Raw genomic sequence first — 57,671 nt, 5'->3', positions numbered from 1 at the left:
CCCTTACACCGGAGGGAGCCGCACTCTACTCCTACATTGAGCAGTCGCATATCCTCATCACCCAGGCAGAGAAGAAGATGGCCGAGCTCAAAAATCTCGATAACGGCGAGCTGCGCATCGGCGGCAGTGATTCCCTGTTCAAGCACTACCTGCTGCCCTTTATTGAAACCTTCCACCAGCATTACCCCGGCATCCGGCTGCATCTGATCCATGGAACCACCCCGGAAGTCATCTCTTATCTAAAAGAGGGCCAGGTCGATTTGGGCGTCGTCCGCATTCCGATTGCCGATCCCCAGCTTGAGGTGTGGCAGGGGCTCCAGCTGCAGGACTGCTTTGTCGCCGGCAGCAGCCATTACCCGGAGCTGAACGAGAAGGTACTTACCATTGAAGAGCTGCTGCGCCATCCCATCATTCTCTTTTCCCGCAGAAGCCGTGCCCGTGCGGCGGTAAGCGACCTGTTCCGGGGCTACGGCTATGAGCTGAAGCCGGAAATTGAGGTGGGCAGTGTCGGTCTGCTGATCGAATTTGCCCGCAAAGGACTCGGTATCTCCTTCGTAACCCGCGAGTTTGTCTCCAAGGAACTGGAGGAAGGCTCGTTGTTCGAGATTAAGCTGGATGTTCAGCTGCCTCCGGCACAGGTGGGCATCATGACCATGCGCAACATGCCGCTGACCACGGCGGCGAGCAAGTTTATTGAGATTACGGGGACGGTGTGAGGCGTTAGGGCTGCTTACGTTAATAAAAAAGACTCAGCTCGAATTGGCTGAGTCTTTTTTGTGAATCGCTGTGGAATGAAGCTGTGGAGCAAATCAACTAACTATATAGATTGAACTAATAATATTGCTGTTTTGGGATTGCATGTGACTCCAGAGAATGTTTGGACTTCCAGCCGCTGCCCTTCTGCAGATTTCTTGATCATACCCGCTGTTCGCGGTGGAAATCCGCAGACAGCTTATGCTTCCGATGCGGGCTTTTCTGCGAAAAGCTTTCAGGCGGACGCTACCGCTCCTACAGTTCCTAAATTATCCTCCACCACTCTTTCCTTAACATAAATTCTTAAGTTCAATTTATATAGTTCGGATTTATTTCAGCATCTGGTACAGCCAAGACACGGAGACTTTTCCGGAAATCTCATGGCTGCCGGGATGAAGATCATGCGACAGCCGGGATTCGGCATCCCGGGCCGAGTATATCTGCTGCAGCCGGGAAATGGCAGAATGCACGTGCTGAACAGGGAAAATCGGATCATGGACGCCCGATTCAATAAACAGTGCCCTGGGGGCGATTAAACCAACCAGCTCCGGCTGCTCGGCAGCCTGCAAGATCCCGGGCAGATAATTATCAATGCAGTGGTGCATAGCCAGTATGCTGCCGGCAAAGGTGTTCGTCCAGCCGCACAGCACAGCCGCTTTGATCCGTTCATCCAGTGCGGCGGCGTAGGCGGCAATCAGACTACCGCCGGAGAAGCCGAATATCCCGATCCGGGAAGAATCACTATCCGGGCGCATCGAGAGATAATCTACCGCCCGCATCGCTTCATAGACTCTCATTCCGGCAAGCGTCCTGCCGAATAACATAAGCTGTGAAACGAGGGTGCTGCAGGAGCTTGAACTGGAACCGTTCTTTATCTCCTCTGCCACCCGGCGTACCCCAAAGCCCAGGATCTCAGGGATCACGACGATCATCCCCTGCTTAACCAGCTGGACAGCGAACCCGTTGTGTATATCCGGCTCCTCCAATTCCCTGTAATCCGAATTCAGGCCCGCAGCATCAAGCTGTCCGTTGCCATGTCCATGGCAGGCCAGTACTGCCGGCCACGGCCCATTTCCAGTCTTGGGAACCAGCACGATAACGGGCACATGAAGCGCTTCCTCAGTGGAATAAGAAATACGCTCCAGAATGAAATCTTTATATTCAACACGCTCCAGCAGCACAGGATTAAGTGGAGCTGAAGCCTCCGGCAGCTCTCCCAAAGCCTGTTTCAGTCTGCCCATCAGCTAATCCCGCTGTTCGTCCTGTGTCAAGCAGGAATTCCGGCTTCTTCTTGAAGCTTCAGTGCGTTGATATAGGCCCTTTATAAAAGCATCTGTCGTAAAATCCATCAAATTCCTCATCCCTCTGCCTGCTGTTCTTGTTCTGCCCTGCCGAGGCTCTGTCACGGCTAATATTCCACAATATCCAGCTTGAGCGTATTACTTCCTTCTATTATATAAGATTCCCGTGTATCCTCCCGAAGCGCGTGGAATCTGATTCCGTCCACGGTAAGCCGCTCCACATTCCGGATATCCATGAAGGTGGTCCGGCTCCAGTCAGGATAGTAATTCTCTGCAGCTGCCTCCGTATGCTCCAGCCGCATATCATGGACCTGCGGATAAGCAGCAGGGATATCTGCTTTTTGTACGCCACCGGCGCAAGTATACATAATATTTCTAACAGTCAGATCGCGGATCGGATGCTCCCTGCACGCATCAATACGGATACCGTTAAAGGACGGACTGCCCATAATGTCATCTGTGAACCGGTAATGGGTCTTGTACATCTCTTCATCGTCAGTGGCGATGATGTCTGACAGCATAATCCGTTCAAGCGAGCCGATCTCCGGCATGCGCTCTAGTCCGATGGAGGAGCCGATCTCTTCAAGCCGGTTATTCAGCAGAATGAAAACGGGACGGGAAACATTCCGCATAACCAGTCCGGAGGCCACGATATCGCTGATGCTGCCGCCCTCTGTGCATTCAATCTTGATCCCTTCCCGCCAGACATTTTCGAAGGTGCAGTTATGGATCGTGACACTCGAAATATCTCCGATGGACTTCAGTCCGATCCGTATACCGGCGCAGATTGAAGTGAAATGGCAGTTGACGATATGCACATTTTTCATCGGAAAATCCTTACTGCCGGCTTGAAGACAGAGATTATCATCGGTACCGAGGATTTTGCAGCCCGAGATGAACACATTCCGGCATCCGTCATAGTCCAGTCCGTCACCGTTGTATTTTTTATCGTTCCTGATATCGAGATTTTCACACCAGATGTTCTCACTATCCAGAAAGGCGGTCGTCCAGGCAGTCGAGTTATAAAGTCTCAGTCCGGTGACATGAATGTTGCTGCAGCGCAGGAATCGCATCATCATCGGCCGGTAGATACTGCCCTCATTAGGGAATTTCTCAGCGTTGCCGTTAATCTCGCCCTGGCCGGTAATGCTGACATTGACAGCATCCACTGCATAGATGAAGCATCTGTCCATATCCTTCTCATTAATATAGCGGTTATAATGCGTGTCCTCCGCAAAATCGCGGATGTCCGGGCTGGCAAGCAGCACTGCTGAAGGAGTGAGCTGCAGGTTCACATTCGATTTGAGGACAATCGTCCCCGAAACAAACGTTCCGCCGCTTAGCACGACAGTCCCGCCGCCGGACCCATGGCATTCATCAATGGCCTGCTGGATTGCACGGGTATCCACCGTTACCCCGTCGCCAGCGGCGCCGTACCGCTTCACATCAAAGATATCAATCATGGTCCATATCAGAGCGTGCCTGCTCCCTGTTATAGTACTCAAAATAGTCAAAATCGGCAGGCTGGCGGAAGCCGGTTAAATCCTGGCAGCAGATGCCGGCAAAGGACCCGGTGAACCAGCCCTCCTGGCAGGCTTCGTCAGACAAAGTACTCGCATCGAGCACTGGCCCGATAACCTCATATCCGTCTTCACCATCTACAGAATAGGAGAACTGCAGCCTGTCATAATCGACCTCAGCCCGCAGCAGAATCCGCTTTGCGTTATCCGGCAGCGGTACATATCCGGCAGGCTCCGAATAGCTGTTGTTAACGGCGGAGAGAATGCTGATGCACCTGCCCATATCCTCATGATGCGTGACATGGAGATAGTAATAGTTCTGGGTATCATAGATCAGGATCAGGCCGGCCATTTGCTTAAAACTGGAGGGCTCGAATTCAAGCGCGGCCGCTGCCGTGAAGCGATGCTCCTCCCAGCGTCTGGCAATCAGGCTCTGCCGGAACTTCGAGCCAAGCCCTTCGCGGCCGTACAGCCGCAGATAACCGGGCCGTTCGCTCAGTGAATAGAAGGTGGCGTCAAGCGGAACCCGCAGGGACTGGAAGCTGATATCCAGCTCAGCACCGTCAAACTCATCCCTTGTCGGCTTCACCGGGAACGGGTGCAGCGGCAGGTCAGGAGCTTCCACCTCGGTATCAGGCAGCACCGAGCCGTTCGCCAGGCGCAGCCAGCCGTCTTCTGTCCACTCTACCTTTTGCAGTGCCGTTTCACGCCCGAGTGTATATTTCCGCTCTCCTTTTTCCGTCCGGTTCTCCAAGGGACGGCCGCATAAATGCACCATATACCATTCCCCATTTTGGGTTTCGACCAGATCGCCGTGACCCGCCTTCTGCAGCGGCAGATCGGGATTGTCCCTTGAGGTCATCAGGGAATTGCCCTCGTAAGCCTCATAAGGCCCGAAAAGCTCTCTGGACCTCAGCATGCTCTGGCCATGGCCTTCCCCTGTTCCGGTATCCGCAGCGAACAGGTAATAATAGCCGCCCCGCTTATAAATATGCGGACCCTCCAGGTATGTATCCTGGCTCGCATAGATTGTTACAGGAGCACCAAGCATCTTCTGCTCCTCAGCGGAGTATTCTTGAATGACTAGATGACCTCTGTAGCGTTTCGTTACCCGGTGATCGGTTACCATGCTTACGATGTACTTACGGCCGTCCTCATCATGAAACAGGGACGGATCGAACCCGTAGCTGTTCAGATAGACCGGCTCCGACCATTCCCCGCGGATATCGGTCGCAGTTACGAGATAATTAGGTGTGTCGTACATTTTGACATAAAAGGAATTCACTACAGTGTAGATGAGATAGAATGTGCCGTTATCATAAGTCAGGCATGGCGCCCAGATCCCCTGGGAAGCGCCGATGCCGCGCAGGTCCAGCTGAGAGACCCGGTTAAGCGGGCGGGTAATCAGCTCCCAGTTGACCAGATCCCGGGAATGATGAATCTGCACGCCCGGAAACCATTCGAAGGTTGAGGTGGCGATATAATAATCATCCCCGACCCGCAGGATGGACGGATCGGGATTAAAGCCCCGCAGGACAGGGTTCTTAATGCTGTGGCTCATAGTATATATCCTCGCTTTGTTTTAGAGTCGGTTCTGCTCGATGCTATCCGTCTTTTTTACCACAAATACAGGTCATTTCCCTTCAGCTTGAATATCGCTTCCATGAAATAATAATCCCCGTAAATGATCGCATGATGATGCTGGTTGCGCGGCTTGTGATAAGCCTCAGAGCCCCTTTGGATGATGCAGTCATTTTCGTCCGACCAGTCGGATCGTTCATCAAGTGCCCGCAGCAGCTTAAGTGCTGCATTCAGGTACAGCTCACGCTCCAGCTCTCCGACAGCCTTGGCGATCTCAATCAATCCGCAGGCGGCAATGGCCGCAGCCGTATCATCCTCAAGCTTAGGCTCAGCCGGCTGGCGGAAATCGAGCGGAATGACACCGTCCTCCGGGATATTTGCTATGAAATAATGGGCAATCCGCTTCGCGGTCTGGAGATATTCTTCTTTGCCGGTATGGATATAGCTCATCATGAAGCCATACAGCGCCCAGGTCTGTCCTCTGGTCCAGGAGGAGCCGTCCGCGTAGCCCTGACCGCCAAATGTACGTACTACCCCGCCGTAAAAAGGATCGAACTCGACAATATGGTGCACGGAGCCGTCCGGCCGCACGAAGGTAGACATGACCGTGTCGGCATGCCGCATGGCAATTTGTTTAAACCGCGGATCACCTGTCTCCTCGGTCGCCCAGTACAGCAGCGGAATGTTGAACATGCAGTCGATGATAGCCCAGCCTCTGGTATCGCCTTCGTCCAGGTCATTCCAGGCACGGATGAAGCCCCCTGCCAGATTAAACCGGCCGGCCAGCAGGTTGGCGGCATGCAGCGCTCTTTTGCGGGACTCCGGATTCTTGGTCACCTTATAGTTGGCAACACTGGTAGGCAGCCACATGAAGCCCACATCGTGATGCAGGCCGTAGAAATCCTGAAAACACTTGTCGAGCAGCTCTTCGGATCTATTTGCGATTTCCTTGTATTTGTCATTGCCGGTCTCATGGTACATCAGCCACAGCATGCCGCCCCAGAAGCCGTTCGTCCACCAGCAGATGCCGTCGGCATCGAAGCCGCTTACATTTTTCGTCGCCTTGTCGTCATGCGTGCCGTCCACGGTGGTGTACGGAATTTTGTGGCGTGATTTTTCGCTGACGGTATCCAGCTTTGCAGTTATTTTTCCGATAACGGAATCCACCCAATTGCGATCTTTACTCTGTAGCATGTCTCTTTTCCTACTTTCTCTGTTTAGTATGCGGATTTGACTTCATTGTAGGATACCTGTTACGGGATTGGTATGCGACTTTTTCAGGTTTTCCTGCTATTTTTTAAGGACTTTTATGGTGGACAGGTGCGAAAGCATTTGTTCTTGTACTGAGAGTAGCTAATCGGATAGCTAATAAGAGCGGTTATGTTATAGTTAGGCAGAAGGAGTGAGCACACTTGAATATTGTAGAATTGGATGCAGTACACAATCAGCGGGAAATAACGAGGTTACTGGAAGAGCACCGCCATGGTGCGGATAGCAGCATTCCAGCCTATGAGCGGACAATGCTCTCCCTTGCGGCTTACGAGAATGACAGCTTTGCGGGCGGAGTAACAGGAGATGTGGCCTGGAACATCCTGAATGTGCACCTGCTGGCAGTCGATCCTGCCTATAGAGGAACCGGTCTAGGGGGTACCCTGCTCGCAGAAATTGAAAACCGTGCCCGGCAGCTCGGCTGCAAAGTAAGTGAGCTGACCACCATGAGCTGGCAGGCGCCGCACTTCTATCAGAAACAGGGCTACGAGATTTTCGGCGAGATCAAGGATTGCCCGAATGAGGGGCATACGAAGTATTATCTGAAGAAGCGGCTTTAAGGACCGTTTCTTGGGGGATTTGCTGCTGCTCGGAGGAGAGCCGCTGGGGGTCAGACTGGGATTTAGTGAATCAAAGGGATTTTTCCCTTTGATTTCGCCAATTCGCCTGCTGCGGGCGGAATCAAGGGCATTTTTGCCTTTGATTTCGCCAATTCGCCTGCTGCGGGTGGAATCAAGGGCACTTTTGCCTTTGATTTCGCCGATTCGCCTGCTGCGGGCGGAATCAAGGGCACTTTTGCCTTTGATTGTTTCACCCCTTCGCCTGCCCTGGTTGAAGGGATGAAAGTTACTTTTCCATCTATTCTTCAAACCATCCACTTACCACTATTTTCCACATACTATCTACTATTACTATTTTCTATCTACTATTACTATCTCCTATTTACTATCTACTATTTACTATCTATTCCCACTATCTACTCTATCCCCTCCTATCCCCTTACCTTTGTCTGAACGAAAACAGGCCCCCGGAAAACCCGGGGACCTGTAGCTATAATAGAATTAGTGCACACCATTCTGTTGCAGTATCCATCCTGCATAAATCATCCATTACTCAAACATCAACGATTGTACATCACTAACTGTGCATCACTTACTATACCTCATTCACCGTACATCAGTTAACCGACTTATCATACTGCAGGTACACAACCTGAGTCTGCAGATACTCGTTCAAGCCGTGTTTGCCGTCTGCACCGCCGATGCCGGATTTGCGCCAGCCGGCGTGGAAGCCCTGCATTGCTTCGAAGTTCTCGCGGTTGATGAAGGTTTCCCCGTACTTCAGCCGTTTGATTACTTTCATCGCCACATTCAGGTTCTGCGTATAGAGCGACGAGGTCAGGCCGAATTCGCTGTCATTGGCCAACTCGATCGCTTCATCCAGAGTTGCGAAGGTTACAATCGGGATAACCGGACCAAAGATCTCTTCCTGCACAATTTCCATCTTGTTAGTAGCATCGGCAATGACCGTCGGCTCAAAGAAGCTGCCTGTGCCTTCGACTTTTTTACCGCCCAGCAGAACCTTCGCACCTTCTTCGACAGCCCGGTCCACTTTCTGCTGAACAGAATCCTGTGCGGCCTTGTTGATCAGCGGTCCCATCTGGATGCCGGTATCGACCAGAGGATTACCGTACTTCACGGCCTTCATGGCCTCAACCAGCCGGGCGGTGAATTCATCCTTGATCGATTCATGGACATACACGCGCTCGGCACAGTTACACACCTGGCCTGTATTGATGACGCGGGAATCAACGATCGCTTTAACCGCCAGATCCAGATCCGCATCCGCCATGACAATCGCCGGCGCTTTGCCGCCAAGCTCAAGGCTGACCTTGATAATGTTCTCGGCTGCGGCCTCCATTACCTTTTGCCCGGCCGGAACGCTGCCTGTCAGGCTGACCATGCCGACCTTCGGGTTGCTGGCCAGCTCATTGCCGACCTCGCCGCCTCTGCCTGTAACAAGGTTGTATACACCCTTTGGCAGGCCGACTTTATCTACAATTTTGGTAAAAGCTATCGCATTATTAGGTGACTCAACACTAGGTTTAACTACGATCGTGTTGCCGGTAATCAGGGCTGGTGCCATTTTTCTGGCGATCAGGAAGAACGGGAAGTTCCATGGCAGAATTCCTGTAGTTACCCCGATGGCCCGCTTGAACACAAAAATATTCTCGTTATCGCGGTCACTCTGGACAATTTCACCCTCGTAGCGGCGTGCCCATTCAGCCATGTAATCCAGGTAGTCTGCCGTAAAATGGACTTCCACCGTGGATAGCTCCAGCGTTTTGCCTACTTCCTCAGAAATAAGTCTGGCAATACTGTCCGCCTCAGCACGGATTCCGTCTGCAATCGCATGCAGATACTTTCCTCTTTCGACTGCAGGGGTTTCTTCCCAGGCTGATTGTGCTGCATCTGCAGCATCAATGGCACGCACGACATCATTTTTGGTCGCTTTGGGTACCTGTGAAATGACTTCATCGGTTGACGGGTTGGTGACATCCATCCACTCTTGGGTTTCTGATTCGGTAAATTGGCCGTTGATGTACATCAAATGCTTTTCCACTGTTACTCCCCCTCAAGATAAATTATTCCATCACTTCATCCCTAGTGTAAACGCTAACAACATTTTATGTCAACAACATACACATTTTCCGTGTGTTTTTATGTTGTTTTTCATTGACTTCTTGAGTTAAGCTATAATTACCAACGTTGCGATTGGAGGAACAGGAATGAAAGTAAGCATCTTTTCGACTTGTTTAGTAGATCTTATGACCCCGGCAGCGGGAAAAGCAATGGTTGAGGTCCTTGAAAGGCTTGGCTGTGAGCTTGATTTTCCGGCTTCGCAGGTCTGCTGCGGCCAGCCCACGTATAACAGCGGGTATCTGGAGGATTCCAAGCTGGCTATGAAGAATATGATGCTCGCCTTTGAGCATTCAGATTATGTAGTCGGTCCCTCCGGCTCCTGCATCGCCATGTTTCATGAGTATCCCAAGATTTTCAAAGGTGATCCGGACTGGGAATTGAAAGCGGTTGCCTTAAAAGAGAAATCGTATGAGTTCACCCAATTTATCGTCAGAGTGCTGGGAATCACGGATGTCGGAGCACGGCTTGAAGGCACAGCGACCTATCACCGGTCCTGCCACATGACAAGACTGCTTGGTGAAAAGGAAACCCCTTATCTGCTGCTTGAGCAGGTCCGCGGATTGGAGCTTGAACCGCTGAAGAATAGCGACAACTGCTGCGGCTTTGGCGGCACCTTTTCGGTGAAAATGCCGGACATCTCCAGCCAGATGGTGGATGAAAAATGCGAAAGTGTGGTTGAAACCGGAGCGGATATACTGATCAGCGCGGATATGGGCTGCCTGCTCAATATCGGCGGCCGTCTGTCCCGTAAAGGAGTTCCAGTAAAAATTATGCATATTGCAGAGGTGCTGAACCATACCGGCGAGACAGCCGAAGTCAAAGGAGGCATCCCCTCATGAGCCTTAAGACTGATAAAAGAGAGTTCGGCGAGCGGACAGCAGACGGCATCGGCAACACTTTTATGCGCAGCGCCGTAAGCTCCGCACAGGACAGTCTCAAGACCAGACGGCTTACTGCGGCTACTGCGCTCGGTGACTGGGAGGCATGGCGGCTTGTCGGCCAGACCATCCGCCAGCATACACTTAAGAACCTGGATTTTTATCTGAACCAGCTGGCTGATAATATTGAAGCCAGAGGCGGCCATATCTATTTTGCCGCAACCAAGGAAGAGGCCAGCAGCTATATCCGTGACGTTGTCGTCTCGAAGCAGGCCCGGAAAATCGTCAAATCAAAGTCCATGGTTACTGAGGAAATTGAAATGAACAAGGTGCTGATTGAAGCCGGCTGTGACCTGATCGAGACTGACCTTGGCGAATATATATTGCAGATCGATGACTGGGACCCGCCGTCACATATTGTGGCTCCTGCCCTTCATAAAGACCGCAACCAGATAAAGCGGGTATTCACAGAAAAGCTTGGCTATACAGGAGATGAAAGCCCGGAGAGGCTGGCCCGCCACGCCCGTGCAGTGCTGCGCCAGAAGTTTCTGGAGGCGGATGTCGGAATTACCGGCTGCAACTTCGCCGTAGCCAATATGGGCGCGATCAATCTGGTAACCAATGAAGGCAACGGTGACCTGACAGCCGCCATTCCCAAGACGCAGATCGCAGTAATGGGGATGGAGCGGATCGTTCCGACTATGGAGGAAATGGAGGTGCTGGACAATCTGCTTTGCCGGAGCGCTGTCGGACAGAAGCTGACCAGTTACATCACCGTCATGGGGCCCAAGGCACCCGGAGAAAGCGATGGCCCCGATGAATTCCATCTTGTTGTCGTCGATAACGGCCGCTCCGAGATTCTGGGAAGCGAATTCAACGAGGCCCTGCAGTGCATCCGCTGCGGCGCCTGCCTGAATGTCTGCCCTATCTACCGTCATATCGGCGGGCATGCTTACGGCTCCATCTATCCGGGCCCGATCGGAGCGGTCATTACGCCGCTGCTCGGCGGATACGATGATTATAAGGAGCTGCCCTTTGCTTCCAGTCTATGCGGGGCTTGTACAGATGTATGTCCGGTCAAAATCCCGCTGCACGAGCAGCTAATCATGCATCGGCAGAATATCGTGAAAGAGAAGCGGACCAGCGCTGCCGACCGCTTTCAGATGAAAGCGGCAAGCCGCCTGCTCTCCTCCCCCTCTTTGTTCGGGAAGGTGCTGCGTCTGGCCAATCCGGGCAGCCGGATGATGAGCAAGCATGGCCGGATTGTCAGAGGACCAAGCCTGATCCAGGGCTGGGTCGGCGTTCGTGATCTCAATCAGCCAGTCAAGCAAGCGGACAGCTTCCGCACCTGGATGAAGGAACGTCAGGGAGGTACAAAACAATGACTGCCATACACCAAAACAACAACAGGGAATCCTTTTTGAACCGGGTGGCTTCCAGTCTCGGGCGGGAGCGCGCTTACAACGTTCAGCGACCGGATATCAAGGGAATGATGCCTGACAGCTATGGGACTCTTACGGGTGCCGATCTGATTGAAATTTTGAAGGAGCAGTGCTTCTTCATCCATACCCAGCTGATTGAATCCACACCAGAGATTCTGCAGCAGACGCTTGATGATCTGATCGCAGCCAACGGCGGCGGACCGGTAATAACTTCGGGGGATCCGAGGTTTGCCCGCTACGATCTGAGCTTTCCGGGTTCAACGGAATGGTCGGATGCTGCCGGCCGCGAGGATAATATCAGCCGTTCAGAAGCGGCCAATACCGTAGTCGTATTCGCAGATTATGTACTGGCCGAATCGGGAACGATCGTCGTGGAAAGCCGGCCGGATCAGGGGCGTGCCCTTCACTTTCTGCCTGAGCATTATATCGCCATAATTGAAAGAGAACGGATCGTGCTGCGTTCCACACAGGCTGCGGCAGCATTGAACCGGCGGATTGAAGCAGGAGAGCCTGTTGGCTCCTCCATCAACTTCATCTCCGGACCTTCCAATTCAGCGGACATAGAAATGCAGCTCGTAGTCGGCGTGCACGGTCCGTTAAGAGCTACCTATGTTCTTATTTGAATACTAACTTTGCCTGGCAGCCAGCAGGAATAAGCAGAGCAGAATTCTTCCGGATCAGCGGAAGAATCTCTGCTCTGCTTTATTTTTACTGATGCTGATTAATGGGGAATGCTTCCTGACATAGCGGGCTGAATAAATCTCATAGGCCATCTCGATACAGTTCGGCAAGGAGTCCGCTAATACACGGCGCACAACGGGATTCGTTGTTTCGAGCGCTGCTGTAGTTTTGATTACTGCACCCTGCTTCAGCGCATTCAGCATACTGAGCGAGATGGTTTGATCGTTAATCTCAGCAGCCGTTTGCATAGGCATCATGGGAGAGCTGGGTTTCATGCCGTAGGTAAAATCATTCCCTTGAGTCATGGTATATCTTTGCGTATGTTTGGATGGATTCTGCGATTCATAAACCATAACGTGCAACTGGATGGTTTGGGTTGAAGTATGTTATACTCTTTCGTATATCTTATGGAGGGGGGCGAACAATAATGGGAAGGCGATATTGCAAATGGATTGTGCTCCTACATTGATCCGCTTCTACGGCTGTATGAGTATCCCGGCGCTTACGTTTGAATCACAAATACGTCCTTAATTCAACTTGGAGGTGAATCCCTCTTTTGAGGGAAAGGATTGGATTTAATAACCTTAACTAACCTAATTATCCTTGCAATATTAATTGTAATGACGGCTTTTTTTGTAGCTTCAGAATTTGCAGCCGTAAAAATGCGGATGTCACGGATCGAGCAGCTGATCGATGAAGGCAACAAAAAGGCAGTAATAGCTAAAAAAGTGGTCGGAGACCTGGACTACTATCTGTCCGCCTGCCAGCTCGGGATAACAGTAACTGCACTCGGTCTCGGTGCCATCGGTAAGCCGGCGGTAGAACGTATTCTCTACCCTGTTTTTGATTACTTCAATGTATCTGAATCTTCTGCATCTGTAGCGTCTTATGCAATTGCTTTTATATTTGTAACCTTTCTGCACGTAGTTGTCGGAGAGATGGCACCGAAGACACTGGCGATCCAGTTTTCTGAAAAGCTTACGCTTCTCCTCTCTCCGCCCCTGTACTGGTTCGGCAAAATCATGCACCCGTTTATCGTTGCGCTGAACGGAACTTCACGGGTCATCCTGCGCATGTTCGGCGTAAAGCCGGCAGGCCACGAGGAGCATTATTCGGAGGAAGAGCTGCGGATCATTATGGCCCAGAGCTTTGAGGGCGGCGAGATCAATGAACAGAAGCTGGAGTATCTGGAAAATGTATTTTCCTTCGATGAGCGTATGGCCAAGGATATTATGATTCCGCGTACCGGAATGGTCGTCCTGGATTATGATATGTCGAATGAAGATATCGTCAGCATACTCGACACCAATAACTATACCCGCTATCCGGTCATCGAGACCGGCAATAAAGACCGTGTTCTTGGTGTGGTCAACGTGAAGAAGATGCTTCCGCACATTATCGCCGGCAGAGATCCTCATCTTAAGGAATTTGTGCGCAGTCTCCCTACCGTATCTTCTGTAACACCTATTAAGGAAGCCATGCTCAAAATGCAGCAGGAACAGATGCATATGGCTCTGGTTATTGACGAATACGGCGGTACCGCCGGAATTCTCACTTTGGAGGATATTCTGGAGGAGCTTGTCGGAGAGATCCGCGATGAATTCGATGCCGATGAGGTATCGGAGATCCAGAAGATTGATGAACAGACTTATGTGATCAGCGGACGAGTGCTGCTGGAGGATATTGAAGAGCAGTTCGGCTTTACGTTTGAGGACAGTGAGGAGATCGATACGATCGGCGGCTGGATTCAATTCCGTGAAGGGACGTCGGTTGATGCGGGATATGAATTCAAGGCCGGCGGACAAAACTGGACGATTATGGAAATGGATAACTTCCAGATCAAGCAGGTCATTCTGCACTACAAACAACCGCAGTTACAGCAATAAGAATGTCTTATCTATTACTTTGGAGGTGAATCCCTCACGCTGAGGGAAAACTTTGGACGGAGTTATTACGATAAATTTAATTATGGTTGCGATTTTTATCGGACTTACCGCTTTTTTTGTCGGAGCCGAGTTTGCGATTCTAAAAGTACGTATGTCACGGATTGATCAATTAATTAGTGAAGGCAACAAAAAAGCGGTCATCGCCAAAAAAGTGGCACATGATCTCGATTACTATTTATCCGCCTGTCAGCTTGGTATTACGATTACAGCCCTCGTGCTGGGAGCGCTCGGTGAGCCTACGGTTGAACGGATTCTGCATCCGCTGTTTGACCAGATGGGTGTCCCTGCTGCGTTATCGACGCTGCTCTCCTATCTGATTGCCCTGTCGATCATTACCTTCCTGCATGTGGTTATCGGTGAGCTTGCACCAAAGACACTGGCCATCCAGTTCGCTGAGCGGATGACTCTGCTGCTTGCCCCTCCTCTGTACTGGTTCGGTAAAATCACGTACCCGTTCATTGTAGCCCTGAACGGTGCCGCCCGCCTGCTGCTCCGCATCTTCGGGGTTAAGCCTGCCGGTCACGAAACGGTCCATTCCGAAGAGGAGCTGAAATGGATCGTTGACCAGAGCTACGAGAGCGGAGAAATTAACAAAACGGAGCTCGTCTACCTGAACAACATCTTTGCCTTTGATGAGCGCACACTTGGTGAGATCATCGTACCGGTATCGAATGTAGTTACATTACAGCATGATATGTCTGTAGAAATGCTTATTGAAGTACTGGGTAGACATGACTATACACGTTACCCTGTATTAGCTGCTGATGGCAGCGGCCGGTATACCGGCTACGTAAACACCAAAGAGATGCTAACGAGCATCGCCGCCGGCCGGACAGCCAGCTGGCAGACGTTTATCCACGATATTCCAAAGTATGCGGCCGGCAAGAACCTGCGCGATGTCCTGCTGCGGATGCAGCAGACCCGGGTTCACATGGCTGCCGTAACGGATACGACAGGAGCTATTATCGGGATTGTAACGATGGAAGACCTTCTGGAGGAGATCGTCGGCGACATCCGGGATGAGAGCCTTAACGTGAACATCAACGTTTCCCCGAACTAAATGAACAGCTGCTTCTAAAGGGCATAAGAGGAGCCTGCACAATACGTGCAGGCTCCTCTTATTTTGCAGAAATTCTATAGGAGTTCAATTATTACAGCGTATTATTATAGTCTGCTTCCGTATTGCGGTCTTCACGGCTAAATCTGCCGGTCAGTCCGATCAGAGCAGGCAGCAGAACCGGCATGGCGATCAGGCTAAGCAGCAGAAGGGCAATGATAACGACGACTGCTACCTGGATGAGAGTCAATACACCTGAAGGGATCAGGGCTGCGAAAGTGCCTCCCAGTATCAGGGCCGCTGACAACACTACCCCGCCGATGTCACGGGATGCTTTTATAATCCGCTGCGCTGGTGTTCCCTCAAGCTCGTTATAACGCATCATCACAAAAATGCTGTAATCTACACCAAGTGCAACGATCATAATAAAGCTGAAGAAAGGCACATTCCAGCTCAGCAGCTCTGCATCAAACAGATGCGTGCTGACCAGTTCTCCGAGACCCAGTGATGTAAAGTAGACCAGGATCAGAGAGCCGACAATAAACAGGGAATTCAGCAGTGATCTAGTGATAAACATGAGCACAACAGCTATTCCGATCATCATTATCACTGCGGTACGTGCAAAGTCCTCCTTGGATACGGTATTCAGGTCAGCATTACGGGCTGTTGTGCCGCTTATGGCCGCTTTGGCTCCGCTCAGGTTCGTTCCGCTCAGCGCCGCATTCACCTGCTTGCTGACTTCATCAATAACCGGCATAGCTTCCCGGGAAAAGGGATTCTGATCCAGAATAATCGTCATTGTAGCGGCAGTTCTATCCTCTGACATGTAGGTGTTCAGAGCGGTCTGGAAATCTTCCCCGTTCAGCACCTCGTCAGGAATATAGAACTTTTCCGAGGTTTCTGATTCACTGAGCTTGCTTAAATAAGACTGTGCTGTCTCGAGACCAGTGCTGACCCGGGTAAGTCCCTCAGTGCTGGCAGACAGTCCGGCCTGCAGATCCCCCATTTTACCCTGCAGGTTATTTAGTCCCTGAAGCAGCTGCGATTGTCCATCATTAATCTGCTTGAGCCCGGTTTCAAGCTGGAGCGATTTATCGGCGATTTGCCCCGAGCCGGCGGCTCCCTCATTTAAACCCTGCTGGAGATTGGAAGCCCCATGCTGCAGTGCTGTAACGCCGGTTTGCATCTGCTGTAATCCGCTGTTGATTTGCGCGAGCGAGTCATTGGCTGTTTTAAAAGAGGCCATTGCCTTCTGGTGTCCGCTGCGCAGCTGCTCCAATTGTCCGCCCAGACCGCTTAGCTGCTGCTTGGCAGTGGCGGCGATCCCGAGGGTCTGCACAATATTAGCATCCTCAGCCAGCTCCGGTTTTTCCGTAACCAGATTATTCATTAACGCCTCTATCTGCTCATAACCTTGGGCAGCACCACTTATGGCTTGGGCGATACTGGTAAAATACTGCTCGTAAGATCCCAGCCCCTCCTCCAACTGGCTGTAGCCGTCAGAAAGCTGCGATGTTCCTTTAGCTAACTGGCCTACGGTTGTGTTCAGCGTGCTTAAACCGTCTTCGATCTTCCCGGCTCCTGCAGCGCCGCTGTTCATCCCTGATGTTACCTGATTCAGGGCAGCACGCAAGGCAGACACACCCTCCTGCACTTCACCGGTTCCATCAATCAGCTTCTGCACATTATCCAGATCGTCCGATCCACTTCCGCCAAGCTGCTCTTCAGCCGAGGACAGGCCATCGTTAATTTCACCGATTCCGTCATTTGCATCACCCAGTCCGGAGTTTACCTGTTTGGTTTGGTCACTTATATAGAGCGCCTGAATCTTGTCACCTGCAGGACGGGTTGGCGACAACACTTTGGATACGCCCTCAATCTGCGATATCCGCTCCGCTGCTTCATCCAGGGTCTGCAGGGTGCTTGCCTGGTCCAGCTTGCTGTCAGACTGGATAACAAGCGTCGCCGGTGAGGAGAAGCCCGGAGGGAAATGCTCTTCAATTACGTTAATCCCCTGCTTGGATTCATATTTGTCGCTGACCTCCCATAAGTCGTTGAAGTTCAGCACATTTGAATACTTGAGGATAAAGGGTACAGTCAGCACCCCCACAAGAACGAAGGCCATAACGGATCTGGCTGCGGCAGTTTTGGAGAGGGTTCCCCACAAGCGGCTGTCACCATGACCATTAAATGTACGGATAGGCCAGAACATTCTTTTGCCAAGCAGTATCATGAAGAACGGGTTAAGAGTTACTAATACGAGCAGCAGCACCATAACGCCGATGGCTACACCGGAAGTCGCCTGATACAGGTTGAACTTGGCCAGAAACAAGGAGGCAAAGCCGACCATAACCGCGAATCCGCTGAACAGTACGGTCTTCGCTGCGGACTTCATGGTTGCTTTTACCGCTGCATATACATCCTCCTGATGAGCCAGCTCTTCTTTGAACCGGGTATACAGAAGAATATTGTAATCCGTACCCACTCCAAACAGAACAACCACCAGAAATACCTGCGTGAAGCTGGAGAACGGAAAACTAAAATGATTTACAAGCTGGGCGGTAACACCTAAGGACACGAGGTATGATATGCCTACAGTAAGCAGTGAAATCAGCGGTACCACCGGAGAGCGGAAGACAAGGATCAGTACCACCAGGATAAAGACAATTGCAATAACCTCTGTTTTCTTGACCCCTTCCTGTGTGGAGTTGAAAAAGTCATTTCCGATCAGCTCGCTGCCGGTCAGATAAGATTTAATCCCCTCCTGCTGCAGGCCTTCCCCCTCCATGAAGCTGCCCAGCTCATCAGCCACCTGCGAAATTTCACCGTGATTCCGGTCGACAGAGATCTGAGTCAGAATCGTACTCTGATCCTCAGACACAAGCTGCTGCTCGATTTCCGGGCTGTCCGTATGCGCAACAATTCCGGTAATGCCAAGCTCCTGCTCCCTGGCTTCCAGGTCATGGATTGCAGCTGTTATCTTCGTCTTCTGGACAGCAGTAAGTTCCTTATCACTCCCGCTGTTAAAAACAGCTATGATGCCATAGGACTCGCCGCCCTGAGGGTTCATTTCTTTAATCATTTGTGCGGCAACGCTGCTTTGCGCACTTTCCGGAATCGAGATCTGGCCCTTTTCCTTGACGAGCCGTTCCATATCCGGCATTGTGGTCACCATCAGGACCGTAACGAATATCCACAGGATAAAAGATAATGTTCTCCAGCTTTTTAATTTTGTCATCAGATGCACCTTCTCTATGTTGATATGGTTGTATGATTTAATCCGTAGGCCGGATGAATTTTCTAACGGAAGGCTTTCGGAATGAATATTCATTCCGTTTACAGCAGAAACCACTAATGATTAGCGGTTTACCGTGCACATATGGCATTCCAGGCACTATCCTCAAGCGCTTTGTACAACTCTTCCGAGTACGGCAGTATATCATTCTGCATCTGCTTAATCATCATGCTGATCGGGGCATACACTATCGCGATTAAAGCACAAGTAGGAAGCTTGCGAATTTCATTCTGCTGCTGACCTAACTCAATCGTTTCACCGATAAAGGCCATAAGATCATTAATCACCTGCCTGCTCTGCTCATCCAGATAGTAAGCGTCATCGTGGGTATTAATGAACAGAAACGCATCAAAATTGTGCCTGGCATAATCAAATACCCGGCTATAGATATGAGCGAACAGCATCCGTACAGGCTCATGCTCAGGAAACCCGGTTCTGATTACTTCTGTCAGCTTACGTACACAGTCAGTGATCAATGAATTCACCAGCGCTTCCTTATTCTCGAAATAGCGGTAGATCGTCCCTGCACCAACCTTCGCCTGCTCGGCAATCATAGGCACGGTTGTCCCGTCATAGCCGCGGGCTGCAAACAGCCGCATTGCCGCAGCATAAATATCCTCCTGCTTGTTGGTTGCCATCGTTATCCCAGCATCTCCCTTGCGGAATGAATTTTCATTCCTGAATTATAGAGGGCCAGCGATCAAAAGTCAATCGCCCCTACCTGCCTTCACATGTTTAAGCTGAGCAACGATAATGACGCTGATAATAACCAGCAGAAACCATGAGCTGATTTTGCCGAAGCCGACCATCTGCCACGTCTGATGCTGATCGGGATATTTCCAGGCGTTAAAGAACGTCGCGATGTTCTCGGCCAGCCAGATAAAGAAGCCGACAATAACAAACGCCAGTGTCAGCGGCATCCGGTACGTAGCATTCCGGACACGGTAGATGATCCAGGTCCGCCAGAATACAATGAGCACAAGCCCGGTCAGCCACCAGCGGAAATCCGGAATGAAATGATGGGTAAAAAAGTTCAGGTAGATGGCTCCGCCAAGGAGCCCTGCAGGAAGCAGCCCCGGCCAGCCGGTCATATCCATTCTCAGCCTGCGCCAGATCTGGCACATAAAGCTTGCGACACTGGCATACATAAATCCGCTGTACAACGGTACGCCGAATATTTTGCTGAAGCCCGGTTCAGGGTAAGCCCATGACCCCATGCTTACTTTGTAAATCTCTAGCAGCAGGCCGATAACGTGAAAGACACAAATAACTTTGATTTCGTCCAGTGTCTCAAGCCCGCTGCGGTACATCAGGTACTGGACGGTGAGCAGGACGAGCAGAATGGCATCATAACGGTGGATAAAAGGGAGATGTACCGCGCCGGACAAAGCAAGCGTGCCAAAGATAGCCACGGGGAAAATACAGCTCATCGCCTGATGATACCCGAAATGCAGCAGCTGGGTAAAAGCATTTTTCACCTTTCTGTTCATTGCAGGCTTCATCCCGGATAATGAGTTCATACGTAACACCTCGTTTAATTGTTGTTGCCAGTATTTTATCATGCTATTTATCGTTATACAATAAATTTGTATCTATTATAAATATATTATTATTGTAACGTTTTTATGTATATAAAAAAACCGCCATACAGGCGGCTTGAAAAGGCTGCTTCTTACCGGGCCATTCCGGTCTCCGACAATCGCGTTGCTTTGACTACATACCTGGCCAGTCCCGGAAAAACTCGCGCCAGACCGGGGTACAGCCTGTTCGTTCTGGAAAAAGCCAACCTTTGAATTCTCCGTGCCCGCTTTAGAAGCCGGGTAAAGGTCTCGTCCGCTTCCGCTGAATATCCGGTTTGCCATTCCTCATAGCGAATCATTCCTTTAAGGTAACGGTCGGTCCAGCCTGAGCAGATCAGCGCGGAACGCAGGGCAATCGACATTCCGTCGCCGCAGAGCGGCGGGATCATCAGCATGGCATCACCGATATGCGGAAATTCCGACCACGGCTCGGGAGTGTCCGATAAACGGACTGGTGCAATGGATACCTGGGTGCCGGCCACCGGAATTCCTTCAGCCAGTCTGTCTGCCAGCCTGCGGTTACTCCGGGCGGCCGTCTGCAGAATTTCCTGCACTGATTTTCCGCTGCCTTGAACGGAATCCAGGGTCAGCAGTGCTGCAATATTCACTTTGCCCGCTTCAATCGGGGAAATCCCGATATAGCCTCCTTCACAGAAATACAGCTCGACCTGATCCGGTATGGCGATACCGCTGTAATGGGATTTGATTCCGATATAGACGGTATCATCTCTTGTATCTTCTGCCGAGACAGCGACACCCCGCGGCTTTTTGGTTCCGTAGGCGCCGATGACAGCGCGGGCCTGATATGAGACCTTGTTGTCTCCCTCCCTGGTTTCCACCTCGTAACGGTTATCATCCAGCTTACGGATTCCTGTAACTACAGCTTTGGTTATAATTTCTGCCCCTGCCGACTGTGCCTTCTCATGGAGAATCCGGTCAAGCTCATACCGGCTTATTCCGGTTGCATTCCCAGGCAGCGGCGCCCCGATTTCCCCGCCGTGGGGCAGGATAATGCGGGCATTGTCCATCCTCCCCGGGGCCAGTGTATGCTCCGTGAGATTAATGCCCAGCACCTGCAGCATTTCCTTCGTCTCGGGGGACATGAATTCCCCGCAGGTTTTGTGCCGGGGGAACTCCTGCCGGTCCAGCAGAATCGTCCGGTGACCCAGACGGGCCAGCTGAAGGGCACTGCTGCTTCCGGCAATCCCCGCACCGGCTACTATGACATCCGCCTGCTTCATCATCGGCTGATCACCTGCTTCGGGATTACTACTGAATAACGGAACAGCGGCTTCCAGGTATAGGTCATAGCATCGGCCTGAAGCCTTTGCTTCAGCTCCTGCCAGTCACTCCCCTTAAAGCCTTTTGCTACCGACAACGGCCCGTCATGCCGGATATACCGGTTGCGCGAGATCATCCGGGTCATAACCCATACTGCGGTGTAGGATACCGGATGACGGTGGATATCATTGATCACCACACCGTACCTTGACGCTCTCCGCATATGGTCCACCATATCCACCAGCTGCTGGCCGTCAAAATGATGTACAAACTGGGAGCCGGTTACAATATCAGCTGAGGCATCGGCAAGCTCCTGCAGATCAGCCCGCATTACCCTTACTCTTGGTTCGTGCCGGAACAGCTGCCTGGCTTCTTCGCAGGCCTCCTCCGTCATATCGACCAGCATAATATCAAGCTCGATTCCTTTCCGGTCCGCCCACTCCAGCAGCTTCATATTAACATCCCCCGAGCCGGCGCCGACATCGAGGATACTGAGCTTCCGGGGCTGTCCGATCGCCTGCCAGAGCTTCTCTACCCCGTCCCTTGTAGGGCCGGGTGCAGCGAAAATCCGGTTCAGCCGCCGCAGATGCTTCAAGGCTTCACTGAGCTCCGCTCCGCCCATGGAAAAGTCATCCATCAGCTCATCCTCTTTGGCACGCACCGACAAGGTTCTAAAAAACGGCATGGCCTGCCTCCTGATAGGAAGGTGAATACGCCGGAACATAAGTGAAGGACATCAGCTCGGCGGTCAGGCCCGGCCCAAAGGCCATTGCCACTCCTTCCTTCGTCTTTTCGTTACGGGCTTCCATGTCCCGGCGCATGGACTCAAGTACAAACAGAATGGTGGCGGAGGACAGATTGCCTGCGGTTCTCAGAATTTCCCTGCTGTACCGCGTCTGCTCATCATTTAGCTTCATAACCTCCTGTACGGAATCGACAATGCCCCGTCCGCCCGGATGTATGGCCCACAGCTCCGGAAGCGGGCTGTCTCCCAGCAGCTGGACAAGTTCTGCTTCCAGGTGGGTTCCAAGCAGCTTCGGGATACGCGGAGATAAATATAGATCGAACCCGGTATTGCCTACCTCCCAGATCATATCCGCTGTGGAATCCGGGAGCAATACCGAATAGCCCCTGCCCAAACTGAGACTATGCTTATGGTTTATCCCCGGTTCACCGATCACACAGGCAGCAGAAGCATCACCGAAAAAGGAAGCTGCAAACAAGGCTTCGCGTTCTTTTACCGGCTGAAAATGGAGCGTACACAGCTCAACGCAAACGACAAGCACTCTGAAGCCGGAAGCCCCAAGGACGACGTCCCGGGCCATCTGGATTGCTTTTAGTCCGGCTGCGCAGCCCTGAAACATTAACGGAAGGCGATTCACACGCGGGGACAACCCAAGCTCTTTGATCAGCATGACATCCAGGCCCGGCAGATACTGGCCGGTACAGCTGACAGTAATCAGATGTGTGATTTCTCCGGGGTTCTGTTTCGCATCCTGCAGGGATCTTTTGGCTGCCTCCAATGCCAGTGGAGGTGCTTCCTGCTGATATTTCTTCATCCGCTCCTCTGTTGTAGGGATATCTGTCTGGTCACCGGAGGGGAGATAACGGCATGTCTCAGCTGTCCCAAGATAGCTGTCATCACAGGTATAGCGATTCTCGACTCCGCAGGATTTGAAGATTCTCCTGGCAAAGCGGGCCAGATCCGGTTTGTCCTGCAGCGATGAGGCGATCAGCTCAGCTACATCTGCCTGTGCTATCGAATAAAGCGGCAGAGCGGTACCCATCCCGAGAATCGCTGCTCCGGTATTACTGTTCAATTGTGTCATATCTCAGCCTCCGTTAATGAATTTAGGTTGCATAGAATTAACAATGTTTACCCTGATCAGGCCTTTTGTAATCCGAAATCGTGCCGGACACCAGAATCAAGCTTGTAAGTTTTCCGGTTTTCGCTTATTATGGTTTACACTGTGTTATTGTTATCACTGTGTAAATCTTGAAGGAGGCAACCCAATGAGCAGCTTGTCCAAATCTGCCAAATTCCCGTTATTCATTCTTATGCTGAATCTGTTTATCGCTTTGCTTGGTCAAGGCATGGTTATACCCATCCTGCCTGAATACCTGAAGCAGTTCAACGCAGCCGGAGCTGCGGCCGGAACCCTCATAGCCGCATTCGGGGCCGCACAATTTATCTTCTCTCCAGTCGGCGGACAGCTCTCGGACCGTCTGGGCCGGAAGCCCATGCTGATCGCCGGTCTGCTGCTGACCGTCATTTCTGACCTTATGTTTGCTGTCGGTGATACGCTCACAATCTTGTACATAGCCCGGTTTATCGGGGGAATCGGGGTCGGCATTATGGTCCCGGCCAATATGGCTTACGTTGCCGATATGACCACTCCCGATACCCGGGCCAAGGGCATGGGTTATCTGGGGGCGTCGATGAATCTCGGAATGGTGCTGGGCCCCGGGTTAGGCGGACTGATTGCGGAACTGGGTATCCGCGTCCCTTATTTTTTTGCCGGAGGACTGGGCTTTGTCGCCATGCTGCTGTGCTTCTTCATGCCTGAAACGCTGCCGCGGGAGATGCGCGCTGCTGCAGGGCAGCCGGATCAGCGGGAATCGGTTACCGGCATGATCCGGAATTCCTTCCGCACCTCCTACTTCCAGTACCTGCTGCTTATCTTAATCATTACCTTCGGCCTGATGAATTATGAAACCGTGTATGCCCTTTTTGTAGAACAGAAGTACGGCTTTGATGCGGCGCAAATCTCAGTGCTGATTACGGTCGGCGCTGTAATCGGTATTATTGTCCAAATATGGCTGCTCGACCGCTTTATAAAAAGGCTCGGCGAGATGAAGCTGATCCGTATTTCACTGGTGATGACCGCTGCCGCCCTCTTGTTAATGCTTGTTAAGGTTAATCTCGGGTATCTGCTGTTGGTGTCAGGTTTATTCTTCGCCTTTAATGCTTTTTTGCGGCCTACACTAAGCACGATTATTGCCAACGCTGCCGGTGACCGGCAGGGATATGCCGCCGGTTTAAGCACAACCTACACCAGTATAGGAAGTATCCTTGGGCCGGTTATTGCAGGTCAGCTGTTTGACTGGCATATCCATATGCCTTACATTTTAGGGGCAGGCATTCTTGCCTCTGCACTCTTCTTAACGGTTCATGCTCCGAATAACAAACAGAAACGGACGGCGGCCCATGACTGAAACCTGGCACAACAACCTCAAAACCAGAAACCGTGAAGACCTGATAGCTGCCGCAAAAGAGCTGTTTATCAGGGAAAGCTTTCTCAAAGTAAATGTAAAGGAAATTTGCAGTCTGGCAGGAATAAGCCGGGTGACCTTCTATAAGCATTTTCAGTCCATCGACGAGCTGGTCTTTGAAGTGCAGGTAGAAATTCTGGAGGACATGACCGGATACGTCAAAAAAGCATCATCTGCCGGTATGAGCGGCAAGGAAATGCTTGTCACCATGCTAAATGCATGGATTGAGTATGGTGCTGCGCATCCGGGCTACATCCGGTTCATACTTCTGTTTGACCTGCATTACGAGGCTTATGAAGCGGGAACTGCACTGAGAACACAATATGAAGCTTTTATCGGGCGTGAAAAGGAACAGCATTTCTTAATGAATGCTTTGGACACCGGTATGAAAGACGGATCTCTGCTGCAGGATCCGGAGCCGCTGGAAACCGCTCATTTTATCTTCACCTCGATGATGGCCCTGCTTCAGAAAATGTGCATGAGTGCAGGACAAGACGGCAAGACGGGACAGCCGGAAATACGGACTGCCCGCCGTTTTGCGGGGATACTGATTGAGCACTTGAGTGCAGACGCAAAAAAGTAACAGCATTCAGCAAAACAGCTGCATCCCGGACCTGTTCCCCGTCCGGGTCTGCAGCTGTTTTTTGGCAATCCTAGTACATCCGCTCTTCACCGGTAACCGGATTTTTGAAGGCAGATTCAACATCACTGCTTGTAAGCTCGTCTGCAAACTCCGTTCCCTTCTTATTGGACGGAATGGCTGAGGCTGAAGCTGTCTTGTTGGGATTATCCTTGGTCGCCGGTGTCGCTTTCGTCTGTTTTCCCATAGTATGCACATCTCCTTTGAGGCATCATTTTGCCCCTATAGGGTACTGCGGATTCAGGTTTTTTATACAGCTGCTTGTTCAAAGTAAAATAAAGATGATACGATGGCTCTGAACCTTATAATCAGCATAATCCCGATATGGAGTGAACCCGTGACATGATCAGCATACTTGTAGTGGAAGATGACAAGCATGTCAGAAGACTGCTTGAAGCCGTGTTGAAGCGCGAAGGCTATGACGTTTTTACGGCTGAGGACGGGCATAAAGCCCTGGATGTGCTTGATATACAGCATATTGATCTGATCATTCTGGATATTATGATGCCGGGCATGGACGGCTATGAATTTGCCGCAGAAGTCAGAGCTGCGAACAGCCAGATTCCAATCCTGATGGCGACTGCCAAGCATCTTCCGGAGGATAAGAAAAAAGGCTTCCGTTTGGGAACAGATGATTACATGACTAAGCCGGTCGATACGGAAGAAATGCTGCTGCGGATTCAGGCCCTGCTGCGGCGTTCACAGATTGCCACTGCCCGTAAGCTGGTGATCGGCAAGGTTATTCTCGATTATGAGGCGCTCACGGTGACCCGCGAGGATGAACGGCAAACCCTGCCGCAGAAGGAATTTTATCTGCTGTACAAGCTGCTGTCCTACCCGGACCGGATTTTTACGCGCATCCAGCTGATGGATGAAATCTGGGGCATGGATAATGAAAGTGCGGATACCACAGTAAATGTGCATATTAACCGGCTGCGGAAGCGTTTTGAAGCCTATCCCGAATTCGAGCTGGTATCGGTGCGCGGTCTCGGGTACAAGGCGGTGAAGAAGTCTTGATCAAATTAGGCAGCAAAATAGGCAAAAAGCTAGGCAGCAGGCTCAGCCTGCCGCTCATCTTCTCGCTTGCGGTCTTCACTATCTTTCTGATAACGGTAATTGTTACCGGCCTTCTGTTCTATCTGGCCGATGTCTTTGGCCTGATTAATGAGGAGATTATCCAGGACGGGTCCGTTGTCCCCCTGCTTATCCTGATCGCATGCACTATCATCGGCACGGCTATATCGGCTGTAACAAGCCGCCGGATGGTCAAATCCATCCGTACCTTTATTGAAGCAACAGACCGGCTGGCCGGCGGTGACTTCTCCATGCGGCTGCAGCTTACAAGGCCCCCGGAATTCCGGATTCTCTCCGAGAATTTCAACCGTATGGCTGAGGAGCTCGGCGGTATCGAAATTCTGCGCACTGATTTTGTAAACAATTTCTCGCATGAATTCAAAACCCCGATTGTCTCGATCAAGGGCTTTGCTGAAATGCTCAAGCATGACGATCTTCCCAAAGAGGAACGGGACGAATATCTGGATATCGTCATTGAGGAATCCGCCAGGCTGGCCTCGCTCGCCTCAAACGTCCTGGAGCTGTCCAAGATCGAAACCCAGACCATTCTGACTGACAAAAAAAGCTTCAACGCGGGGGAACAGCTCCGGCAGTGCGTGCTGCTGCTGACGGCCAAATTTGAGAAAAAGCAGCTTGCCCTGAATGTGGACCTGCATGATTATGAGCTCGAAGGCAATAAGGAGCTGCTCAATCAGGTCTGGCTGAATCTGCTGGATAATGCCATCAAGTTCACGCCGGAGGGCGGCGAAATCGGAATAAGCATGAACAGGCAGAGCAGCGGGATAGCTTTTATATTCCGTGATAATGGACCCGGTATTTCACCCGAGGCTCTGCCGAAAGTATTCGATAAATTTTATCAGCAGGATACCTCCCACTCCACTGCAGGCAACGGCCTCGGATTGACCATCGTCAGAAAGATTGTTCAGCTGCACGGCGGAACCATTACGTGTGAAAGCCTCCCCTTCCAGGGAACAGCGTTTACCGTTACGTTGCCTGCACGACACCTTCAGCCCTGAAACAACAGCTTTGTTGTTTCAGGGCTTTTTGCTGTTTTCAGAAAAGTTAATGTTCAGTTTATCTTCCTCCGCTATGCTACTAGCAACATCCCATATCACCTAAAGGAGTCACGCTTATGATTAAACTGCTTAAAAATCTCGAGCCGAAGGAATGGGCATTATTCGCATTCAGCGTCCTGTTCATCGTCGCTCAGGTCTGGCTCGATCTCGAGCTGCCTGATTATATGAGCGATATTACCCGGCTAATTCAGACACCCGGAAGTGAAATGTCCGAGATTGCCGCCACCGGTGGCTGGATGCTGCTCTGTGCGCTGGGAAGTCTGGCTACCTCCATCATTGTCGCCGGGATTGCGGCGAAAATTGCGGCCAACTTCTCTGCCAGAGTCCGCTCCAGACTGTTTAACAAGGTACAGTCCTTCTCGATGGAGGAAATCAACAGCTTCTCAACCGCAAGTCTGATAACCCGTTCAACCAATGATATTACCCAGGTACAAATGCTGATTGTTATTGGCCTGCAGCTGCTGATCAAGGCTCCCCTGCTTGCCGTTTGGGCCATTCTCAAAATTACCGGAAAAAGCTGGCAGTGGTCGCTGGCCACAGGCACAGCCGTCGGTGTCCTGATCGTCATTGTCGGTATCTGTGTGGTGCTGGTGCTGCCGAAATTTCAGAAGCTGCAGGTACTGACGGATAATCTGAACCGTGTTGCCAGAGAGAATCTTACAGGAATGCGGGTAATCCGTGCTTATAATGCCGAACAATATCAGGAGGACAAATTTGGCACAGCGAACGATGAGCTGACCCGGACCAATCTGTTCGCAAACAATGTATTATCTGCCATGATGCCGAGCATTACCCTGATTATGAGCGGCCTCAGCCTGGCGATTTACTGGATCGGCGCAGTGATGATCCAATCTGCCGATGCCGGCGCCAAAATGGGGCTGTTCTCCGATATGATTGTTTTTTCTTCCTATGCGATGCAGGTTGTTATGGCCTTTATGATGCTGATCATCATCTTTATTCTCATGCCCCGTGCCCATGTCTCGGCCAAGCGGATTAACGAGGTGCTGGAGACCCGGCCGAGCCTGACTGACGGTTCACTTACGGCCGCTCCTTCCAGTCACACCGGCGAAGTGGAATTCCGGAATGTCAGCTTCAAATACCCGGATGCCGAGGATTATGTACTCAAGAACATCAGCTTTACAGCTAAGAAGGGCGAAACGGTAGCATTTATCGGTTCAACCGGGTGCGGCAAAAGCACTGTCGTCAACCTGATTCCACGCTTCTACGATGTTACATCCGGTGAAGTGCTTGTCGGCGGCATCAATGTAAATCAGTATGAACAGAGTGCCTTGCGCAACAAAATGGGCTATGTCTCGCAGAAAGCAGTGCTGTTTGGCGGTACGGTAACCTCCAACATCGCCTTCGGCGATAACGGGCGTGATCTGAATTCCGATGTGGTGGATGCGGTCTATACCTCACAGGCCGCAGATTTCGTAGAGAAAATGGACGGCAGCTACGATGCCCATATCGCTCAAGGCGGAACCAATCTGTCCGGCGGCCAGAAGCAGCGGCTGTCCATCGCCCGGGCCATCGCCCGCCGTCCGGAAATTCTGATCTTCGACGACTCCTTCTCCGCGCTGGATTACAAGACAGACCGTAAGCTGCGCAGCGAGCTGAAGAAGGAATCCCGCGGCACAACCATGCTGATTGTGGCACAGCGGATCGGTACAATCAAGGATGCGGATAAAATCATCGTCCTGGAAGCCGGGCAGATCGCCGGTATGGGAACACATGAAGAACTGATGGAATCCTGCAGCATATATCAGGAAATCGCCTATTCACAGCTGTCAAAGGAGGAGCTTGCCTAATGAAAAAGAAATCGGAACAGCCCGGCACCTGGAGCCGGCTTCTCCAATATTGCCGGTCGCATATTCCTGTCATTCTGATTGCGGTCATAAGCGCAGCTGCGGGTACCATCCTCACACTGCTTGGACCGGATCAGCTCTCAGAGCTGACGGATCTGATCACGGCAGGTATCGCTACTGGTATTGATCTGGATGCTGTTGCTTCAATCGGATTTTTCCTTATCTTCATTTATGCGCTTAGCGCTGTGCTGTCACTGGGGCAAGGCCTCATTATGTCAATGGTCACGCAGAAAGTGTCCAGGAGCCTGAGAAGCGACCTGTCGCGCAAAATGAACCGCCTGCCGATCTCCTACTATAATAAATCTGCAACCGGCGATATTCTGTCCCGGGTTACCAATGACGTGGATACCATCGGGCAGGCGCTGAACCAGAGCGTCGGTACCCTTGTTACAGCAATTGCCCTGTTCGCCGGCTCCATGATCATGATGTTCAAGACCAATGTGATTATGACCCTCACGGGAATTGCCGCAACACTGATCGGCTTTGGCCTGATGTCCGTCATTATGAAGAAATCCCAGAAATATTTTCAGAGCCAACAGGAATTCCTGGGTAAAATCAACGGGCATGTCGAGGAAGTCTATACCGGACATACCGTTGTAAAAGCTTATAATGGCGAAGCGCAGATGCGCGGAACCTTTGAATCTCTGAACCAGTCGCTGAAGCAGAGCGCCTTCAAAGCGCAGTTTCTATCCGGGCTGATGATGCCGCTGATGACCTTTATCGGGAATCTCGGGTATGTAGCTGTCTGTGTGGTCGGCGCTGTACTGGCGATCAACGGTTCCATCTCCTTCGGCGTCATTGTCGCTTTCATTATGTACGTCCGTTTCTTTACCCAGCCGCTCGCCCAGATGGCACAGGCCGCACAGAACCTGCAGGCAGCATCTGCAGCAAGCAGACGTGTGTTTGAATTTCTGGATGCAGCGGAAATGGACAATGAAGATCACAAGAACACCAGGCTGGTTACCGCTGAGGGACATGTTACCTTTGAGCATGTGCAGTTTGCTTATGAAGAAACAGACAATCTGGTGATTAAAGATTTCTCGACTGAGGTACTGCCCGGCCAGAAAATTGCCATCGTCGGCCCGACCGGCGCAGGCAAAACCACACTGATTAACCTGCTGATCCGCTTTAACGAGCTGTCCGGCGGAGAAATCTACATCGACGGTTCACCGATCAGCAGCCTGACCCGGGAGAACATTCACGATCTCTTCTGTATGGTGCTGCAGGATACCTGGATGTTTGAAGGAACAGTAAGAGAGAACCTGGTGTATAACAAAACAGGCGTCACCGATGCCGAAATCGAAGCCGCCTGCCGCTCTGTCGGCTTGCATCATTTCATTCAGACCCTGAGCCACGGCTACGATACTGTTCTGAGCGATAAGGTCAATCTGTCCGCCGGCCAGAAGCAGCAGCTGACGATTGCCCGGGCGATGCTGAAAAACGCGCCGATGCTCATTCTGGATGAGGCTACCAGCTCGGTCGATACGCGGACAGAGCTGCTGATCCAGCAGGCGATGGATCAGCTGATGGAGGGCAGAACCTCCTTCGTTATTGCCCACCGCCTGTCAACGATCAAGAATGCTGATGTCATTCTGGTCCTGAAGGACGGCGATATCCTGGAGAGCGGAAGCCACAGCGAGCTGCTTGCGAAGAACGGCTTCTATGCGGAGCTGTATAACAGCCAGTTTGAACAAGCCTCTTAATTCTTGGATTTACGTAAAAATAAAGGGTGTCCCGCCTGGGGACACCCTTTATTTATGCTACAGAATCGGTGACAGCAGCCTAGCTACAGCCTCTTTAAACTTCAGCAGCTTCGGACGGGCCTCATATCGTTCGAGCGTCAGCTCCGTACAGGACATACTGTCCTTCAGGAACAGCTCATGGAGCTCGCTGGCAATCCCGTCATCGCAGACAAGCGCGTTAACCTCGAAATTCAGACGGAAGCTGCGGGTATCAATGTTCGTAGTTCCGACTGAGGCGATTTCCTGGTCCACAACGATGGTTTTGGCGTGCATGAACCCCTTCTCATACTGGAGGATTTTGACCCCGTACGGCAGCAGCTCACCGGCATGCGACAGCGTGGCCGGATATACAAACATATGGTCAGGCTTGTTCGGGATCATTATACGCACATCTACTCCGGAGAGCAGCGCTATTTTGCAGGCATCCATAAAGCTGGCATCCGGTATGAAATAGGGGGTCTGGATGTAGATGCTCTTTTTGGCAGAGGCAATCAGCTTGAGGTACATATTCTTGAGATGCTCAGTCTGTGAATTGGGTCCGCTGGAGATAATCTGTACCACACTGCTGCCAGTGTGCTTCTCCATCGGGAGCGGCAGCTGCTCGGATTCTTCCTCGCCCCGGGGAGCTGCCTTGTTCCAGTCCAGCAGAAACCGGCCGAGAATCTGATTGACCGCACCTCCCTTCATCCGGAAATGGGTATCGCGCCAATAGCCCATTTTCTTGTCCAGTCCAAGGTATTCATCTCCGACGTTAAATCCGCCGATATAGGCAATCTCACCGTCAATGATACATAGCTTGCGGTGATTACGGTTGTTGATCCGCAGGTTGATCAGCCGGAACAGTGACGGGAAGAATACCTCCACCTTGCCCCCGTGTGCGATCAGATCTTTGAAAAAAGCGCGTGAAGTCTGGCGCGAGCCGATCTCATCATATAACAGTCTTACCGTAACGCCTGCTTTGGCCTTGGCGGTCAGCTCGTCCCGCAGTCTGCGGCCCAGCGCATCGGGCTGAATGATATAATACTGCACATTGATTTCCTTCGTTGCATTCCGGATATCCTGGAACATGGCATTGAATTTGGCTTCCCCGTCATCGAAGATTTCAATTTCATTGTCGGATGTTATAAGCGCGTTGGAGGAGCGCAGATTCATTTTAAGCAAATCTGCATATTTGGCTGTAAGTCCCCCCTGGTAATCAACCGTCATAACCTGCTCATCAATGGCGGCCTGCAGATAAATCCGTTCTTCTGCGCTGAGCGCATAGAAGTTGCGCTTCTTGAGCTGTCTTCCGAAAAACACATAGAAGAGAAAGCCGCCTACCGGGATGAAAAACAGGACCATGAGCCAGGCCCAGGTAGACCCGATGTCCCTGCGCTCGATAAAGACGACGACTCCGGCCAGAATAATATTAAGTACGGTGATAATAGATACAATTAGAGTGAAGATGCTGCTCCAGTCCATTGCCGTCTGAACCCCTTTCTGCTGCATGTTGTGTCATTTCAAATTGTAGATATCATTGCTGTGCGGGTCAATAACATTTTGTGATAGCTATTAATAACCAAACAACCCCCTGCTCTAAGCATCGGCCTAAGCAGGGGGTTCTATAATGAAGGTTTGATTTTTCGTTAACGAGTTCCAGCCTTGGCGGCAAGTGTCCTGTACATCTTCAGGAATCTGGATACGTACAGCTCCGGGCTGAGATTGCGGCGGATATGCTGCTCCCCCTTCTTGCGGATGGAAGCCCTCAGAGGCTGGTCGAACATTAAGGAAACTGCAGCGGATACAGCGTCATGAATTTGGCCTACCCTGTATATTTTCCCGGTCATATTATGGATAACCATTCTGCGGATGCCGTCGGAGTCGCTGGACAGCACCGGACAGCGGCACAGCATCGCTTCCCCAACGGCATAGCCGAAGCCCTCAAGAATCGAGGTCGAGCATAACAGTCCTCCGGAATCTCCGATAATGCTCATATAATCCGCCATATGCTCATGAGGGACATTGGAATACAGAATCAGCCTTGAAGCCAGACCTGTCTCGCCGACAAATTGCTCAAAGGCTGCTTTTTCCTCCGGATCGAACAATGTATCATCCTGGAACATCCAAAGGTACAGCTGAGGCTGAATATACAGCAGCTGAAGGCCAATCTGCAGAAATTCCTTCCAGTTCTTGTTCTTCTGCAGGCGGCCAACCCAGGCTAACACCGGGTATTTCCTTGCAGGATAAGCTGTATATTCAAAATTAGCGAGACCCACAGGGTCATCGAAGCAGAAGTGCGGCATCTCCGGCAGATGCTCCATCAGGAGCTGCTGTAAATGTGCAGTCTCCGGATACAGCAGCGCATTGGTATATTGCCTGATCCGTGCCGCGAAGTCGGCGAGGACCATCCTTGCTTCCTCGATTTGACCGAGTCCCTGAAGTTCAAAGACGAGCAGTCCGGTATAGCCATGCTGCCGGATTCTCACTGCCAGATCAATATCCGTACATACCACAATCAGATCGAAGGCATGGGCAGCCAGCAGATTCATGAGCGCTTCATCCTTGCGGATGATATGGACGGGAATATTCCGGATATTCTTCTGCCCTTCCCCCGGATGGGTATACAGCAGATGGCATTCGATCCCCCTGGCAGCCAAGGCTTCACAGCGGATCCGGTTCAACGTTTCCATCCCTCCGCTCGGGTTATAGAACGTAAACAGTATTTTCATCGCAACCACTCATTTTCGGGATGATTTTGATCCATGTTCTGTTGATACAATTCAAGCAATGCTTCGGTTTTGAACAGCTCATTACTCAGCTTCGGCTTCACCGAGGGAACACCCCTGCTGCGGTAACCGATCCGGGAGTGGTCCTCCGTATAGTAATTGGAGATAGAGGTCTCCCCATGCTTGATAAGGCCGGTCATCAGATACTCGATATCCATATAGGCGATAAACAGCTGCGGACCGAACAGCACCGTATAAGGTGTTTCAACTCCCAGCAGCATCCGGTAAAGCGCATGTTCGACCGAGGCTCCCGGCAGCCAGACAAACTCGGTGATGGGGTGGCTGATATTTTCTAGTCCGGCTGTAGCCTGGTTGTCAGGAGACAAATCTATAATCTTGAAAATATAGTTGCTGAATGTCTGTTCATATATGTTCTCGAGTGCATAAATATGATGTGGATCTGGTGCAAGCACAGGGTACAGTATGGTGAGTGCAGGCTGGATCCCGCGGCGGCTGCGGGCCTGAAGCCGGGTCAGATGGTAGGTATATCTCCATTTCCGGTGATTCTCCACGCTGGTTAACTGGGCAGAGACGCTGTGAGAAGAATGAACCCGGTAATCCATCAGCTCCACCGGCAGGAACCGGATGTCACAATGCTCCTCCAGCCGCAGCCAATAATCATAATCCTCCACCGGCTGCATGCGGTAACCGCCAGTTTTTTTGGCAACATCCGCTTTATACATGAACGATACACCGATAATCGAAGAGTCAAGCAGTTTTTCCTTAGACTGCCCCTGATATTGCCGCAGTGCCGCCAGCTTATGCTCGTCATCCAGCTGCCTGCCGTCATTATCAATAGTTCTGAAAGAGCTGTAGACAAGCCCAAGCTCCGGGGATCCCTTGGCAAGTGGCCTGCGCAGCACCATCAGATAATCCGGATCATAAATATTGTCACTGGAAACCCAGGTCAAATACCTGATCTTCGGGTCATTGAACAGCAGATCAAATCCGGTGTTCAGTGCGTGTGCCACGCCTGCATTATCCGGATATGAGATAATGGTGACCCGCGGGTCGCCGGCCGTATACCGCTTCACCAGCGGCTGCATGTCCATGGCCCCGTCAATGACAACAACAAGCCTGAATCCCGTGAACGATTGCTTTAAGACAGACTCCAGCGCCAGCCGCAGGAAATCCGGATTCTGGATATACACCGGCATCACAATTCCAACATCCGTCAATCCATCCTCCCCCTTATAAACAGCTTTGTCATTAGTCTATTGTGAAATCAGCGGATTGCCTGTGTGAATCGCCCTAGCATACCAAAATAACCCCACAAAGTGAGGTTTTTCTTGTATACCGGCTCAGGTACTTTGCGGGGAGCCCGGAAACAGCCCAAAAAGCGGATCCGTCTTGGGTTCAAGACAGAATCCGCTGTGGCGGCTAGCGCAGGCAGGACTAAATTGGCAGCGAAAAGGCTGCTATTTCTGTGAATTCTGACTGCAGCACCCGCTGTTCCAGGACCAGATTTCCAGACTCGTCGAGGCCGTAGGAAGAGAAGGCAACGACTGATAATGGATCGGTGTTGTCTATTTGCACTTCATATGCAACGTTGCCGGCGATAAAGAATTCTCTGATATCGGCAGTAAATGCCGGCACCGTATAGCTGGAGACATAGATCGGGGTCAGCGTAAGGGTCGACGTCGGTACGGCAAAGATTTCAACCACTACCGTTGCTACCGCACTGCTAAGGTTACGGGAGCTGACGGCAATAAAACTGGCCGCAGTGCCGGTAACACGGGTGTTCGTTATAATTCCTGTAGTATAAGGCATGCTGTTCACTCCCTTCCTGTTTTCTATCATTCTATTCGAGCCTGCAGCAGATGAATTGAGTCAGGAGACTCGGGGCAATCATGGATTATTCTTTGTCTGTTCGAATGCACACTCTAAATCTGCGAATGACCATATGATGTATAAAACAGCTGTATGTACCGGGAGGGGTGTTTTGTTGACGAATTTCAATTTTGAGGTCACCAGCGGGGTATTTCCGAAGTTTGAGCCTGCTATAGCCGTGAATCTCCTGCTTCCGCAGGTTATGGTTGCTGTTGCAGTGGATACTACTTCAGGAACTCCCCAGACCGGGGTATACCGGTCTCTGGACGGCGGGGCTAACTGGACATCTGCCACACTGCCGCTGCCACCCGGTTTCACCGGAGCCGAAGCCCCCTATGTTGCTTACGGCTTTCCGAATACTTTTGTAGTAACGGCCCATGTGTTCCCGGGTGCCTCGGATGGAACATCAGTAATTTATACTTCTATCGATAACGGGGTCACCTTCAGCCCGCCCGTCATTGTTAACAGGGGATTCGGAACCTACATTAATAATGATGAGACGAATGTGCTTATCGATGTCGGGCAGTCCAGCCCTTATCTGGGCAACATCTATGTCACCTACAATCACCAGTTCAATGTTGAAAATGGCGGGAATTCAACGGCATTCCTCAGCCGCTCGCAGGATGGGGGAGCGACCTGGAACCAGCCGATATTGCTGTCAAGCGATGCGGATCAGGTGGAGCGTCCGGATGTGGCGGTGGATCTGGTCGGCAATGTCTATGCCGCCTGGGTAACAGTAAACCCGACATACCGGTTTGTCATCAGAACCTCTCAGGATGGAGCCTCTACCTTCGCTGCACCGGTTCTTGTCTCTCCTATTGTTCCGGTTCCTACAGTACTTCCGGTGCCAGGCTATGCCTTCAGAGTACTGACCTTTGCCAATGTATCGACCGACCGTTCCAGCGGGCAGTTTTCCGGTCGTGCCTATGCCGTTTGGCAGGATTTCCGGCAGGGCTACTCCGACATCTTTATGTCGTTCTCTGATTCCGGCGGAATAAATTGGTCGAGTCCGGTAAGCATCACCGGCGCCCCTGCCGGATCGCAGAATTTCTTCCCGGCCATTGATGTTGACCCCTTGCTCGGTGTAGTCAATATCATCTATTACAGTAACCAGGTAAACGGATTCTTGCTTGATGTATATGTGGCCCGTTCAATCAACGGCGGCCAGAACTTCACCAACACGAGAATCACCAACACTTCCTTTAATCCGAATGGAAGCAGTCCGACTCCGGTACCTCTGATCGGTGACTATATTGACATTATGTCGGTACCGCCCGGAGGATATATCGGAATCTGGACGGACACCAACTCAGGATCACTGAACATTACAGCCGGCTATTCGAATATTGTGATCACATGAGGACATAACAACAAGACCGCACATGCATAAGGCGCGGTCTTGTTTATTTTGATATACAGATAACTGTTATTGTCCTGATAAACCTTCAACGACCTTGTCGATATTCCACTGCATCATCCCAAGGTAAGTATCCCCTTCTTCACCTTCCTTGGCGACCGAATCCGTGAAAATTCTGGAATGAATCGGCACTCCCGTCTCAGCAGAAACCGTCTCCATTGTCTTAGGGTTTACACTCGTCTCGAGGAACAGCGCCGGAATGCTGTTATCTTCGATAATCCCGATAATGCGGCTCATCTGCTCCGGTGTTCCCTGGCTGTCGGTATTGATCTCCCAGATAAAAGCGGACTCGAGTCCATATGCCTGCGAAAAGTATTTAAATGCCCCTTCGCTTGTCACCAGAATGCGTTTATCCTGAGGAAGCTGCTGCACAGCATCCTTTGCATACTGATCCAGCTCATTCAGCTCAGCAACGTATTTTTCCTGATTGCTCTGGTAGTATGCTTCGTTGCCAGGATCCTGTTTAATTAGTTGTTCAGTTATGATTGCTACATATTTAACTGCATTCTGTATGTCCAGCCAGGCATGGGGGTCAACCTGTGATTCCTTGCCCTTTTCCGTCAGATAGATCGGAGTCACTGCTTCGGTCAGAGCAAACGAGACATCGTTTTTATTGGTTACATCGAGCAGATCCTGGAACCACCCTTTTCCTGTCTCCAGATTGAGGCCGTTATAAAAGATCAGGTCTGCCCCGGAAACCTTGCTTGTGTCCGCAGGCAGCGGATCATACATATGCGGATCGGTTCCGACTGGGACAAGGCTATATACATCTGCCTTATCGCCGGCAATATTCTCGGCCATATCCGCGATGATGGAATAGGTTGCTACAATCTGGAGCTTATCCTTCTCCTCCCCTCCTCCGGCGGTTGTATTGGAGCAGGCGGCAAGCAACAGGAGCAGCAGAGAAAGCGGCAGCAGCATAATTTTTTTCATCGTGTCTTCCATCCTTTCCCGAGGAAATTGTTTTTGGGCGATAAGATAAAGGAAACCGCAAACAGGGCCATGCCCACCAGTACAATTGTGGCACTTGTCGGCAGATTATACCGGAAGCTCACGATGACACCAGCAATCCCGGATACGGCGCCAACCGCCGAGGCCAGCATAATCATGTGAAACAGCGTCTTGGTCCACAAATACGAGGTAGCTGCCGGAATAACCAGCATGGCAATAACCAGAACGATGCCGACCTGTGACAACGAAGATACGGTAACTACAGAGAGCAGCATCATCAGCAGATAATGATAAAAGCCTGTCTTCAGCCCGTAAGCCTTGGCTACCACCGGATCAAATGAGCTGATCAGCAGCTCTTTATATAACAACGTAATAATAGCAATGACAACCAGCATGATGATAAAAGACTGGGTAAGCTCAGACTTCGGAACCGCCAGAATGTTGCCGAACAGGATATGCGTCAGGTCAAGCCCGCTCCGCGCAAAGGTAATCAGAACGATGCCAAGTGCGAAAAAGGAGCTGAGAATGATGCCGATGGATGTATCGCTTTTGATATTGCTGCGGCTGGTTATAAATTGAATGAGAATGGCTGCCAGCAATCCGAACAGGGATGCACCCAGCAGAATGTTGATGCCCAGTATATACGATAGCGCGACCCCGGGGAGAACGGCATGGGATAAGGCATCGCCCATCAGCGACATTTTGCGGAGTACGATAAAGCTGCCCAGCGCCCCTGACACAATGCCAAGGATAACCGCCGACAGTCCGGCGTTAAGGGCATACACGGGAATGTCCAGCCAGTCTGATAAAAGATTAATCATGCGCCTCACCCCCTGCCCCTCTGATGATCACATTGCCTAAGGAAGCTCCATACGCTCTGCGGATATTTTCGGTGGTGAACGTATCGCCAACATCGCCGAAGGCAATCAGCCTTTTATTGAGAATGATGATTTTGTCAAAATAGTCCTCGACCTCATGCAGGTCATGATGAACGACAAGGATGGTCTTGCCCTCTGCCCGCAGCTGCTTGAGCAGCTTGACGATTATCGTCTCACTGACCAGATCAATGCCGACAAACGGCTCGTCGAGGAAAAAAACCTCCGCCTGCTGGGCCAGCGCCCTGGCTATAAACACACGCTGCAGCTGTCCCCCCGACAGATTACTGATCTGCCTGTTCGCCAGATCTGCGATATCCACCATTGCCATGCAGCGCTCAGCGGTTTCCTGCTCTCGTCTGCCGGGACGCCGGAACAGCTTCAGTCCTGGATAAGTACCGGTCAGCACTGTATCCCGGACGGTTATCGGGAAAGAAAGGTCGATGTCGTTCTTTTGCGGTACGTAGGCGATGTTGCGCCTGTAGCCGGATATCAGCCTGCCCTCCACTTTGACTGTACCGCTGCGCTTTTTGACCACCTCCAGCAGCGCCTTGATAAAGGTTGATTTGCCGGCGCCGTTGGGCCCGATAATCCCGACCGAATGGCCAAGGGGAATGTCAAGATTGATGTCTTCCAGTACCGGGTTGCCGAAATAGTCAACATTCAGGTCTTTAATTTCGATCACAGTATTCTCTCCTGTCCGATGAACTTTTTCATTCGCAACTATTTTCTAGTCGGTTAAAAGTATTTCTCTATACAACTTTTGTTTCCTGTGGGAAACTTTTATTCTTAGGTACAATATATTTAACCCAGAGAAAAAAGTCAATATTATTTTAATTTTTTCGGATCTCTAAAAATATCGTTATAGCTGCAGCGTAAAAAAAGCCCGGCCCGTCAATTCGACGGACTGGGCTTACAGAAGTAAAAAATGAATACTCCGAATGGATTTATCCCATCCTGATAACGGCCTTAACAACCTCTTCTTTGTTATCGATGACGTAATCAAATGCTCTTTGGGACTCCTCGAAGCTGAACTCGTGCGTAACGATGCCTTTGACATCGATTTTGCCGCCTGAAATCGCACCGATTGCGGCCGGATACAGGTTGCGGTAACGGAAGACTGATTTGATGTCAGCCTCTTTGAACATAATCTGCATAAAATCAAAGTCAATGATATCCTTGGCCGCCAGGCCCACAAGTACAATGCTGCCACCCCGTTTAACCAGATAAGGCGTCTGTTTAACCGTATGCTCACTACCGGCAGTTTCGATTACTTTATCCATGCCTGCTCCATCCGTCAGTGCAGTGATTACCGCGAGCACATCCTCATGTCTGGCATTGATAACCTGCGTAGCACCAAGGCGCTTGGCCGCTTCCAGCCGCTTCTCGATAATATCGACTACGACGATGTCCGTAGCACCGAAAGCTTTGCAGGCCAGCAGCGTGACAAGCCCGATACAGCCTGCGCCCAGAATCACGACACGATCGCCCAGCTTGATGCCGCCTTGCGCTGCAGCATGCAGTCCCACAGAAAGCGGTTCAACCAGTGCACCTTCTTCCGGTGAGACGTTGTCCGGGAGCTTGAATGCCATATTTTCCGGGAATGCGATATAATCCGTCAGACAGCCGTGATAAGGCGGGGTCGCGAGAAATTGTACATCAGGACACAGATTATACTTCCCGCTCTTGCAGAACTCGCATTGTCCGCAGGTAATTCCCGGCTCCAGCGCTACCCGGTCACCAACCTGAAGATGCTTCACCCCGGAGCCAAGCTGAACCACCTTACCCGCACACTCATGACCCAGGATAAAATCCCCTTCGACCACAAAATCACCGATCCGGCCATGCTCCAGATAATGCACATCCGAGCCGCAGATCCCCACATAATCCAGCTTGACGATAACCTCGCCTTCAGCAGGCACCGGCATTTCGATTTCTCTCATTTCCATTTTCTTGAGTCCGGTCATATAAAAAGCTCTGTTCTTCATTAGATCTCTCCTCCCGTTATTACAACGGTCCCGTCACAGAAAACTGTAATCTCACCGGCAATCCGAAGTTTGATAATACCCTTTTATAAAACACCTTTATTTAAGATTATAGCCAGAATTTTTTTGCTGTCAACAGAATTTAACAAGAACTGTAAGCGGATTCATTTTTGTCTTTATAACAGACACAAATAAGCCCCAACCGATAGCGGACCGCACCGTTATTCCGGCACATTTCCGCTATGTCTGGGACTTGTTTATGAACATTTATAGCGCAAACGAAGTTTGTTCCCGCGCATCAGATGCTGTCGATGAACCCGGCAACAAGCTCCAGCGCTGCGCCTACTGCAGTTGCCTCCAGCTTGTATTTGCAGACTCGCAGATAAGAGCCGTCTGCCTCGAAGGTATTCTTACCCGCTACGCGTTCTTGAAGAAGGTCGATGTATTCCTCCATGTACGCTCCGGCGTATCCGCCAAGGATCACATCGCAATCATAGAGCATCCGCAGATTGTTGATCGTCACCACAAGATAGACAAGATACGCTTCCCAGAGCGATTTCTGCGGCTCTTGACCGGTGCGCAGCAGCCGGAAGAATTCAGAGATGCTGCCCTGTGTGCTGTCCGAGAGGATGCGGGCCGAGCAATAAGCATCGACACAGCCCTTCTGACCGCAGTAACAGGTATGGCCTCCGGGTACGATGGTCATATGGCCAAATTCTCCGCTGCGGTGATTCTGGCCGGTGTAAATCTGGTTATCGACGATAATGGAGCCGCCTACACTGTTGTTCAGCGAGAGATAGACGACATTATTGAGGTCCTGCTCCCCCCATAATTCGGCGAATCCTGCTGCATTGGCATCGTTGCTAAATACACAGGTGTACGGGATATGCTCCGCGAACTGCCGGACATTCCCCCCTTTAAAATCGATGACCGTAGCATAGCTGACCGTCTGGCGGTCAGCCTCGAGAATCGCGGGCAGTGCTATGCCTGCACCAAGGATTTTGCTGCTGTCTATGGCACATTCAGCTACAAATTCGTCCACCAGCCTGCCTACTCCCTGAAAGTAAGTCTCTGAATTGGCAAATGGAAACTGGTGCCGGACATTCTTCACCATTTTTCCGCTGAGATCTATGGCGACTATTCCGACGTGATTCCGCGTAACATCCAGACCGATGCTGTATTTTGCCACACTGTTGCAGGCCATGGCCTTTGCCTTCCGTCCTCCTGTAGATTCAAACAACCCGGTCTCTATAATCAGATCACGTTCCTGCAGTTCCTTGAGATTCTGGGTAACCGTCGGAAGGCTCAGATTAACTGCCGAAGCAATCTCCTGAATGGAAGTCGATGGATGGTTGTTCAGGTAACGGTAGATCGCATTCCGGTTCATTTTTTTGACATCCATGCTGTTTAAGCGTTGTGCCGCCATTGTGCAAATCCTCCGGCTTTTATAAATGTATTTCTATAATGTGCTATTTTCATCATAATCTATGTTAATCCGGATTTGCAACGATCAGGAGCTTATTTTGTGAATGTTTTCACTACACTAATCTGCAAGGTTCAATTACAATTCAATTAATTGATAATCCGGCACCTAATACTAAAAAGCAGATATGATCATCGGTATACCGGCGCAAAATAGCCCGATCTAAGCCGCCAGCAGAAGCAGGCAGTTCAGATCGGGCTATCCAGTCCATTTTAACTCAAGTACTTACCGGTAATGGATTCTGCGGCTTCCTGAATCCGGTCAGGCGTACCTTCGTACACGACCTGCCCGCCCCGGCTGCCGCCGTCCGGCCCCATGTCGATGATCCAGTCAGCCTGGCTGATGACCTCCAAATTATGCTCGATGACGATCACAGTGTTACCGGCGTCCACGAGCCGGTCCATGATCTCCAGCAGGTGACCGATATCGGACATGTGCAGCCCGGTCGTCGGCTCGTCCATCACATAAATACTGCCCTGCTTGTGCAGCTCACTGGCCAGCTTGATCCGCTGGCACTCCCCGCCTGACAGGGTGCTGAGCGGCTGTCCGAGCGTAATGTAGGTCAGCCCGACATCGCTCAGCGCCTGCAGCTTGCGCCGGACCTCCTTCAGCTCGAAGAATTCCAGAGCCTGCTCCACGGTCATCTCAAGCACTTCAGCAATCGATTTGCCGTTCAGCTTGTAAGCCAGTACCTCTTCCTTGAAGCGTCTTCCGCCGCACACTTCACATGGCAGCTTTATCGTATCCAGAATGGCCATTTCGGCATAGACCACACCAAGACCCTGGCAGTTCTCGCAGGCTCCTTTGGAGTTGAAGCTGAACAAGCCGGGACTGACCTTGTTGGCACTGGCAAACGCCTTGCGCACATCATCCATGATTCCGGTGTAGGTTGCCGGATTGGATCGGGTGGATACGCCTATAGCCGACTGGTCAATTACGATAGCCTCCGGGTGGCTGCTGAGAAAGACATCATTAATCAGTGTACTTTTACCTGAACCGGCAACCCCGGTCACTACCGTCAAAACCCCTGCCGGGATATCCACGGAGACCTTTTGCAGATTATGCAGGGAAGCCTCTCCCACCGGCAGCTTGCCGGTAGCCTGCCTGTACTTTTGCTTCAATTGCAGCTGGCGTTTCAGATGTGCACCCGTTAACGTTCCTGACTCCAGCAGACCCTCGTAGCTGCCTTCGTAGACAATGCTGCCTCCGCGGCTTCCGGCATTCGGCCCGACATCCACGATATGATCGGCCACCTTGATGACATCCGGATCATGCTCAACGACGATGACCGTATTTCCTTTATCTCGCAGCTTCTGCAGCAGCTCGTTCAGGCGGTGAACGTCACGGGGATGCAATCCGACACTCGGCTCGTCAAAGATATAGGTAACATCCACCAGACTTCCGCTGAGATGCTTCACCATCTTGACCCGCTGGGACTCTCCGCCGGACAGGGTATCCGTCTCACTGTCCAGTGTCAGATAATCAAGCCCGATATCCACCAGATGCTGCAGCCGTCCGGTCAGCGCTTTGACTGCCGGAGCTGCCGCAGGATCACCGATCTCCTGTATGGTAAGGATCAGCCTGCCGACCTCCATCGATGACAGCTCGGCAATGTTGTAACCGTTGATCCGGCAGCCGAGTGCCGCCTGGCTTAGTCTTGCTCCGCGACAGCTTGGACACGGGCCTTCGGTAATGAAGGGGGCGACCATCTTCTGGGTGCGCTCGGATTTCATTTTGACATCCTGTCTGATGTATTTGCCCGTAAATTTCTCGATGACGCCTTCCACAGTAATATTGGTAGCTTTGCCTGCGAAATCCATCTTTACCTTTCTGGCTTTGGCGTACAGCAGCTGGTCAAGCTCAGCCTCTGTATAGTCGCTCAGCCGTTTATCAAGGTCAAAATCTCCGGCCTGGACGATCATATTCCACTCCCAGCCGCCTACTGAATAGTCCGGCAACAGAATAGCGCCCTCGTTCAGTGATTGTGACAAATCCAGCGCCTTATCCATATCGACCCCAAGCCTGCGGCCGATACCGCTGCATTCCGGGCACATTCCCTGAGGATCATTGAAGGAGAACCTGTTCGCCCCTCCGATATGCGGCTGGCCCACCCGGGAGAACAGCAGACGCAGAATCGGAGAAATATCAGTGATCGTACCCATGGTGGAATGGGAGCCTCCGCCCAGCCGTTTCTGATCCACAATGACCGCCATGCTCAGATTTTCAATAGCATCGGTATCCGGCTGCGGAAACTTCGGCAGGAAGGTGCGCACGAACATACTGAAGTTCTCATTCAGCAGACGCGAAGATTCCGCAGCAATCGTATCAAAAACAATTGAGGATTTCCCGGAGCCCGAGACACCGGTAAAGATCGTAATCTTCCGCTTGGGTATGCGCAAGGATACATTTTTGAGGTTATTTTCCCTCGCACCTGATATGACGATATACTCCTGATTAGACCCGCTCATGTTAAGCATCCCTCCGGTTGATGTTCGTTTTCGCTGACATTGCTATTGTATCATCTGCAGCCAAACAAAACCCGGTCACAATCAGTCTGCGGGATTTAATATAGCGAGCACCTGATGATCCTCCCACACGCCGTTGATTTTTACATTACGGAGGGCAAGGCCTTCCTGGTGAAATCCTGCCTTTTCCAGGACCCGGATCGAGCCGGGGTTCTTGGGAGAGGCCTCACCTGTAATCCGGTGAAACTTCAGCTCCTCGAAGGCGTATTTCACGACTATTTTAACCGCTTCAGTCATGTATCCCCGGCCGTTAAACTCCTGATCCAGGCTGTAGCCGATCATACAGCTCTGCAGCGCCCCTCTTACCACAAAAGACAGGCCAACACTGCCGATAATCCGGCCGTCCTCCCGGTGGCATACTACAAAATCATACCTCCGGTCCGTTTCACGGTCTGACCTGCTGTTCGCTATCAGCTGAAGCTGATAATCCTCTGTATAGAACTCGTCAATCGCATTCGGTGAATATTTCTCAAAAAACGCCCGGTTACGCTTGTAAATATCGGTTAACGCTGCAGCATCCGTCTCCTGGGGGAATCGGACGTAAATCCGCTGCTCCGCTTGCTCTGTCTTGTCCACTGTCTGCACCACCCTGCAAAAATAATAATTAATCTGACTAATTCTGATATACCTACTCTAGTGCTGCAAAATACCCGATCGCAACCTCACGGAATTCGCAGGCGGCCGGTGAAAGATAACGCCCCTTGTTCCACAGCAGAGCAATTTCCCGCACCAGCTTATCGTTATTTACCTGCAGATAGCTGACCGCACCGCGTGAATCCTTCGCAGTACCGGGAATAAACGCAATGCCGATTTCAGCTTCTACCAGTTGGATCAGCCTTGAAGGCTCATCCCCCTCATACACATAATGCGGTGTAAATCCCTCTGCGCTGCATACGGAATCAGCCAGATCCCGGGTTCCGTATCCCTTTTTGACACCCACAAACCATTCATCCTTCAGTTCAGACAATTCAATAGCTGAGCGGTCTGCGAGCCTATGCCCTCTTGGCACTGCAACCAGAAGCGGGTCATGATATACAATCCGGGTCTCAATCTCCTCCGCTTCAAAGGATGGCGAAGACAGGCAGAAGTCTACTTCTCCCCTCAGCAGGCAGTCAGTCATCTCTATGGTTGTAAGCATCTGCACATGAAAATGAATATCCGGCCGCTTGTGCCGGAAGGCCCGCAGAATATTGGGGAGTGCGCTTGCTGCTGTTACAGCGAGCTCCAGCGTAGCGGGCTCCTGATCGGCAAGATACTGCAGCTCCTGCCTGCCCTGGGCTAACTCAAATAAGGCGCGCTCTGCACGCAGCAGAAATCTGCTGCCGTAATCATTCAGCTTCAGCCGCCTGCCGTTACGGTCAAAGAGCGGGACACCAAGATCCTCCTCCAGCCGGGCAATGGTTCTGCTCAGAGAGGATTGCGTAACATGCAGGCTCTGCGCAGCTTCCGTTACATGCTCAAGCCGGGCTACCGTTACGAAATACTGTAGTTGCAGAAGCTCCATAGCGCCTCCTTTCATTCCTTATAGTCAATGAAATCATAACATAAAATGCATTGGAGTAAATAACACTTTTCCTTTACGATAATATTACTTTAGTAACTAGGAGGACACTGAAATGAAAAACCGTAACAGGTGGTTATTAATAGCGGTTGGATTGGGGGTCCTGCTTAATCCCTTGAACTCATCAATGATTTCAATCGCACTAGCCAGACTTCAGGAAGTCTACCAGCTGGATTATACTGCTGTATCGTGGGTTGTTTTTGCTTTTTATATCGCCAGCAGTGTCGCCCAGCCGGTCATGGGCAAAGCCAGCGACCTGTTCGGCCGGCGGCGCATTTTTCTTGCCGGACTGGTGGTTGCCTTCGCAGCCTCTATGCTGGCTCCCTTCTCGCCGGGGTTTGGCTGGCTGATCGTTTGCCGTATTATCCAGTCCATCGGGACAAGCATGATGGTTGCGGTCGGTATGGCCATTGTGCGGATACATATCAAGGAGAACCAGGCTGCCGCCCTGTCTGTACTGTCCGTCTTTTTATCAGGCGCTGCGGCAGTCGGACCTTTTATTGGAGGAGTTATTATCGGGTGGTGGGATTGGGAGGCGGTTTTTTGGGTCAATATTCCATTCACGGCTGCCGGCTTTGCGCTGGCCTGGCGGAGTATTCCTGCGGATCGCCCGGAGGTTTCAGCGGTAAAAGGCAGACCTCTCTCCAAATGGCTGGAAATCCTGGACGTCAAAGGAATTGTACTGTTTGCAGCCGGTCTGACATCCCTGCTCCTTGGTGTGCTGTCCCTTGAGTCCTCCGGAGCCGCCGCATCCTGGCAGATCCTTACGGCTCTAGGCGGACTTACGCTGCTTGCCGGTTTTGTAATACATGAGCTGAGAACGGCTTCGCCCTTTATCCCCCTGCGCACCTTTGCCCGTTACCCGGCAATGACCCGGGTTAATGTAGAGTACATGCTGGTTAACGTGCTGTATTATGCGCTCTTCTTCGGACTGCCCTCTTATCTGCAGGCAGTACAGCAAGTCAGTGTCTTTCAGACAGGTATTCTGATGCTGAGTCTCGGCCTGTGCTCGCTTGCAGCAGCCCCGTTTGCAGGACGATGGGTAGACCGCTCTGGTCCGGGGCCGGCCCTCATGCTGTCTGCTCTACTGATGACCTTCGGCTCTTTGTGGCTGGTAATGCTGAACGGAAGCTGGCCGGTTGCCAGCATATGTATAGCTTTGGCTGCATTCGGAATAAGCAGCGGGCTAAGCGGTGTCGGCCTGCAGGCCGCCCTGTTTCAAAGCTCTCCCAAGGAAATCATCGGTGTTGCTTCAGGTGTGTTCAATACCTCAAGATATTTCGGGACCATCCTGTCTTCTCTGCTGACAGGCCTTATTATGGGCGGGCAGCTCAGCTCAGGCGGCTTACGGCGGCTTGCCTTTGTTCTTACTGCAATCGCGCTTCTGCTGATATTCCTGAACCGGCAGCGCCTGCGCGCAAGAATCCGATAAAGTTCACCGCAGCTTTACTGAGGAACGGCTGCTTCAGCCAGATTACGGCGGAGCTGGATACAGCATAAGGATCATCGATCCGGGAATAACGGAGGCTCCGGCCGGTATGTCTGGCAAGTGAAGTCTCTGGAAGGATCGATGCACCGAATCCGGAAGATACCAGCTCAACAAGCATTCCGATGTCAGAACATTCTCCAACAATAACCGGGGATAATCCGCGGGAGCGGAAATGCTCAAGGATCAGGTTATAGAGCCCAAGCCCTTCCGTACTCGGAAGAAGCAGCGGGTATCCGGCAATTGCTTCGTAAGATACGGTTTCCTCCGTAAGGGCCAGTGTGCCGGGTTCTGCATCACCGGTAACAAAATAAAGCGGCTCATCACCAAGCATCAGACAGTCAAAATCCTCCAGATCTATCGGCAGGCGGACAATAGCCAGATCGAGCATCTTGTCACGGACCAGCTGAATCAGCGTATTCGTTTCATTCTGCTGGATTTTAAACGTTACCTTCGGGTATTTTACCCGAAACAGGCTGAGCGCGCCGGGCAGCCGGGAATCAGACAAGGTATTAATCCCAATTGACAGCTTGCCTCTGATTCCAAGTCCGCTCTCACGGGTTTCAGCCTTGGCTTCATCCATCAGGCGGGTAATCGTCAGGGCATGCTCATAAAGCGTCCTGCCGGAAGCGGTCAATTCCAGCTGCCGGCCGTTGCGGTGAAACAATGGCACGCCAAGCTCCGTCTCCATCAGTTTAAGCTGCTGGCTTAGCGGAGGCTGGGACATGTGCAGCTTCAGCGCGGCAGAGGTAACCTGCCGTTCCTCCGCAAGGGCAATAAAATAACGCAGCTGCCTGATATCCATAAGCTCAGCTCCTTTACCATTAATGTATATGATAATCATATACTTTTGCTACAAACTTAATATTATTCATATAGTTAACTCCATGTTACCATGCTTATGTAAGATTAACGCAGAAAGCTGGTAATGGAATTATGAAATGGAACAAGTACAAAGATCACCTGAGCTTATTGCCCGCAGGCGTGCAGTGGCTTTTCTTTTTGTTTACCAACACAGTGCTGGTCCCGCTATCAGTGGGCCATGCGCTGGGAATGAACGCAGCTGACATCACCGCATCCATGCAGCGTTCCTTTATTCTGACCGGCCTGTTATGTATTGTCCAAGCTGTGTGGGGACACCGTTACGCCCTCATGGACGGTCCTGCCGGCATTTGGTGGGGGTTGGTGCTCGGAATCATCTCCTCCGCTCCTGCGATGGGCATGAATCCCGCGTCCGTAGCAGCAAGTCTGACCGGCGGTTTTCTGCTGGCCGGTATGATCGGAAGCCTCCTGGCTCTGCTAGGCTTCCTGAAGCTGTTGCAGCGGATCTTTACACCGGTTGTAATGGGCATTTACCTGCTGCTGCTTACCTTTCAGCTGGCCAATACGTTCTTTAAAGGCATGATCGGCTATAGTGCCGGCGGCACGTGGGATTTAAAGCTTGCCGGCCTGTCTCTCGTCATTATCCTGTTTGTTTCCTTTATTCATTTGAAGGCGAAAGGCAAGCTCAGTCAGTTCTCTCTGCTGCTTGGCATCATAGCAGGCTGGATCGCCTACGTAATCTGCTTCGGCAGCTCTGGAAGCATGGGAACAGCATCAGTGGAAAGTATGGCAGTCTGGAAATGGATGCCATGGGGCAGGCCAACCTTTGAGCCAGGCATCGTCATGGTCGGTCTGCTAGCCGGGCTGGTTAATATGACTAACACCTTAACCAGCCTGCTGGCTGCAGATAAGTTGTATCAGCAGCAGGCTACAGAGAAGCAGTATATCCGCTCGCTGCTGTTCACCAATCTGTTCTCGGTTGCCGGCGCCTGCTTCGGGCTGATTCCGTTCGGCACGTTCGCTTCCTCAATAGGATTTCTTGAGAATACAAAGGTGCTGCGGCGGTCTGCCCTGATGACCGGTGCTGCACTGCTAATGCTGGTCGGCCTCATTCCGGCCTTGAGCAGCTGGCTGGCACTGCTTCCGATGTCTGTCGGCAGCGCAGTGCTGTTTGTCGCCTATCTGCAAATGTTCGGCACGGCGCTGAATACCCTTGGCCGCACCGCACTTAATTCCAAAACGATTTATCGTGTTGCACTCCCTGTATTGACCGGAATCGGAATCATGAATATTCCCGCCTCCGCCTTTGCCGACTTCCCGCCGCTGCTGACTCCGCTCGCTTCCAACGGGCTGGTCGTTGGTGTCATACTGGCTTTGGTGATGGAGAACCTTGTCCCATGGAGCCAATTCGAGCCTAAGGCTTCCAGCCTGCCGGCATCCAAATAAGCTTAACTAAACCGGTAAGTCCAAAACTGTTCCGTGCCGTAACGGCTGATGATTTCTTCCTCGGTCAGAACCCGGTTGCCCACAAGCTCCGCTGCCTGAAACTGTGAACGGTGCGACTGAATGGATGCCATTTTGGAAGACAGGAATGCGGTAATATCTACGGTTACGTCCGCTTTTCCGATCATCTGCTCATGGTTGCTGGAGAAAGCACTGCACAGGACAACCGGCCGTTCTCCAGCAGGGAGAAGTCCGATGGTCCGTATGACAGCTGCCCCGGTTGCATCATGATCGGGGTGTACGCTGTAGCCGGGATAGAATGTAATCACGATCGAAGGTTTCAGCTCCTTCAGCATGTCCAGAATGGTTCCATCCAGCAGCTCCTGGTCCTCGAACTCTATCATCTTGTCATGGAAGCCAAGCATTCTTAGGTCCTGGATGCCGATTGCACGGCAGGAGTCTTCCAGCTCCCGCTTACGGATCCCCGGAAGGGTAACCCGGTTAGCGAAGGGCGGGATGCCCATATTCCGGCCCATTTCGCCAAGAGTAAGACAGGCAAAGGTCACCTGGGCGCCTCCTGCTATGTATTTCGCCAAAGTGCCCGCTGCAACAAAAGACTCGTCGTCCGGATGCGGGAACACGGCCAGAATGCGCAAAGCATCAGTGTGATTATTGCTCATGTTCGTACCTTCCTCCATCCTCATCAGAACGCCTCCAGACTCAGTTGCAGGGCGACGACCAGCTTGCCCATGCTGTCATGTCCGGCGAGAATAAGACGCTGTGTATCCTGCTCATCTATATGGGTAAGCCCTTCGGCGTAAATCCAGCCCTGTGCGGTTTTTAACCCGACCCGGTACGGGCCGGTGCCGGAGATGGAGCCCTGGGTGTAACGGATAACCGCATTGCTGATAAAAGCGGAGGCCGGATGACGGCTGCTGTCCAAATGATTGGCATACGCGCCTGAGGTAAGCTCAAGATGGAGATATAAATCTTGTCCGGATAATTCATTTATCCGTGACTGTATATGTTGCGGTTGTATCGGCTGCATAGTATTCTCCTTCATTAGTTATAATGCCACGATGACTGCACTACATAATTATCCTTCTACAATATCTGCCTGAAGATCGGTAGCAATCTCAATCATTAAAGGAACGACCGCCTCTGCGGTTACCGCCACATAGAGATCTCCGGAATACAGCCGGAAAGGAATTTCCGTTTCACCGTAAGTCCACATGAAGAAATCCCCCTCAATGGTCATAATGCTCTCTGATCCTTTGACGGTAAAAGTCTGCGAGTAAGCAAAATCAGCCCGCTGTGCGAAGTACTGCTTGCATTCCTCCAGAGTGATTGCCTGTGCCGCGTTGTCCTCCTGCATGGAACGGGTAATACAAAAACGCTGATTCATGTTATGCCTCCAAAAGAACAAAGTTCTGCAGCGGAAGAGGGCCTTTATTGCCTTCCAGCCCGCTGTCCCGAAACCCCATTTTCTCATTCCCTGTGCTCCCTGTCAAAACAATGCATGTTCATTCATGCAGATAATGACAAATTATCCTCGCATATATCCTTTCTGATATATCAAAAAAGTGCATAGCCGCCGCTACACACTCTTTCAAATCTTATTCTGTTTACTCCTGATTCAAAAAAGTCCGGGTCCGCTCCAGCTGCGGATTGACGAAGATTTGCTCCGGTGTTCCGGATTCGGCGATCTCCCCGTTGTCCATAAAGAATACCCGGTCTGCCACATCACGGGCAAAGTTCATCTCATGGGTCACAATGATCATCGTCATATTCTCCTCAGCCAGCTGGCGGATTACCCGGAGCACCTCCCCGGTCAGCTCGGGATCTAGTGCCGATGTCGGCTCGTCAAACAGCAGAATGTCCGGATTCAGCATCAGTGCTCTGGCGATCGCCACCCGCTGCTTCTGTCCGCCTGACAGCATGGACGGATATACATCCGCCTTGTCAGCCAGACCGACCTTGGTCAGCAGCTCCATGCTTCTCTCAGCAATGACCTGGCTGCTCTCCCGCTTCAGCGTTCTGGGGGCCAGCTCCAAATTACCCCGTACCGTCAGGTGCGGAAACAGGTTGAAGTGCTGGAATACCATGCCCATTGTTGCGGTAATGTCCCTGATCGCCGCGCTGCCGGCGTACTTCCCGTTCTCGGCCAGCGTTTTACCGTGGATGAAGATGCTCCCGCCGGTGATCTCTTCCAGATGCACAAGACTGCGCAGCATGGTGCTTTTACCGGAGCCGGAAGGTCCGATGACGGCCACAACCTCGCCGGGCTTCACTTCAAAGGTAATTTGCTTCAGCACATCCAGGCTGCCGAAGGATTTCTGTAATTGTTTTACTTCTATAATACTGCTCATAATCGGACAGCCCTTCTACTCAAATTTGAAACGTTTCTCCAGCAGCTTGAAGAACAGCGTCAGCACAAGTGTCATCAGCAGATAGATAATGCCTGCCACAACAAACGGCGTCACCGTAAAGTCACGGTTCACTGCGGTCTTTGCATAATTCAGCAGCTCCGGTACGGCTACGGCATAGAGCAGTGCAGTATCTTTGACCAGCGTGATCGACTCATTCGCTACTGCCGGCAGCGCCACCCGGAACATCTGGGCGAGAATAACCTTGCGCAGTGTCTGCCATTTGCTGAGTCCCAGCACCTTGGCAGCCTCATGCTGTCCTTTGTCAATGGACAGCAGGCCCCCGCGGAATATTTCCGCGAAGTAGGCTCCATAGTTCAGGATAAAGCCGAGGGCAGCGGCAGCAAAACGGTCCATGACCAGATACTCTCCGATGACCGGAATCTGCGGCAGTCCAAAGCAGAAGAACAGCAGCTGCAGCAGCAGCGGAGTGCCGCGCATCACGTAGATATAGGTATGGGCCAGCCAGGCTAACGGCTTAATCCGGCTTTTGGCCATCAGGGTGACCAGCATCCCCAGCGGGATGGACAGGACGATAACAATCAGGAACAGCAGCACCGTTGTGCGTGCCCCCTCCAGCATCGGCCCGGCAATCTGGATAATATAATCAATACTCATTTCTGTAACCGACTCCTAAAGGAAGCTATCTAGTTCAATACTTTATTTTCGCCAAACCATTTGGTAGAAATTTCGGCGGCTGTGCCGTCACTGCTCAGCTCATCCAGCGCCTTCTGCAGCTCATCGAGCAAAGCCTGATTGTCCTTCTTGATACCAACACCATATTGCTCAGGGGCGAGGGATTCATCCAGCAGCTTGTATGTGTTCTGCTCAATGGACATATAGTATCTGGCTACAACTTCATCAATAACTACGCCGTCAAGACGGCCCGATTTCAGGTCAGTCAAGGCCAGCACATTATCCGGGAACTCGGATACACCGGCAACCTCAGCCTTGATTGGGCTTGCATCCAGTGCGTCAGCTGCGGACGACAGGCTCTGAAGTCCCAGCTCTTTGCCGGAAAGATCCGCAAGGGTGGCCAGAGGGGAATCGGCAAGCACGACTACTACCTGGCTGTTTTCCAGATAGGGTCTGGTGAACAGCACCTTTTCCTTGCGCTCATCAGTAATCGTGTAACCGTTCCAGATCATATCAATACGTCCGCTGTTCAGCTCAGACTCTTTAGCTGACCAGTCGATTGGCTGGAAAGTAACCTCTTTGCCCATTTTTTCGGCAGCAGCCCTGGCATAGTCGATATCGAAGCCGACGATTTCATTGTTCTCGTCCCGGAAGCCCATCGGCGCGAACTTGTCATCAATCCCGATAACCAGCTTGTTATCATCTTTTCCTGATCCGGAGCAGCCTGCAATCACTGCTATAATCATTACTGTTAAAAGAATCCATACTCCCTTGCGTCTCATCTCTCTAATCCCCCTAGTAAAATTAAATGTCCACACGCGCTTTAGTTCGTTAACACGTTATCAGGCTATCATAATAACATACGATGTGAATTGCGTCGATAAAGGAGTGATCAGTTCCATTGTCAATGGATAAATTGCAAACAATTAATTACAGCAAAATTCGGCTGTGTTCCGGGTCACTATAGCGCTCTCATTTCAGCAGGTATAATGGATTAAGCAGATATTACATACACATGTCACGATACCTTGTTGTAGGAGGAGAAAATGCTATGAGGAAGTATATACCCAACCAGCACGGCGCCTGGGCCATGCTGATCCTTCCCTTTTTGTTCGGAATTGCTTCATCCGCGGGAAAAGCCATCCATATCCCGCTGTTCATCTGCTGGCTGCTGATCTATCTGTTCAGCTTCCCGCTGCTGCAGGGAGTCAAGACCGGGAAATTTCAGCGATACGCCAAGCCGCTCAAGCTTTACGGACTGCTGCTGGTGCCGTTTGTTATCTATCTGATTATCGCCGAGCCTGATCTGATCTGGTTTGTGCTTCCGCTGCTCCCGCTCTTTGCAGTCAATCTCTATTTTGCCAAAACAAAAAATGAACGCGCATTGGTGAACGATATTTCAGCGATCATTGCTTTTTCTCTGATTATATATCCGGTCTTCTACGTCGGACAGGGAGAGAGCTGGCGGACGGCCACAGAGCTCTTCCTCTTGTCGGCGCTATACTTTACCGGCACTGCCCTGTATGTCAAAACAATCATCCGTGAGCGGAACAATGCCCGGTATTATTACATCTCCGTCGCTTATCATCTGCTGTTTGCGGCAGCAGGCCTGCTTCTGTTCCCCCCGTTGCTTATGCCCCTGCTGATCCTGCTGCTCCGGGCAGCCATCCTGCCCAAGACGGGAATTACAGCCAAACGTACCGGCATCACGGAAATCGGTTTTTCGGTCATGTTATACGCTGCAGTGCTGATTCTTTACTTTTAGTGAGTACAGGACAAACAAGAAAAGGATGCTTCCCTATCGGTCATTCGATAGAAAGCATCCTTTTTTAATGTAAGAATTCAATGTCTATTCCACAATCATATCCTGATTGCTCGAACCCGGCGGAACGATCGGATATACATTTGTCTCTTCGGTAATATCGAACTCCATAATTACGAGGCCGTCTGTATGCAGCGCCAGATCAATCATCTGCTCTGCTTCATCCATTGTGCGTGCACGGAAGCCGTGAGCGCCGAAGGATTTAGCCAGGGCAACGAAGTCCGGTGAGCTGATCCGTACAGATGAGTAACGCTTGCCCAGGAACAGCTGCTGCCACTGTCTTACCATCCCCAGATAGCCGTTTTTAAAAATGGCCACCTTGACATTCAGTCCCAGGTCGACCGCTGTCATCATTTCCTGCATGTTCATCTGAATGCTTCCGTCACCTGTAATACAGACGACAGGGCGGTCGGGATATGCAACGGCTGCGCCGATTGCAGCCGGCAGGCCGAACCCCATCGTGCCAAGCCCTCCCGATGTCAGGAAGGAACGCGGCCGGGTGAACTGATAATGCGTAGCTGTCCATATCTGATGCTGGCCAACATCTGTAGCGATAATGGCGTCGCCTGCAGAGGCATTTTGCAGACATGCTATCACATCCTGCGGGGCCAGCTTCTGCTCAGGTTTGCGTTTCACTTTTGCCGAACGGCTGCGCCAGTCCTGGATTTGACGTTCCCAGTCCATCCGCTCTGCTGTATGTACATTACCTGTTAACCGTTCAAGCATTTCGCCGCATGAACCGGTAATGGCAAGGTCGATATGTATGTTCTTGTTCAGCTCGGATGTATCAATATCAACCTGGATTTTGAAGGAGTCCGGCGAGAAGGCTTTGCGGTTACCGGTTACACGGTCACTGAACCGGACACCAAGGCACAGCACCACATCTGCACTCTGCAGCGCACGGTTGGCAGCTACACTTCCGTGCATCCCGACCATACCCAGATGCAGGGCATGTCCGGAAGGGAATGCCCCCAGCCCCATCAGGGTACTGGCAACAGGCAGGTGGTAACGCTCGGCAAACACACGTACCAGCTCCGGAGTATTATCGGGAATGCATCCGCCCCCTATCAGAACAAGCGGGCGCTTGGCCCTGCTGAGCTGCTCCGCGGCCAGCTGAATATCAGCCTGGGCAATGGAATGGTCGGGCTGATACCCACGGATATAAGGGAGGTTCATCGCTTCAGCGGTATACAGGCTATCCGGAACTTCCGCATTCATCACGTTCTTGGGAAGGTCAATCAGTACCGGACCGGGCCGTCCTGTCGCCGCCACATAGAAGGCTTCATGTATAATCCTCGGCAGATCAGCGATCTCCCTTACAATATAATTATGTTTAGTGATCGGCATCGTCATCCCGTAAATGTCCACTTCCTGAAAGCTGTCGAGACCGATGAGCTCCGTCGAAACCTGGCCGGTAAAGACAATAAGCGGAACAGAGTCCATAAAAGCCGTTGCGATCCCAGTCACTGCATTGGTAGCACCCGGTCCGCTGGTAACCAGCGCTACTCCGGTCAGACCGGTTGCCCGGGCGTACCCATCTGCAGCATGAACAGCCGCCTGCTCGTGCCGGACCAGAACATGCTGCAGCCTGTCACAATCATATAACGCATCATACAAGGGCAATACGGCTCCGCCCGGGTATCCGAATATCGTCTCCACATCTTTTTCGATCAGCATTTGAATCAGCAGCTGGGCTCCGTTCATAGGTACAATTCGTCTCCTGTCTCATTAATATGTTTTAGGGATATCAGATTATGGGTAACATGTTGTGATAGATTATACTGAGAGGATGATCTCCATTGGCAAAAGATAGCGAACAGCAGGTTCCCCTTACGCGTGAAGAACGCGAGCAAATCGGCCGCAGAACGAATGCAGGCTTCGCGAGAGTCGAGCGGGCAGCAGTGGATGAAGGCACGGAAGCCATCCCGACCGGATCCATCGGCCAGCCGCTCACCGAAGAAGAAATCCGCCGCCGGGTTGGTTCGGGTAATTTCGAATCAGCGAAAAATGATCTCCAGTCCGGTTCCATTAACAGCTGATCAACAATCTATAGCCTAACCTCCGATATAGGACATACCAATTTTCGTTCTGCTGCGGGCAGTCTGCTCTGTCCGCTCATCGGAGTAACGGTCGCTCCGCTGCTCCCATACCGCCCGGATGGCCTTCAGCAGGCTGGCGTCATCTGCGCCGCCCCGGAGCAACGCTCTGAGATCCAGTCCGCTGGAAGCAAACAGGCAGGTGTAGAATTTCCCGTCGGAGGACAGCCTTGCCCGCGTACAAGAGGAGCAAAACGATTCCGAGACAGAGGTGATAAAGCCCACCTCTGCCCCGTTGTCCTTGTATCTGTAACGTTCGGCAACTTCTCCGAAGTAACTATGTCCAAGCGCCTCCATTTCAAAGCTGCTTTGGAGGCGCTCCAGCATTTCTTTTTTGGTGACAACCTTTTTAAAGCTCCAGCCGTTGTCATTGCCCACATCCATAAACTCAATGAACCGCAGGGTGATCCGCTTATCCTTGAAATATCGGGCCATCGGTTCAATCTCCGATTCATTGACTCCCCGCTGCACGACCATATTCACCTTAACCTCAAAGCCTGTGTTTACGGCATGGTCAATGTTCTGCAGAATAATCCCGGATTTTAAACCGCGCCCGTTCATTTTCCCGAATAATTGCGGGTCCAGTGCATCC

General features: G+C 51.5%; 52 protein-coding genes and 1 pseudogene (2 of these 53 running past the window's edge). 19 read left to right on the top strand and 34 right to left on the bottom strand.

Annotated elements, in window-relative coordinates:
• Positions 1 to 716: the 3' portion of a LysR family transcriptional regulator gene (locus AC4G46_RS16375; protein ID WP_491128900.1), read on the top strand. Its footprint begins 169 nt before the window's first position; only the last 716 of its 885 coding nucleotides appear in the window; its start codon lies beyond the left edge, outside the window; it ends in the stop codon at positions 714 to 716.
• A gap of 366 nt (positions 717 to 1,082) precedes the next feature.
• Here AC4G46_RS16375 and AC4G46_RS16370 read toward each other — a convergent pair whose 3' ends face one another.
• The 4 genes from AC4G46_RS16370 to AC4G46_RS16355 form a co-directional block, all read right to left on the bottom strand.
• Positions 1,083 to 1,994 (bottom strand): dienelactone hydrolase family protein, encoded by a 912-nt coding sequence (locus tag AC4G46_RS16370; RefSeq protein WP_491123659.1) that lies wholly within the window; start codon positions 1,992 to 1,994, stop codon positions 1,083 to 1,085.
• A 167-nt stretch (positions 1,995 to 2,161) separates the two neighbouring features.
• Positions 2,162 to 3,517, bottom strand: a complete 1,356-nt coding sequence (locus AC4G46_RS16365) for a glycoside hydrolase family 28 protein (protein ID WP_491123658.1) — start codon at positions 3,515 to 3,517, stop codon at positions 2,162 to 2,164.
• The gene (locus AC4G46_RS16360; RefSeq protein ID WP_491123657.1) at positions 3,510 to 5,135 is read right to left on the bottom strand and encodes a glycoside hydrolase family 43 protein; all 1,626 of its coding nucleotides are present in this window, start codon (positions 5,133 to 5,135) and stop codon (positions 3,510 to 3,512) included. The genes AC4G46_RS16365 and AC4G46_RS16360 overlap by 8 nt, the downstream gene beginning before the upstream one ends.
• Positions 5,136 to 5,191: 56 nt before the next feature.
• Positions 5,192 to 6,349 carry a glycoside hydrolase family 88 protein gene (locus AC4G46_RS16355; RefSeq protein WP_491123656.1) on the bottom strand — a complete coding sequence of 386 codons (1,158 nt, stop codon included), beginning with the start codon at positions 6,347 to 6,349 and terminating at the stop codon, positions 5,192 to 5,194.
• A gap of 218 nt (positions 6,350 to 6,567) precedes the next feature.
• Here AC4G46_RS16355 and AC4G46_RS16350 point away from each other — a divergent pair, with 218 nt between their 5' ends.
• Together AC4G46_RS16350 and AC4G46_RS16345 are read left to right on the top strand one after the other, a co-directional pair.
• Positions 6,568 to 6,984: a GNAT family N-acetyltransferase gene (locus tag AC4G46_RS16350; protein WP_491123655.1), complete on the top strand. Its 417-nt coding sequence runs from the start codon at positions 6,568 to 6,570 to the stop codon at positions 6,982 to 6,984.
• A 10-nt stretch (positions 6,985 to 6,994) separates the two neighbouring features.
• Positions 6,995 to 7,267 (top strand): hypothetical protein, encoded by a 273-nt coding sequence (locus AC4G46_RS16345; protein ID WP_491123654.1) that lies wholly within the window; start codon positions 6,995 to 6,997, stop codon positions 7,265 to 7,267.
• 333 nt (positions 7,268 to 7,600) lie between these two features.
• Here AC4G46_RS16345 and aldA read toward each other — a convergent pair whose 3' ends face one another.
• The gene (gene aldA, locus AC4G46_RS16340; RefSeq protein ID WP_491123653.1) at positions 7,601 to 9,046 is read right to left on the bottom strand and encodes an aldehyde dehydrogenase; all 1,446 of its coding nucleotides are present in this window, start codon (positions 9,044 to 9,046) and stop codon (positions 7,601 to 7,603) included.
• Between the two features lie 166 nt (positions 9,047 to 9,212).
• On the opposite strand from aldA, the gene AC4G46_RS16335 reads away from it, so the two are divergent.
• Genes AC4G46_RS16335 through AC4G46_RS16325 form a run of 3 tightly spaced genes read left to right on the top strand, consistent with a single transcriptional unit; the run spans position 9,213 to position 12,069 of the window.
• The gene (locus AC4G46_RS16335) at positions 9,213 to 9,965 is read left to right on the top strand and encodes a (Fe-S)-binding protein (protein WP_491123652.1); all 753 of its coding nucleotides are present in this window, start codon (positions 9,213 to 9,215) and stop codon (positions 9,963 to 9,965) included.
• On the top strand, positions 9,962 to 11,389 hold the full coding sequence (locus AC4G46_RS16330; protein ID WP_491123651.1) for a LutB/LldF family L-lactate oxidation iron-sulfur protein: 1,428 nt from the start codon (positions 9,962 to 9,964) through the stop codon (positions 11,387 to 11,389). The genes AC4G46_RS16335 and AC4G46_RS16330 overlap by 4 nt, the downstream gene beginning before the upstream one ends.
• Positions 11,386 to 12,069 (top strand): LutC/YkgG family protein, encoded by a 684-nt coding sequence (locus AC4G46_RS16325; RefSeq protein ID WP_491123650.1) that lies wholly within the window; start codon positions 11,386 to 11,388, stop codon positions 12,067 to 12,069. The genes AC4G46_RS16330 and AC4G46_RS16325 overlap by 4 nt, the downstream gene beginning before the upstream one ends.
• Before the next feature lie 108 nt (positions 12,070 to 12,177).
• Here the strand turns inward: AC4G46_RS16325 and AC4G46_RS16320 are convergent.
• A pseudogene (locus AC4G46_RS16320) lies at positions 12,178 to 12,465 on the bottom strand (spore coat protein); the annotation flags it as partial.
• A gap of 231 nt (positions 12,466 to 12,696) precedes the next feature.
• On the opposite strand from AC4G46_RS16320, the gene AC4G46_RS16315 reads away from it, so the two are divergent.
• Both AC4G46_RS16315 and AC4G46_RS16310 read left to right on the top strand, forming a co-directional pair.
• Positions 12,697 to 14,013, top strand: a complete 1,317-nt coding sequence (locus AC4G46_RS16315) for a hemolysin family protein (protein WP_491123649.1) — start codon at positions 12,697 to 12,699, stop codon at positions 14,011 to 14,013.
• Between the two features lie 52 nt (positions 14,014 to 14,065).
• On the top strand, positions 14,066 to 15,133 hold the full coding sequence (locus AC4G46_RS16310) for a hemolysin family protein (RefSeq protein WP_491123648.1): 1,068 nt from the start codon (positions 14,066 to 14,068) through the stop codon (positions 15,131 to 15,133).
• A gap of 91 nt (positions 15,134 to 15,224) precedes the next feature.
• Here the strand turns inward: AC4G46_RS16310 and AC4G46_RS16305 are convergent, their stop codons facing one another.
• The 6 genes from AC4G46_RS16305 to AC4G46_RS16280 form a co-directional block, all read right to left on the bottom strand.
• Complete coding sequence (locus AC4G46_RS16305) at positions 15,225 to 18,368, bottom strand: MMPL family transporter (protein ID WP_491123647.1); 3,144 nt, start codon at positions 18,366 to 18,368, stop codon at positions 15,225 to 15,227.
• A 128-nt stretch (positions 18,369 to 18,496) separates the two neighbouring features.
• Positions 18,497 to 19,063, bottom strand: coding sequence for a TetR/AcrR family transcriptional regulator (locus AC4G46_RS16300; RefSeq protein ID WP_491123646.1), 567 nt, complete (start codon positions 19,061 to 19,063; stop codon positions 18,497 to 18,499).
• Between the two features lie 69 nt (positions 19,064 to 19,132).
• Complete coding sequence (locus AC4G46_RS16295; protein ID WP_491123645.1) at positions 19,133 to 19,945, bottom strand: DUF817 domain-containing protein; 813 nt, start codon at positions 19,943 to 19,945, stop codon at positions 19,133 to 19,135.
• 152 nt (positions 19,946 to 20,097) lie between these two features.
• The gene (locus AC4G46_RS16290) at positions 20,098 to 21,249 is read right to left on the bottom strand and encodes an NAD(P)/FAD-dependent oxidoreductase (RefSeq protein ID WP_491123644.1); all 1,152 of its coding nucleotides are present in this window, start codon (positions 21,247 to 21,249) and stop codon (positions 20,098 to 20,100) included.
• Complete coding sequence (locus tag AC4G46_RS16285) at positions 21,246 to 21,971, bottom strand: SAM-dependent methyltransferase (protein ID WP_491123643.1); 726 nt, start codon at positions 21,969 to 21,971, stop codon at positions 21,246 to 21,248. The genes AC4G46_RS16290 and AC4G46_RS16285 overlap by 4 nt, the downstream gene beginning before the upstream one ends.
• Complete coding sequence (locus AC4G46_RS16280) at positions 21,958 to 23,115, bottom strand: type III polyketide synthase (RefSeq protein WP_491123642.1); 1,158 nt, start codon at positions 23,113 to 23,115, stop codon at positions 21,958 to 21,960. The genes AC4G46_RS16285 and AC4G46_RS16280 overlap by 14 nt, the downstream gene beginning before the upstream one ends.
• Before the next feature lie 184 nt (positions 23,116 to 23,299).
• Between AC4G46_RS16280 and AC4G46_RS16275 the strand changes: the two genes are divergently transcribed.
• Both AC4G46_RS16275 and AC4G46_RS16270 read left to right on the top strand, forming a co-directional pair.
• On the top strand, positions 23,300 to 24,502 hold the full coding sequence (locus AC4G46_RS16275) for an MFS transporter (protein WP_491123641.1): 1,203 nt from the start codon (positions 23,300 to 23,302) through the stop codon (positions 24,500 to 24,502).
• Positions 24,495 to 25,142 (top strand): TetR/AcrR family transcriptional regulator, encoded by a 648-nt coding sequence (locus AC4G46_RS16270; RefSeq protein WP_491123640.1) that lies wholly within the window; start codon positions 24,495 to 24,497, stop codon positions 25,140 to 25,142. The genes AC4G46_RS16275 and AC4G46_RS16270 overlap by 8 nt, the downstream gene beginning before the upstream one ends.
• Before the next feature lie 70 nt (positions 25,143 to 25,212).
• Here AC4G46_RS16270 and AC4G46_RS16265 read toward each other — a convergent pair whose 3' ends face one another.
• The gene (locus tag AC4G46_RS16265; RefSeq protein WP_491123639.1) at positions 25,213 to 25,386 is read right to left on the bottom strand and encodes a hypothetical protein; all 174 of its coding nucleotides are present in this window, start codon (positions 25,384 to 25,386) and stop codon (positions 25,213 to 25,215) included.
• A 155-nt stretch (positions 25,387 to 25,541) separates the two neighbouring features.
• Here AC4G46_RS16265 and AC4G46_RS16260 point away from each other — a divergent pair, with 155 nt between their 5' ends.
• The 4 genes from AC4G46_RS16260 (at position 25,542) to AC4G46_RS16245 (ending at position 30,917) form a co-directional block, all read left to right on the top strand.
• Positions 25,542 to 26,216 carry a response regulator transcription factor gene (locus tag AC4G46_RS16260; protein ID WP_491123638.1) on the top strand — a complete coding sequence of 225 codons (675 nt, stop codon included), beginning with the start codon at positions 25,542 to 25,544 and terminating at the stop codon, positions 26,214 to 26,216.
• Positions 26,213 to 27,289 (top strand): sensor histidine kinase, encoded by a 1,077-nt coding sequence (locus AC4G46_RS16255; RefSeq protein WP_491123637.1) that lies wholly within the window; start codon positions 26,213 to 26,215, stop codon positions 27,287 to 27,289. The genes AC4G46_RS16260 and AC4G46_RS16255 overlap by 4 nt, the downstream gene beginning before the upstream one ends.
• A gap of 116 nt (positions 27,290 to 27,405) precedes the next feature.
• Positions 27,406 to 29,157 (top strand): ABC transporter ATP-binding protein, encoded by a 1,752-nt coding sequence (locus AC4G46_RS16250; RefSeq protein WP_491123636.1) that lies wholly within the window; start codon positions 27,406 to 27,408, stop codon positions 29,155 to 29,157.
• Entirely contained in the window at positions 29,157 to 30,917 is a 1,761-nt protein-coding gene (locus tag AC4G46_RS16245) for an ABC transporter ATP-binding protein (protein WP_491123635.1), read from the top strand. Before AC4G46_RS16250 ends, AC4G46_RS16245 begins: the two co-directional genes overlap by 1 nt.
• Positions 30,918 to 30,974: 57 nt before the next feature.
• Here AC4G46_RS16245 and cls read toward each other — a convergent pair whose 3' ends face one another.
• The 4 genes from cls to AC4G46_RS16225 form a co-directional block, all read right to left on the bottom strand.
• Positions 30,975 to 32,417 carry a cardiolipin synthase gene (gene cls / locus AC4G46_RS16240; RefSeq protein ID WP_491128899.1) on the bottom strand — a complete coding sequence of 481 codons (1,443 nt, stop codon included), beginning with the start codon at positions 32,415 to 32,417 and terminating at the stop codon, positions 30,975 to 30,977.
• A 164-nt stretch (positions 32,418 to 32,581) separates the two neighbouring features.
• A complete protein-coding gene (locus AC4G46_RS16235) occupies positions 32,582 to 33,664 on the bottom strand; it encodes a glycosyltransferase family 4 protein (RefSeq protein ID WP_491123634.1) in 1,083 nt (360 codons plus the stop codon).
• Complete coding sequence (locus AC4G46_RS16230) at positions 33,661 to 34,899, bottom strand: glycosyltransferase family 2 protein (RefSeq protein WP_491123633.1); 1,239 nt, start codon at positions 34,897 to 34,899, stop codon at positions 33,661 to 33,663. Before AC4G46_RS16230 ends, AC4G46_RS16235 begins: the two co-directional genes overlap by 4 nt.
• 217 nt (positions 34,900 to 35,116) lie before the next feature.
• A complete protein-coding gene (locus tag AC4G46_RS16225) occupies positions 35,117 to 35,491 on the bottom strand; it encodes a hypothetical protein (RefSeq protein ID WP_491123632.1) in 375 nt (124 codons plus the stop codon).
• Between the two features lie 175 nt (positions 35,492 to 35,666).
• On the opposite strand from AC4G46_RS16225, the gene AC4G46_RS16220 reads away from it, so the two are divergent.
• Positions 35,667 to 36,911 (top strand): beta propeller repeat protein, encoded by a 1,245-nt coding sequence (locus AC4G46_RS16220; protein WP_491123631.1) that lies wholly within the window; start codon positions 35,667 to 35,669, stop codon positions 36,909 to 36,911.
• A gap of 66 nt (positions 36,912 to 36,977) precedes the next feature.
• On the opposite strand, the gene AC4G46_RS16215 is transcribed toward AC4G46_RS16220, so the two are convergent.
• From AC4G46_RS16215 to AC4G46_RS16180, 8 genes are all read right to left on the bottom strand, one after another.
• On the bottom strand, positions 36,978 to 37,901 hold the full coding sequence (locus AC4G46_RS16215; RefSeq protein WP_491123630.1) for a metal ABC transporter substrate-binding protein: 924 nt from the start codon (positions 37,899 to 37,901) through the stop codon (positions 36,978 to 36,980).
• Positions 37,898 to 38,740: an iron chelate uptake ABC transporter family permease subunit gene (locus AC4G46_RS16210; RefSeq protein ID WP_491123629.1), complete on the bottom strand. Its 843-nt coding sequence runs from the start codon at positions 38,738 to 38,740 to the stop codon at positions 37,898 to 37,900. Before AC4G46_RS16210 ends, AC4G46_RS16215 begins: the two co-directional genes overlap by 4 nt.
• Entirely contained in the window at positions 38,733 to 39,476 is a 744-nt protein-coding gene (locus AC4G46_RS16205; RefSeq protein WP_491128898.1) for a metal ABC transporter ATP-binding protein, read from the bottom strand. The genes AC4G46_RS16210 and AC4G46_RS16205 overlap by 8 nt, the downstream gene beginning before the upstream one ends.
• 265 nt (positions 39,477 to 39,741) lie before the next feature.
• Positions 39,742 to 40,782, bottom strand: coding sequence for an NAD(P)-dependent alcohol dehydrogenase (locus tag AC4G46_RS16200; RefSeq protein WP_491123628.1), 1,041 nt, complete (start codon positions 40,780 to 40,782; stop codon positions 39,742 to 39,744).
• 295 nt (positions 40,783 to 41,077) lie between these two features.
• A complete protein-coding gene (locus AC4G46_RS16195; protein ID WP_491123627.1) occupies positions 41,078 to 42,205 on the bottom strand; it encodes an ROK family transcriptional regulator in 1,128 nt (375 codons plus the stop codon).
• A gap of 269 nt (positions 42,206 to 42,474) precedes the next feature.
• Entirely contained in the window at positions 42,475 to 44,730 is a 2,256-nt protein-coding gene (locus AC4G46_RS16190; protein WP_491123626.1) for an ATP-binding cassette domain-containing protein, read from the bottom strand.
• A gap of 81 nt (positions 44,731 to 44,811) precedes the next feature.
• A complete protein-coding gene (locus AC4G46_RS16185) occupies positions 44,812 to 45,363 on the bottom strand; it encodes a GNAT family N-acetyltransferase (protein WP_491123625.1) in 552 nt (183 codons plus the stop codon).
• Between the two features lie 52 nt (positions 45,364 to 45,415).
• On the bottom strand, positions 45,416 to 46,291 hold the full coding sequence (locus AC4G46_RS16180) for a LysR family transcriptional regulator (protein WP_491123624.1): 876 nt from the start codon (positions 46,289 to 46,291) through the stop codon (positions 45,416 to 45,418).
• A gap of 112 nt (positions 46,292 to 46,403) precedes the next feature.
• Between AC4G46_RS16180 and AC4G46_RS16175 the strand changes: the two genes are divergently transcribed.
• Positions 46,404 to 47,780: an MFS transporter gene (locus AC4G46_RS16175; RefSeq protein WP_491123623.1), complete on the top strand. Its 1,377-nt coding sequence runs from the start codon at positions 46,404 to 46,406 to the stop codon at positions 47,778 to 47,780.
• Here AC4G46_RS16175 and AC4G46_RS16170 read toward each other — a convergent pair.
• A complete protein-coding gene (locus AC4G46_RS16170) occupies positions 47,716 to 48,639 on the bottom strand; it encodes a LysR family transcriptional regulator (protein ID WP_491123622.1) in 924 nt (307 codons plus the stop codon). The genes AC4G46_RS16175 and AC4G46_RS16170 overlap by 65 nt on opposite strands.
• Positions 48,640 to 48,770: 131 nt before the next feature.
• Here AC4G46_RS16170 and AC4G46_RS16165 point away from each other — a divergent pair, with 131 nt between their 5' ends.
• Positions 48,771 to 50,102: a uracil/xanthine transporter gene (locus AC4G46_RS16165; RefSeq protein ID WP_491123621.1), complete on the top strand. Its 1,332-nt coding sequence runs from the start codon at positions 48,771 to 48,773 to the stop codon at positions 50,100 to 50,102.
• Positions 50,103 to 50,104: 2 nt separating this feature from the next.
• Here AC4G46_RS16165 and bshB2 read toward each other — a convergent pair whose 3' ends face one another.
• The 6 genes from bshB2 to AC4G46_RS16135 all read right to left on the bottom strand — a co-directional run bounded on the left by bshB2 (position 50,105) and on the right by AC4G46_RS16135 (position 53,943).
• Positions 50,105 to 50,803, bottom strand: coding sequence for a bacillithiol biosynthesis deacetylase BshB2 (gene bshB2, locus AC4G46_RS16160; protein ID WP_491123620.1), 699 nt, complete (start codon positions 50,801 to 50,803; stop codon positions 50,105 to 50,107).
• Complete coding sequence (locus AC4G46_RS16155) at positions 50,803 to 51,147, bottom strand: YojF family protein (protein WP_491123619.1); 345 nt, start codon at positions 51,145 to 51,147, stop codon at positions 50,803 to 50,805. The genes bshB2 and AC4G46_RS16155 overlap by 1 nt, the downstream gene beginning before the upstream one ends.
• A 48-nt stretch (positions 51,148 to 51,195) precedes the next feature.
• The gene (locus AC4G46_RS16150; protein ID WP_491123618.1) at positions 51,196 to 51,504 is read right to left on the bottom strand and encodes a hypothetical protein; all 309 of its coding nucleotides are present in this window, start codon (positions 51,502 to 51,504) and stop codon (positions 51,196 to 51,198) included.
• A 220-nt stretch (positions 51,505 to 51,724) separates the two neighbouring features.
• Complete coding sequence (locus AC4G46_RS16145; protein ID WP_491123617.1) at positions 51,725 to 52,468, bottom strand: amino acid ABC transporter ATP-binding protein; 744 nt, start codon at positions 52,466 to 52,468, stop codon at positions 51,725 to 51,727.
• A 15-nt stretch (positions 52,469 to 52,483) separates the two neighbouring features.
• On the bottom strand, positions 52,484 to 53,143 hold the full coding sequence (locus AC4G46_RS16140) for an amino acid ABC transporter permease (protein WP_491123616.1): 660 nt from the start codon (positions 53,141 to 53,143) through the stop codon (positions 52,484 to 52,486).
• 29 nt (positions 53,144 to 53,172) lie between these two features.
• On the bottom strand, positions 53,173 to 53,943 hold the full coding sequence (locus AC4G46_RS16135) for an amino acid ABC transporter substrate-binding protein (protein WP_491123615.1): 771 nt from the start codon (positions 53,941 to 53,943) through the stop codon (positions 53,173 to 53,175).
• A gap of 269 nt (positions 53,944 to 54,212) precedes the next feature.
• Here AC4G46_RS16135 and AC4G46_RS16130 point away from each other — a divergent pair, with 269 nt between their 5' ends.
• Positions 54,213 to 54,926: a YwiC-like family protein gene (locus AC4G46_RS16130; RefSeq protein ID WP_491123614.1), complete on the top strand. Its 714-nt coding sequence runs from the start codon at positions 54,213 to 54,215 to the stop codon at positions 54,924 to 54,926.
• Between the two features lie 84 nt (positions 54,927 to 55,010).
• On the opposite strand, the gene ilvB is transcribed toward AC4G46_RS16130, so the two are convergent.
• Positions 55,011 to 56,687: a biosynthetic-type acetolactate synthase large subunit gene (gene ilvB / locus AC4G46_RS16125; RefSeq protein WP_491123613.1), complete on the bottom strand. Its 1,677-nt coding sequence runs from the start codon at positions 56,685 to 56,687 to the stop codon at positions 55,011 to 55,013.
• Positions 56,688 to 56,782: 95 nt separating this feature from the next.
• Between ilvB and AC4G46_RS16120 the strand changes: the two genes are divergently transcribed.
• Entirely contained in the window at positions 56,783 to 57,022 is a 240-nt protein-coding gene (locus tag AC4G46_RS16120) for a hypothetical protein (RefSeq protein WP_090714024.1), read from the top strand.
• A gap of 15 nt (positions 57,023 to 57,037) precedes the next feature.
• On the opposite strand, the gene moaA is transcribed toward AC4G46_RS16120, so the two are convergent.
• A protein-coding gene (gene moaA / locus AC4G46_RS16115; protein WP_491123612.1) for a GTP 3',8-cyclase MoaA crosses the window boundary here: on the bottom strand, positions 57,038 to 57,671 show its 3' portion. The gene runs 383 nt beyond the window's last position; 634 of the gene's 1,017 nt are visible here — the last part of the coding sequence; its start codon lies beyond the right edge, outside the window — the gene reads right to left on this strand; its stop codon occupies positions 57,038 to 57,040.

Source organism: Paenibacillus sp. fava2, from assembly GCF_058313675.1.
Note: the sequence above shows the minus strand (reverse complement) of the source record. Positions and strands in the feature narration are given on the sequence as shown.

Bases quoted from the DNA above. Each gene is read 5' to 3' on its own strand.
- AC4G46_RS16370 (WP_491123659.1), bottom strand. From the start codon at position 1,994: ATGGGCAGACTGAAACAGGCTTTGGGAGAGCTGCCGGAGGCTTCAGCT.
- AC4G46_RS16365 (WP_491123658.1), bottom strand. From the start codon at position 3,517: ATGATTGATATCTTTGATGTGAAGCGGTACGGCGCCGCTGGCGACGGG.
- AC4G46_RS16360 (WP_491123657.1), bottom strand. From the start codon at position 5,135: ATGAGCCACAGCATTAAGAACCCTGTCCTGCGGGGCTTTAATCCCGAT.
- AC4G46_RS16355 (WP_491123656.1), bottom strand. From the start codon at position 6,349: ATGCTACAGAGTAAAGATCGCAATTGGGTGGATTCCGTTATCGGAAAA.
- AC4G46_RS16335 (WP_491123652.1), top strand. From the start codon at position 9,213: ATGAAAGTAAGCATCTTTTCGACTTGTTTAGTAGATCTTATGACCCCG.
- AC4G46_RS16330 (WP_491123651.1), top strand. From the start codon at position 9,962: ATGAGCCTTAAGACTGATAAAAGAGAGTTCGGCGAGCGGACAGCAGAC.
- AC4G46_RS16325 (WP_491123650.1), top strand. From the start codon at position 11,386: ATGACTGCCATACACCAAAACAACAACAGGGAATCCTTTTTGAACCGG.
- AC4G46_RS16305 (WP_491123647.1), bottom strand. From the start codon at position 18,368: ATGACAAAATTAAAAAGCTGGAGAACATTATCTTTTATCCTGTGGATA.
- AC4G46_RS16300 (WP_491123646.1), bottom strand. From the start codon at position 19,063: ATGGCAACCAACAAGCAGGAGGATATTTATGCTGCGGCAATGCGGCTG.
- AC4G46_RS16295 (WP_491123645.1), bottom strand. From the start codon at position 19,945: ATGAACTCATTATCCGGGATGAAGCCTGCAATGAACAGAAAGGTGAAA.
- AC4G46_RS16290 (WP_491123644.1), bottom strand. From the start codon at position 21,249: ATGATGAAGCAGGCGGATGTCATAGTAGCCGGTGCGGGGATTGCCGGA.
- AC4G46_RS16285 (WP_491123643.1), bottom strand. From the start codon at position 21,971: ATGCCGTTTTTTAGAACCTTGTCGGTGCGTGCCAAAGAGGATGAGCTG.
- AC4G46_RS16280 (WP_491123642.1), bottom strand. From the start codon at position 23,115: ATGACACAATTGAACAGTAATACCGGAGCAGCGATTCTCGGGATGGGT.
- AC4G46_RS16275 (WP_491123641.1), top strand. From the start codon at position 23,300: ATGAGCAGCTTGTCCAAATCTGCCAAATTCCCGTTATTCATTCTTATG.
- AC4G46_RS16270 (WP_491123640.1), top strand. From the start codon at position 24,495: ATGACTGAAACCTGGCACAACAACCTCAAAACCAGAAACCGTGAAGAC.
- AC4G46_RS16265 (WP_491123639.1), bottom strand. From the start codon at position 25,386: ATGGGAAAACAGACGAAAGCGACACCGGCGACCAAGGATAATCCCAAC.
- AC4G46_RS16260 (WP_491123638.1), top strand. From the start codon at position 25,542: ATGATCAGCATACTTGTAGTGGAAGATGACAAGCATGTCAGAAGACTG.
- AC4G46_RS16250 (WP_491123636.1), top strand. From the start codon at position 27,406: ATGATTAAACTGCTTAAAAATCTCGAGCCGAAGGAATGGGCATTATTC.
- AC4G46_RS16245 (WP_491123635.1), top strand. From the start codon at position 29,157: ATGAAAAAGAAATCGGAACAGCCCGGCACCTGGAGCCGGCTTCTCCAA.
- cls (WP_491128899.1), bottom strand. From the start codon at position 32,417: ATGGACTGGAGCAGCATCTTCACTCTAATTGTATCTATTATCACCGTA.
- AC4G46_RS16235 (WP_491123634.1), bottom strand. From the start codon at position 33,664: ATGAAAATACTGTTTACGTTCTATAACCCGAGCGGAGGGATGGAAACG.
- AC4G46_RS16225 (WP_491123632.1), bottom strand. From the start codon at position 35,491: ATGCCTTATACTACAGGAATTATAACGAACACCCGTGTTACCGGCACT.
- AC4G46_RS16215 (WP_491123630.1), bottom strand. From the start codon at position 37,901: ATGAAAAAAATTATGCTGCTGCCGCTTTCTCTGCTGCTCCTGTTGCTT.
- AC4G46_RS16210 (WP_491123629.1), bottom strand. From the start codon at position 38,740: ATGATTAATCTTTTATCAGACTGGCTGGACATTCCCGTGTATGCCCTT.
- AC4G46_RS16200 (WP_491123628.1), bottom strand. From the start codon at position 40,782: ATGAAGAACAGAGCTTTTTATATGACCGGACTCAAGAAAATGGAAATG.
- AC4G46_RS16195 (WP_491123627.1), bottom strand. From the start codon at position 42,205: ATGGCGGCACAACGCTTAAACAGCATGGATGTCAAAAAAATGAACCGG.
- AC4G46_RS16190 (WP_491123626.1), bottom strand. From the start codon at position 44,730: ATGAGCGGGTCTAATCAGGAGTATATCGTCATATCAGGTGCGAGGGAA.
- AC4G46_RS16180 (WP_491123624.1), bottom strand. From the start codon at position 46,291: ATGGAGCTTCTGCAACTACAGTATTTCGTAACGGTAGCCCGGCTTGAG.
- AC4G46_RS16175 (WP_491123623.1), top strand. From the start codon at position 46,404: ATGAAAAACCGTAACAGGTGGTTATTAATAGCGGTTGGATTGGGGGTC.
- AC4G46_RS16170 (WP_491123622.1), bottom strand. From the start codon at position 48,639: ATGGATATCAGGCAGCTGCGTTATTTTATTGCCCTTGCGGAGGAACGG.
- AC4G46_RS16165 (WP_491123621.1), top strand. From the start codon at position 48,771: ATGAAATGGAACAAGTACAAAGATCACCTGAGCTTATTGCCCGCAGGC.
- bshB2 (WP_491123620.1), bottom strand. From the start codon at position 50,803: ATGAGGATGGAGGAAGGTACGAACATGAGCAATAATCACACTGATGCT.
- AC4G46_RS16155 (WP_491123619.1), bottom strand. From the start codon at position 51,147: ATGCAGCCGATACAACCGCAACATATACAGTCACGGATAAATGAATTA.
- AC4G46_RS16150 (WP_491123618.1), bottom strand. From the start codon at position 51,504: ATGAATCAGCGTTTTTGTATTACCCGTTCCATGCAGGAGGACAACGCG.
- AC4G46_RS16145 (WP_491123617.1), bottom strand. From the start codon at position 52,468: ATGAGCAGTATTATAGAAGTAAAACAATTACAGAAATCCTTCGGCAGC.
- AC4G46_RS16140 (WP_491123616.1), bottom strand. From the start codon at position 53,143: ATGAGTATTGATTATATTATCCAGATTGCCGGGCCGATGCTGGAGGGG.
- AC4G46_RS16135 (WP_491123615.1), bottom strand. From the start codon at position 53,943: ATGAGACGCAAGGGAGTATGGATTCTTTTAACAGTAATGATTATAGCA.
- AC4G46_RS16130 (WP_491123614.1), top strand. From the start codon at position 54,213: ATGAGGAAGTATATACCCAACCAGCACGGCGCCTGGGCCATGCTGATC.
- ilvB (WP_491123613.1), bottom strand. From the start codon at position 56,687: ATGAACGGAGCCCAGCTGCTGATTCAAATGCTGATCGAAAAAGATGTG.